We start from the raw sequence: 57,671 nt of genomic DNA on the forward strand, positions 1-57,671 counted from the left end.
AATCTCACTGGCCGCGCCCGGCCCCCTGTGGGCGAGCAAGCGGACGACAAACACATCTGTCCAACAATTCGTGCGAAACATAATGAAAAACCGTTTGATGTGAGTTAATATAAACAACGTCGTGAATCTGACTCCTGCCGCATACATGACAGGGGTTAAACACAAAAAGGAGTCAATTATGGTTTCTGAGAAGGCTACCCTCGTCAATCCTCAGGGTCTGCACATGCGTCCGGCCGGCCTCTTCGCCTCCACCATGGGCAAGTACGCCTGCGACGTGACGGTCGTTACCCCCGAGAAGGAGGTCAACGGTAAGTCCCCGATGGCCCTCATGGCTGCTGGTATCCCCTGTGGTACCGAGGTTGAGGTCAAGTGCGACGGCGCTGACGAGGCCGAGGCTCTGGCTGCCGCCATCGAGCTCATCAAGAGCGGTCTTGGCGAGTAGAACTCAAACGGGTCGCATGTTGAACAATTAAGTTCATACTTGGGGGCGCAGTGACCTGTAGCAAGGTAGCTGCGCTCTTTTGTCATGGATATGGCAAAACGCTTTATCACATGACACGGAGAGAGGAATGGGAATGTATCAGGGAGTCAACGCATCCGAGGGTATCGGTATCGGCACCGTCATGGTCGCCGTCGATCCCGACTTGACGTTTGAGCCGCACGAGGTTGCTGATTCGGCAGCAGAGAAGGAGCGCTATCAGACCGCTCTTTCGGTCTTCTGCGATAAGACCCAGGCTCAGGCCGACCACATGAAGGAGACGGTGGGCGAGGCCGAGGCCGAGATCATGAGCGGACACATTGTCCTGGCTCAGGACCCGGGCATGACCGACGCCATTAACGCCGCCATTGACGGCGGCACCTGCGCCGAGCAGGCGCTCATGGACACATCGACCATGTTCGAGAACATGTTCCTGTCCATGGACGACGAGATGTTCCGCCTTCGCGCGGCCGACATCGCCGACATCCGCACCGGTATTCTGGCCGAGCTGCTGGGCAAGGAGGTCGTCGACCTCTCCGTCCTGCCCGAGAACACCGTCGTTGTCGTGCACGACCTTACGCCGTCCATGACTGCCACGATCGATAAGGCCCACGTTGCCGGTATCGTCACCGAGACCGGTGGCCGCACGTCGCACTCCGCGATCATCGCGCGCGCCCTCGAGATCCCGGCCGTCCTTTCGGTCTCTAACAGCTGCACCGCGCTTCGCAACGGTATGACCGTCGTCGTCGACGGTGGCAAGGGTGTTGTCGAGGCCGATCCTAACGAGGAGACGCTCGCTGCCTACACCGCCAAGGCCGAGGCCTTCGCTGCCGAGAAGGCGGCTCTCGAGGCCTTCCGCGGCAAGCCGTCCGTGACTGCCGATGGCATCAAGAAGATCATCGCTTGCAACATCGGTAACCCCGATGACGTGCCCAACGCGCTCGATCACGACGCCGAGGCTATCGGTCTGTTCCGCTCCGAGTTCCTGTTCATGGACTCTGCTGAGCTTCCTTCCGAGGAGGAGCAGTTCAACGCCTACCGCAAGGTCGCCAGCGCGCTCAAGGGCGCTCCGGTCATCATCCGCACGCTTGACGTGGGTGGCGACAAGGAGATTCCGTATCTGCACATGGTCAAGGAAGACAACCCCTTCATGGGCTTCCGCGCCGTGCGTTACTGCCTGGCCAATCCCGACCAGTACAAGGTCCAGCTCCGCGCTCTGCTGCGCGCCAGCGCCTTCGGTGACGTCAAGATCATGATTCCGCTCGTCACCTGCGTCGAGGAGGTCGTGGCCGTCAAGGAGCTCGTCGAGCAGTGCAAGGCCGAGCTGACCGAAGAGGGTCGCAAGTTCAACGAGAACATCGAGGTCGGCATCATGGTCGAGACGCCCGCCGCTTCGCTGCTCGCTGACCGTCTGGCCGAGGTCGCCGACTTCTTCTCCATCGGCACCAACGATCTGATCGGCTACACCATGTGCGCCGACCGTGGCAATGACACCATCTCCAACCTGTACCAGGTTTACTATCCCGCCGTGCTCCGCTCGCTCAAGAACATCATAGAGAGCGGCGTGAAGGCCGGCATCATGGTCGGTATGTGCGGCGAGGCCGCTGCCGATCCGCTGCTCGAGCCGCTGCTGATCAGCTGGGGTCTGGAGGAGTTCTCGATGAGCGCTCCGTCTATCTTGCGCGCCCGCAAGACCATCAGCCAGTGGACCAAGGTCGAGTGCGACGAGCTCGCCGAGAAGGCACTCGCCTGCAACACTGCCGCCGAGGTCAAGGCGCTGCTCGAGTCCGCAGCTCGCTAATTTGGTATCAGAGGTAACCGCGTGGTTGGAATGGGCCGGCCACGCGGCCCTCACATATACAGGGGGTACTGTAAATGTTCTACACGCTAACCGCTAATCCGGCTGTCGACATGACGGTTTCGAGCTCTCCGCTCGAGCCCGACGAGAACGTCCGCACCGGCTCGGCCAGCTACACGGCCAACGGCAAGGGCCTCGACGTGTCCTTCGCCTTTAAGAAGATGGGCGTCGACACCGTCGCGCTCGGCTTCTTCGCCGGCTTCACGGGCAAGTTCATCGTCGAGGAGGTCATGAACCTGGGTTGCCTGTGCCGCCCGGTCTGGACCGACGGCATCACGCGTATCAACACCTACGTCAACGATGGCCAGCACGAGTACGGCATCCTCAACCCCGGCGCCCCGATTACGCCGCAGCACCAGGAGGAGCTCTACAACATCCTGGACACCGCGGGCGATCTTGAGTGCCTGATCGTCTCCGGCTCCGTGCCTCCCAAAGCTACGCCCGACTTCCTGGCTCAGGTCATGGAGCACGCTCAGGCCCGTGGCGCTGACGTCGTCCTGGACCTGTCCTCCGACAAGCTCAAGGAGCTCGCTCACAAGAAGCCGCTGCTCATCAAGCCGAACCATCACGAGATGAAGGCCATCTTCGGCGTGCCGGTCGACACCGACGACGAGGTCCGCGTTGCCATGAAGCTCGCCCACGATGCCGGCGTCCAGAACGTGCTGCTCACCCGTGGTAGCCGCGGCGACGCTTACTTCTCAAACGGCGAGGACATCTGGTACGCCAAGCGTGAGTTCAACATCAAGCTGGTCTCTTCCGTCTGCGCCGGCGACTGCACCCTCGCTGCATTCCTGCACAAGTGGTACAGGGATCGCGACAACGTCGAGGAGGCCATGAAGCTCGCTATGGCCACCGGCGCTAACGTTGCCGAGTCCGTGGGCATTGGCGACTTTGGTCACGTCGATGAGTACAGCAAGCGCGTTGCTGTCCGTAAGCTCGATCGCAAGTAAGCGAAAAGCGACGAATTCGTGCGCATGCGGCGTCCCGGTTTTGATCGGGGCGCCGTTTTTTGTCCCACCCGAACTTCGGCGCCGCACTTCACGCGTTCCACACCGTTCACCGAGCTGATATAGCCTTTTGTCGTTACGTGGAATATACTTTCATCAACACGTTGCTTCGTGAAAGGAACATTCATGATTTACACGCTCACTGCAAATCCCGCCATTGACTACAACATCGCCTGCGACGGCCTTGCTGCCAACACCGTCACGCGTACCCGCAACGCCGTCTACACGCCCAACGGCAAGGGCCTCAACGTCTCGTTTACGCTTGACCACTACGGTGTCGACACCACGATCCTGGGCTTCTTCGCCGGCTTCTCGGGCGAGTTTATCGTTAAGGGCGCCGAGGCCCTGGGCGTGCCCGTCAAACCCGTGTGGACCGACGGCATCACGCGCGTCAACGTGTTCCTCAATGCCGGCCCCGACACCGAGTACAACATGGTCAACGCCGGTGCCGCCATCAACGAGACCAACGAGCAGGAGATGTTTGAGCTCATCGATTCGTTCGATGACATGACCTGCCTGGTCATCAGCGGCTCGCTGCCTCCCAACACTTCCGAGGGCTTCCTGGCCGAGGTCCTGCGCCGTGTCAAGGCCAAGGGGGCCGAGTTCGTCCTTGACATCTCGAGCCATCAGCTGGCAGACCTCATTGCCATGAAGCCGCTGTTGATCAAGCCCAATGACGACGAGCTGCTCGACATCTTTGGCATTAAGGTGAGCGGTGGCGACGATGAGTCCGTCAAGGGCGCTATGGCCGAGCTGCACGCCAAGGGCGCCAAGAACGTGCTGCTGACCCTCGGTGGCGCCGGTGCGTACTTCTCCAACGGCGAGCACATCTGGTTTGCCAACCGCACCTTCGACGTCAAGCTGCTGTCGACGGTGTGCGCCGGCGATTCCTCGCTCGCTGCCTTCCTGTCCGTGTGGCACGACGCCCCCGAGCGTGTCGAGGACGCCCTGCGCCTTTCGATGGCTACCGGCGCCAACGTGGTCGAGTGCCCGGGCCTGGGCGATTTTGCCAAGGTGGACGAATATAAGAAGCACATTGAGGTTCGCCAGGTCTGCTAGTTCCGGCACCTTTCCTGAATAGTTTGATTATTTCGCATCCGTCTTAGACTAGGACGGATGCGTTTTTGTTTATCGGACTTGCGTGTGCAGTGGAGGCTGTTTCTTGCTAGACTTCTTGCAGACGCAATCGATAGCCAATTTGATAGTCGCAGGAGGCCACAGGTATGTGCAATGTTTCGCTCAACGGTACGCAACCGTCCGATGCGTCCCTGCGCGTCCTGCGTGCGCTTGAGGCGGTTGGTCTTGAGGCTTGGTACGTTGGCGGTTGGGTGCGCGACGCCCTGATGGGGTGCCCCAGCCACGATGTTGATATGTGCTGCAGCGGCCTGTGGCAGGAGTCCAAAGCGGCGCTCGAGGCCGCCGGCATCGCGGTTGTGGAGTCGGGCATTAAATTTGGCGGAATCACGGCTGTTTCCGATGGCGAGCGTATCGAGGTCACCACGTACCGTCTGGATGGCTTTTACACCGATGGTCGCCATCCCCAGAGTGTGGAGCGTGCCGCCTCGCTCGAGGACGATCTGGCGCGCCGCGACTTTACCGTCAACGCTATGGCCTGGCATCCCGAGCGCGGGCTTGTCGACCGCTACGACGGCCAGGGTGACTTGGAGCGCAAGCTGATTCGCGCTGTCGGCGATCCCAAGCGTCGTTTTAACGAGGACGCCCTGCGCATGTTGCGTGCGGTGCGCTTTGCCTGCCGCCTGGACTTTATGATTGAGCCCGAGACTAAGCGCGCGCTTGCCGAATGTGCGCCGTCGCTCGATGCTGTGGCGCGCGAGCGTGTGGGTATTGAGCTCGAGGGCATTCTTTCGACCGGTCATGGGGGAGACGCGATGCTCCGCTATCCCGAGCTCATCTGCGCCGCCGTGCCCGAGTTGGCAGCGGGTCGCGGGTTTGATCAACGCAGTGTCTACCATGCGTTTAACGTCTACGAGCACATCGCCCGCGTGCTGACGGTGGCAGGGGAGCTGGCGCTGTGCGACGGCGTCGCGCCCTCGTCGAGCCTTATGTGGGCGGCGTTTTTGCACGATGTGTCCAAGCCCGAGTGCTTTACGGTCGATCACGCCGGCAGCGGACACTTCTACGGTCATCCCGAGCTCGGCGCCAAGAAAGCGCGCGTCATTATGGATCGCCTGGCGCTCTCGCACGACCTGGTGCGCGACGTGTGCCTGCTCATCAAATATCACGACAAGCCGCTGCGCCCCGAGCGCTCCTGCCTGCTCAATATGATGCGCGCGCTTTCGGGCGAGGGCGTCGACACGCCGCGTCTGATGGACGAGCTCATGGACCTCAAGCGTGCCGACACACTTGGCAAGGCCCCGTCGTGCTTCTATTACGTCGAGACGATTGAGGAGATGCGCGCGATGGCGCACGAGCTGCTGAAGGCGGGGGAGCCCTATACGCTCAAGATGCTCGCCATCAACGGCGGCGACCTGATCCGTGCCGGTGTGAAGCCGGGGCCCGAGCTAGGCCAACTACTCAACTCCGCCCTCGACGCCGTGATCGAAGACAACATACCCAATGAGCGCGGAGCTCTTTTGGTCCATCTCAACTTGAATTAGCTACCCAGTTTACCTGCGTGTTCCATAACCTGCCGACATTTTTTCGGCAATTTGGAATTTCTTCTTGCACTGACGTTTTTTGTCCCGTAATATATTTCCTCGCAGCACGGCAGTGCAGATGTCATGTGGCCCGTTCGTCTAGCGGTTTAGGACGCCGCCCTCTCAAGGCGGAGATCACCAGTTCGAATCTGGTACGGGCTACCACTTCTTTTCTGCTGAGCCCTATGGCCCGTTCGTCTAGCGGTTTAGGACGCCGCCCTCTCAAGGCGGAGATCACCAGTTCGAATCTGGTACGGGCTACCACGCATCTGATACCCGGACTTCCCATGGAAGGCCGGGTTTTTTATTTTCAAACAACCGTCTGCAATTCCCGTTTGAACCAGAGCTTTGCGTTCTGCTTATGGTCCTTGCGGGTACAATATCCAAGATATTTTGACTGTTAGAAGGAGTCTCATGACGGAGTCCTCTCAGCATACGTCTAAGCCCCAGGTCGAGGTTGAGGCCTCGGGCGGAGATGACAATAAGAGCGCACGCCGCGGCGCCATCTTTATCGGCGTCGTGCTGGTGGGTTATATCGTCTATCTGGTGGTAACCGGTCAGATGGGACAGTTCTGGGCTGCCATGTCGAGCGTCCAAGCGCCGTGGCTCGCTGCTGCATGCTTTTGCATGTTCCTGTATCTGTTCTTTGGCATTGTGGCCTATGCGATCGCCGTATGGCTCGACCCCAATTCACCCGTCGGCATTCGCGACCTGATTTCGGTCGAGGCGAGTGGCATCTTCTTTGGCAACCTCACACCTATGATGATGGGCTCGACTCCCGCACAGATCTACCGCCTGACCAAGGCGGGCCAAAATGTCGGCGAGGCTGGCGCCACGCAGTTCACACGCTTTATCGTGTACCAGTTTGGCCTCGTTGCCTGGGGCGCTATCCTTCTGCTTGCTCGCATGCCGTTTTTTGCCGAGCGCTATGGCGACATGACGCTGCTGTGCGTCTTTAGCTTTGGTGGGCACTGCTGCATCTTGCTGGGCATCTTCGCCGTCGCGCTCATGCCTAAGACCGTCACGCGCGTTGCCCATTGCATCATCAATTGGCTTGAGCGCATTGGTGTCTCGGCCACTAAGATCGAGGGATGGCGCACGTTTGTCGATGGCGAGATCTACTCCTTCTCCGAGAAGTTCAAGCTTTCGGCCGGACATTTTTCTTCCATGCTGCTCACCGTGTTTATCACCATGCTGCAGCTCGCGTTTTTCTATCTGGTGCCGTATTTCCTGATGCTTGCCTTTGGCCACCACGAGGTCGACTTTTTCTCGGTCATGGCCGCGAGCGCCTTTGTCCAGCTTCTGAGCTCTGCGGTCCCCTTGCCCGGTGGAACTGGTGGCGCTGAGGGTGGCTTTGCATTGTTCTTGGGTCATTTCTTTGGGTCGGCTTCGACCGCCGGCTATCTGCTGTGGCGCCTCATTACGTTCATTGCGCCGACCATTTTGGCTGCGCCCCTGCTGGGCCTTAAGAGCGCCCACAACGAGAGCATCCATGCGCGCTGGGATCGCGTGATGCGCAAACTCGGCCGCACGTCTCAGACGCCCTCTGCGCCCACTAAGCCGCACCCAACTAATGCTGTTACCGTTGATCCTAAGAAGCACGCTCAGAAGGCTTCTGGGGCCGCTAAGCCGGCTCATAAAGCCTATGTGCGCCAGACAGGCGATGGTATTCGCGTATCTCCGTCGGCACTCAATAAGAAGAAGCGCCCTAAGTCGCAGTAGGACAGTCGTGCGTTCTTCATGATGCGGGGCATATTTGTGCTGTATGGGGGATAATCCTCTTACGTAGATTATCTCTCATCTGTTGATGAATGTCCGCATATCGAAGGGACACGCCCATGGCAACCAGCAAACCGCGTCTTGACCGCCGCATTGTTCGCAGCCGTAATGCCATCCTTTCCGCTTTCGAGCGCCTGCTCATGGAAAAGCCGCTGGCAGACATTACGGTGAGTGCCATCGCACGCGAGGCCAATGTCGACCGCAAAACCTTCTACGTGCACTTTGGCACGGTTGACGGCCTGCTCGATGCCATTGCCGTCGATGTGGTGGAGATGATTGTCGACTCGGTCGAGAAAACGCTTGCTTCCATGGACGGCGACACCAACGAGCGCGCCCTGGGCGCGGCGGCGACCTTCTTTAAAACCGTTAACGAGGCACTGTGCAACAACTTGGTGCTCAATCGTCAGCTGATCGAGAACATTCCGCTTGATGATTTTATGGCTCGTCTTCGTGCGCCGCTCGAGCACGAGATTGCCGAGCGCGATCTGCTGCCCCAAGGTCTCAAGGATGAGATGTTCGACTACTATCTGGCGTTTTTGCTGTCAGGCATTATCGGTATCTATCGCACGTGGGCGCTGTCTGACGGCTCGGTTCCTATCGAGCGTGTCTCGGAGGTTGCTAATAATCTGACGTTGAGCGGTCTTTCGAGTTTGGAATCTCGCTTGGATTAGGTCTAGTTGGGCTCGTCGGCGTGGAAATTCCTGTTCACGAGGTTCTCCGGCGCCTTGGAGACCTCGCCGGCGTAGGAGCTATAGCCTGAGGATCCTTAAATGAAAGTCCAGTTTATCCTTCCCACTCCAATTGGGAATCCTCCGATGCGCCTTCGCACGCTCGCATGACCTCGATACCATGCGAGCGTGCGAACTCGACGAGCTCTGCGTTGCGGGCGTTTATGGTGCCGAAGGCGGCGGGGCACACGATAAGGCGCGCGCAGTGGACGAGGAGCTCTTTGGCGCGGGCTATGGTTTTATCCCCGATCGGCTCGAAGGCGCGCTCGGCCACGCATTCCGCCGCCAGGTCGCGCGCGAGCTCGCAGTCGATGTCCCCTTCGTGCAGAACGCCCGCGTAGAACGCCTTGCCCTGCCGAATGAGCTGGCGAAACACAGCCGACCCCGTACCTGCGCCGGCGATGACGAACGTGTGCGCATCGCCGTGCGGGCGCCCAATTTCCACGCTGCCGAAGCGCTCGTTGAAGGTGCCATGTTGAAGGCCGTAGAGCTCGCCAATCGTCTCGCGCGTGAATATGTCCTCGGGTGCGCCGGCGCGGAAGACCCGGCCGTCCTTCACGCAAATCACCTTGTCGGCGCTTTTCTGCGCGAGCTCGAGTTCGTGGATGGACATGATGACAGCCACATTCCGCGATTTCGCAAGGTGGCGAAGTATTCGCAGCAGGTCGATCTGGTAGCGGATATCGAGATACGACGTGGGCTCGTCGAGCACGAGCACACGCGGATCCTGCGCGATGGCGCGTGCGAGCATGACGCGCTGGCGTTGCCCGTCGCTTATCTGCATGAAGTCGCGCTCGGCGAGTTCTTCCACATGTGCGGTTTTCATGGCCTCGTCGACCCGACTATGGTCGTCGGGCGAGAGTGTGCCCATTCGCCCGGTGTAGGGATGCCTTCCCGTCTCTACGATATCGCGGCAGGTGAGGAGCTCGGTCCGGGGGCGATCCGTCAGCATAACGGCAAGGTTCCTTGCGAACTCCGCCGTCTTCCATCGGGAAATCTCCCGCCCGTCGAGCTCGACCGCGCCGGCAAGCGGTGCAAGATGGCGTGTGATGGTTTTCAAGATGGTCGACTTGCCCGAGCCGTTCGGCCCGATGAGCGCCACGACGTCGCCCGCGCGAACCTCCAGATCGACGCCTTCGACTACGACCTTCTTGTCGTAGCCCGCCGACAGGTCGCTTATGCGGAAAAGCGGCGCTCCGTCAGCCTGCGTTTTGGGCCGCGGCACGAATTCCCCCATCTACCTCACCCGCTTCTTCAACATGAGTGCGATAACCACCGGCGCGCCGAAGATGGCGGTGACGGCGCTGATGGAAAGCTCGACGGGGGAGAACAGCGTGCGCGCGATCAAATCGCAGCCCGCGCAGAAGATGGCGCCTCCCAAGAAGCACGCAGGAATCACGCGGATGGGCTTCGACGACTTCAGCGCCGACTTCACGAGATGCGGAACCGCGATGCCTACGAACGACACCGGACCAGCGAACGCGGTCACGCAGGCGGAGAGCATGCTCGCTAGAAGGACGAGCACCACGCGGAAGCGTTCGACGTTCACACCGACGCTTTTCGCGTAGGCTTCTCCCAGCTGGAAGGCGGAAAGGGGCTTCGATATCGCGAATACGCATGCGCTCACGGAGATCACTACGACCGCGATGACCGCGACGTCGTCCCAGCTCGAACCCGAGAAGCTACCCAAAGACCAGTTGTGCAGGTTCACGATGGACTGATCGTCGGCGAAGGCGATGAGGAAGTTCGTCGCCGCCGAGCAGATGTATCCCACCATGACGCCCGCCACGATGAGCATGGCCATGGAACTTATGCGCCGTGCGATGAGGAGCACGAAGCCGATGGTGATAAGCGAGCCAAGAAACGCTGCGGCCACCATGGCCGGCGAGGACATGGCCTGGTTCGCGCCCAGAAGTACGATCATCGTAAGCGCGACGACGAACTTTGCGCCTGAGGAGACGCCCAAGATGAATGGGTCGGCGATGGGGTTGTTGAAAAACGTCTGCAGCAGGAACCCGGAGAGCGAAAGTGCCCCGCCGAGAAGTACGGCTGAAAGCACGCGCGGCAGGCGAATCTCCCAGATGACCTGGCTTTCCATGGAATTGGCCGCGCCGCCCGAAAGGATGCCGGGGATGTGGTCTGCGGGCACGAGCACGCTCCCGATGCACAGGTTGGCCCCGACGAGCACGATGAGGGCAACAGCGAGCAGCGCCGTCACGACGCGACACCGCGCGGCGCGCCCCGATTCGTCGTATGCCATGGAAAGTCGGCTTCTCATGGTGCTAGCCGAGCTTCCTCAGATAATGGAAGTCGCTCGCGTCATCGCCGTTGAACGCCCCGTGCAGCTCGTCGATAATGTCGGCGGTGGAAGTCATCTGCTGGTACATGTCGGCGCTTGTGACCCAGACGTTTCCGTTCTTCACGGCTTTGAACTGCGACAATAGCGCGTTTTTACCTACCAAGTCGTTCAGGGTGGCAACCGATTCGTCGATGGTGCCGTTGTAGACGATGATGTCGGCATCCTTCGCCGTCGCGTAGAAGCGCTCCATTTCGAGCGTTACTGACGAACCTGACGTCGACGCCGTCTGCGCGTCATCGAGCGCGTAGCTGCCGCCTGCAAGCTCGATCATCTGCGCCACGTAGTCGCCCGCCCGTCGCGTGACGGCGGCCCCGTTCGAGTTAATGTAGAAATACGCCACGGTTTTACCTGACGACGCGAGCCCCGACGTTTGCTCGACACGGGCCTTCTGCTCGTTGAACAGGTGCGCGGCCTCGTCTTCCTTGTCGAACAGGACGCCGAAAAGCTTAATCCACTCGACGCGCCCGAGTGCTTCGGGCTCGCTCGACGACTGTTCGGTGAGCACGACGAGCCCGAGCTTCTGCAGCTTTTCCTTCACATCGGGCGCGTGGTTGATCATGGTGTTTTCGATGGCGAGCGTGCAGCCCGAGGCCGATATTCGCTCGTAGTCGGGCGCGCTGTACTTGCCGCCGTAGGCGATCGCCCCACTTTCGAGCGCGCTTTTGAAGCCCGCGACCGAGCAATCGTCGGCCTTCGTGCCCGACATTAAGATATTGTCGTTCGCATCGAGCGCGTCGACCAGGCACATCGTTGCCGACGACACGAGGTACACCTTGTCGGCGGGGCGCCTTATGACCGCGATGTCGGAGCTCAACCCATCAGGTACCTTCGCATCTTGCGGCACCACGAGGAAGCGCTCCCCGTTCGAAATGCAGATAAGCCGCAGGCCGCCTTCGTACTCGTCGACAGTGAAGTGCTTGGCGTATTCAAGCTGAAGCGCCCCCGTCGGCTCCCAGCCGCAGCCCAAATCGGCGTTGTGGAAGTCGGCCGCGGCGCTTGAAGCCGTTCCCGCAGGGGAGCCGCCGCTTGCATCGTCGCCCGATTTCTCCTTCATGGTGGATGAGTCGAAGTGGAGCGTGTAGTCGATGGTGTGCGGCGTCGACATGGCGACGGTCTCGGCCGACACGGCGATGTCCTCGTCGAGTGTGACGGGTATCTCGAACGTGGAGTTGCCGCCGTCGTTTACGGGCGCGTAGTCCACGCCGTCGGCGGTCATCTTGTCGTAGTTCGAACTCGACCAGGTGATGGTCGCGGTGTAGGTGTCGCCATCCTTCACAATTGTGGTTGGTGAGGCGATGCTTGCGCGCCCTGACCCGCCGGAAAGCGAGACGCTCACAGTGTATTCCTGAGAGCCCGCCGTGGCACTGGTCGCGTTCGGGCTCGCACTGCACCCCGCGAAGGGAAGCGCGAGCAGGGCGACGAGAACGCAGGCGATTACGCGCGCCGCGATGCTGCGGCGCTTCCTGTTTTCCCCCTTGGGAAGAATCGACCGCATGGCGTTACTTCAGTGCGTCGGCGCGCAGATCGACGCCGGCGGATTCGAATACGAGCGTGCGGTCGTACCACCGCTCCCTTTTAATGCTCCACGCGGCGCAGGCGGTGTCCTCGTCGAGCGCATCAACGGGCACGTCGTAGGTGTACTTGCCTTCCGCGTTTTCCACATAGGGGATGAAGTCGGCCTCGCTCGCGGCGGCAGCCTCGTCGCCCGTGCCCATGAAGAGCTTGCCGTAGCCCGTGCCGGAAAGTGTCATCACGCAGTGCATGGAGCCGTTTTCCACGATGAGCTGGGCGTCCACAATCCTGAACATGTTCGAGCTGGAATCTACGGTGATTGGATAGGTGCCGTCAGCCACCTTGTCGGCGGTAATGGGGGCAGCGCTTGCGCCCTCGGGCGCATCGGCCGCCTGTTCGGTCTTTTCCTGGGAATCGGCATCGCTTGCCTTTGCGCTGTCGATTGAATTTCCGCCGCAGCCGGCGAGCGAGAACGCGAAAAGCGCCGCTGACAGGGCGAAGACGAGGGTTTTCTTCAACATGGAGGGGTTCCTTTCAATCGCTTCGACCGCCCGCGCCGTGCGGTGGGCGGGCGGGATGCGAATGCAACGGGCATGCGTCGTCAGTCGGGGAAAGGCGCATGCCCGTTGCACGGGGGCGCGACCGGCGCCCCCGTGCGCGGCGAGTTTACAGCTTGGCGATGGCGTCGTCCACGTGCGAGACGTAGATGTCGTCGACCGCGACGTTCTGTCCCAAACCCTGGAGCAGGCACGTCACTTCGAAGCCGGCGGCCACGAACTTCGCAGCCCAGCTGTCGGGGTCGGTCTCGTCTGCCATGTCGTTGTTCGCGTGGTCGCCCGCGACCACCATGAACGGCGCGAGCACGGCCTTCTTGTAGCCTGCGGCGCTCGCGGCGGCGATAACATCCTCGCAGGTCGGTTCAGCCTCGACGGTGCCGACGAAGAACTGCGTCAAGCCCTCGTTCTTGAACACTTCCTGCATCTTGGCATAGTCGGCGTTGGAATCGGCTTCGGTGCCGTGGCCCATGAGGCACAGCGCCGTCTTGCCGTCGTCGAAGGACGCCATGTTCTCCTTAATGGCTGCGGCCACCTTCTTGTAGTCATCGTCGGAGGTGAGCAGCGGGTCGCCGAGCGAGATTTTGTCGAACTTGTCGGCGTACTTGTCGAGCTCGTCTTTCACGTCGGTGTATTCCAGGCCACCCATGAGATGCGTCGGCTGCACGACGATTTCCTTCACGCCGTCTTCCACGCAGCGGTCGAGCGCCTCGGTCATGTTGTCGATCGTGATGCCGTCGCGCTTCTTCAGCTTGTCGATGATGATCTGCGCGGTGAAGGCGCGGCGGATGTCGTAGTCCTGCCAGTACTTCTCGCGGATAGCGTCTTCGATGGCGCCGATGGTGATGTGGCGCGAGTCGTTGTAGCTCGTGCCGAAGCTCGTGACGAGGATGACCGGCTTCGCGGCCTTCTCCTTTTCGCTCGATTTCTCGGAACTCGCGGAGGTGTTGGAGCAGCCCGCGAGCGCGAATCCGGCGAGCGCGACGGCTCCGGTTGCTGCGGCGCCCATGAAGCCGCGGCGTGACATCTGGTCGGACATGGTTTTTCCTTTCCTCGATTTGCCGGTCCCCCGGCGACAGTTGCTTGTCGGCACAAGCGAAAGAAAAGCGCACCCCTCGGGGTTCACAAGGAGCTAACGCCACGGCGATGCCGTGAGGAAAAGGCGAAGCAGTCTGGCTTGGGGCGCGAGGCGGTTCGCCCGCGCGTCCTATACAGTAATGTCCCTTGCCCAGGATTCCCACCTGGTTCCCTCCGCAAGCCAGCGCGGGCTGTGCGGGCGCCGCGCCGGTCATTTCCTTTTATCCGATTGTCATATGCTCGTTGCCGAAACTTTTACTATGATAGTGGGCACTTGTGAACGTGTCAAAGCCAGGGCGGGCTGCATTGCGTCTCCTGCCTGCGTATTTGCGCCGATTGCCGCCGCAGGCGCCGTGTTTTGCCCGCTGCGCGAATGGCGGCGTAAACGGTTGCGATGAGAAACGGGAAGGGAAGGCTCGGATGATTCATATCGTTGGCGCAGGCTCGGGCGCCGCCGACCTTATCACGCTGCGCGGGGCGCGTCTTCTGCGCGCGGCCGACGTGGTCGTTTGGGCGGGGAGCCTTGTGAACCCCGAGCTGCTCGCCGAGTGTAAGGAATCCTGCGTTGTCTACGACAGCGCGCACATGACCTTGGAGGAAGTGCTCGACGTGATGTGCGCGGCGGATGCACGGGGCGAGGAAGTGGTACGCCTGCACACGGGCGACCCGTGCCTGTACGGCGCCATCCAGGAGCAGATGGACGCGCTCGACGCGCGCGGCGTGGACTACGAGGTGGTGCCCGGCGTGTCGAGCTTTTGCGGTGCTGCGGCGGCGCTTCGCCAGGAATACACGCTGCCGGGAATCAGCCAGTCGGTCGTGATCACGCGGCTTTCCGGACGTACCCCCATGCCCGCGGGCGAGGGCATGCGCACCATGGCGAAAAGCGGCTCGACTATGGTCATCTTCCTGAGCTCGGGTATGCTCGCCGAGCTTTCCGCCGAGCTTTTGGCCGTGGGCCGCAGCTCCGACGAGCCGGCGGCGCTCGTGTACAAGGCGACCTGGCCTGAGGAGCGCGTGGTGCGCTGCACAGTGGGCACGCTCGCCGATGCGGGCGCGCGAGAGGGCATCGACCGCACGGCGCTCGTGGTGGTGGGCCGCGTGCTCGGAGCTCGCGGCGGGCTTGCGCACGACGGCGCGCAAGCGGAGTCGTACGAGCGCAGCAAGCTTTACGACCCTTCGTTTGCCACGGGGTATCGGAAGGCGAGCAGCTAGCGTGGCCTTCGAGCACTACATATATACCGGGACGACCCGCCTGCGCTGCGGCTATACCACGGGGAGCTGCGCCACGCTCGCGGCGAAGGCGGCCTGCGAGATGCTCTTGTCACGAAAGCCCGTCGGCCGCGTGTCGATCGTCACCCCCGGCGGGCTGCCTGTCGAGACGGACGTGGTTGACGCATGTATCGGCGAGGGGTGCGCCCAGTGCGCCGTGCGAAAGGACGCAGGCGACGATGCCGATGTGACCGACGGCGTGCTCGTGTACGCGCGCGTGGAACATGCGGGGTCGGGCACGGGCGCTGCGGGCAGCAAGGGCGTGCCCGCGCGCGAATCGGAAGTTTCCGTCGATGGCGGCGTGGGCGTGGGGCGCGTGACGTTGCCCGGGCTCGAGCAGCCGGTGGGGTCGGCCGCTATCAACGCGACGCCGCGCGCGATGATCACTTCGGCGGTGCGCGAGGTGTGCGCCGCGCACGGCTTTTCTGGAAATATTGCTGTGACGATTTCGGTACCCGAGGGTGTTGCCCTTGCCGAAAAGACCTTCAACCCACACCTGGGGATAGAGGACGGCATTTCCATCCTGGGCACGACGGGCATCGTCGAGCCGCGCAGCCTCGCTGCCTTGCGCGACAGTATCGAGCTCGAGATCCGGCAGCATGCGGCTATGGGGCGGCGCGGAGTTGTGCTCACGCCCGGCAACTACGGCGCGCAGTTCATCTCGGGGCATTTTCACCTAAACGGTGCGCCGGTGGTCTTCATCTCCAACTTTGTGGGCGATGCGATTGATTGCTGCGTTCGCGAGGGATTTACCAATGTCCTTCTTGTGGGACACATCGGCAAGCTGGTGAAGGTCGCGGGCGGCATCATGGACACCCATTCGCGTACCGCCGACTGCCGCGCGGAGATTCTGGCCGCCCACGCGGCCTTGGCCGGCGCGGGCGCGAAGACCGTGTGCGAGATCATGTCGTCGGTCACGACCACGGCGGCGCTCGAGGTAATCGAGGCCGCCGGCGTGGGGGACGCTGCGCGCGCCTCGCTCGCTGCGGCAATCGAGGACAGGTTGCGCCGCCGCGCGGCGGGCGCATGCGACATCGCCGCGGTCGTGTTCGACGCCGAGCGCTGCGAGCTTTTCCGCACGTCGGGCGCCGATGCAGTTATCGGGGAATTGGGGGCTACGTATGAGTAGAGGCGTGCTGTACGGGGTGGGCACGGGGCCTGGCGACCCCGAGCTGCTCACGATCAAGGCCGTCCGCACAATCGAATCGTGTCCGGTCATCGCCGCACCGCAGACGGCGGACGGGGTCATGGTCGCGCTCGACATCGTGCGCGGCGCCGTCGACCTTACAGGCAAGACGGTGATCCCCGTGAGATTCTCGATGACGCGCGACGCCGTGCGCCGCGCGACCGAGCATGCCTCGCTTGTTCGCGAGCTTGTCGCGCACCTGGATGCGGTCCGCGACGTCGCGCTGCTGAACCTGGGGGACCCGAGCATCTACGCCACCTTCCAGCGCATAGCGCCCGACGTGCGCGCCCGCGGGTTCGAGGCGCGCGCCATTCCCGGCGTGCCGAGCTTCTGCGCGGTCGCCGCGGCGCTCGAGCGCGACCTCACGCCCGAGATGTCGTCGCCTCTGCACATCGTGCCCGGCGGCTACGACGACGTGCGCCGCGCAATCGGCTGGCCGGGGACGAAGGTGGTCATGAAGGCGCGCCGCTCGCTTGCGGACACGATGCGCATCCTTCGCGAGGAGGGCGCCTTCGACGGTGCCGAGCTCGTAGAGGACTGTGGGCTTCCGGGCGAGCGCGTGTACCGCTCGCTCGACGATGTGCCCGATCGGGGCAGCTACTTCTCGACGATGGTGGTGCGCTAGATGAGGGTTTCCTGCATAGCGTTCACTGAGAGGGGGTATGCGTTGGCGGAGCGCACCGCACGCGCGCTTTCCGATTGCGCGCAGACAGGTGAAGATGACCCTGGCTGGAACGTTTCCGTTTCGCGCGGGTTCGGCGAGGGGAAGGCCGACCTGCGCGCATGGACGGCGCTCGCGTGGGAAGCGTCGGACGCGCTCCTGTTCGTGGGTGCGGCGGGCATCGCCGTGCGGGCGATCGCGCCGCATGCCGCCTCGAAGGCAAACGATTCCGCGGTTGTGGTGATCGACGAGGCAGGTCGCTTTGCCGTCTCGCTTTTGTCGGGGCATTTGGGCGGTGCGAACGAGTTTGCGCAAATTGTGGCACGCGCGGCAGGGGCCACCCCCGTCATCACCACGGCGACCGACGTCCGCGGCGTGTGGGCGGTGGATACGTGGGCTCGCTGTGCGGGGCTCGCCGTTTCGAATCCCGAGGCTATCAAGCGAGTGTCGGCGCGGCTGCTTTCGGGCGGGCGCGTGGCGCTCTATTCCGACATGCCGATTTCGGGACAGCCGCCTGAGGGGGTTGACATTGCGTCCGACCGCGCTCGGGCCGATATCGTCGTGTCGCCGTTCGCTGGCGCGAATGCAGGTGCGTCCGTTCGCGTGGCGGAGACAACGGGCGAGGTCGTACCCGCCGGTGAGACGGGGAAGCCGGCGGGCGTGCGGGCGCAGGCGCCTGCGCCCGAGCCGCTTCGCCTTGTCGTGCCCTGCATCGTTGCGGGCATAGGGTGCCGCCGCGGTGCGTGCGCCGAAGCGATCGGGGAGGCGTTTCTTCTCGCGTGCGGGCAGGCGGGCATCTTGCCTTCGGCCGTGCGCGAGGCGGCGACGATCGACGTGAAGGCGCACGAGGAGGGTCTGCTCGCCTTCTGCCGCGCGCGCAATATCCCGCTTGCGACGTATTCCGCAGAGGAGTTGTCCCAGGTCGAAGGCAGCGTTTCGCCATCTGATTTCGTTCGCGCGACGGTGGGGGTCGACAACGTGTGCGAGCGCGCGGCGCTCGCGGGCGGGGGCAAACTTTTCTTCCCGAAGCTCGCTCACGGCGGCGTGACCGTCGCGTTTTCCAAGGTAACTATCGAACTTTCGTTTAAGGAGCGGTGATGGGAAAGCTCTTCGTGGTGGGGATCGGCCCGGGCGGCCCCGACGGCATGACGATTGCGGCTCGGCGCGCGCTCGAGGCAGCCGACATCGTTGTGGGGTACACGAAATACGTGGAGCTCGCGCTCGCCGCCGTGCCCGACGCGGCGCATTTCGCGACGCCGATGATGCACGAGGTCGAACGGTGCCGTCTGGCGCTTTCGCGCGCGCAGAGCGGAGAAGCCGTGGCGCTCGTGTGCAGCGGTGACGCGGGCGTGTACGGCATGGCGAGCCCCGTGCTGGAGCTTGCGGAGGACTACCCCGATGTAGACGTGGAAGTTATCGCCGGGGCCACCGCGGCTCAGAGCGGGTCGGCGGTGCTCGGCGCCCCGCTTGCCCACGACTTCGCGGTCGTGTCGCTCTCCGACCTGCTCACGCCGTGGAAGGTCATCGAGCGCAGGCTCGCCGCCGTGGCGAGCGCCGACTTCTGCATCTGTTTGTACAACCCGCGCAGCAGAAAGCGCGCCGACAGGCTCTCGCGCGCGGCGAAGATTATGCTCGAATGGAAGGCCCCCGACACGCTCTGCGGTTGGGTACGCAACATCGGGCGCGAGGGGCAGCAGTCGGGCATGTGCAGGCTTTCCGAGCTGGGGGAGTTCGACGCCGACATGTTCACCACCGTGTTCGTCGGCAACGCGGACACGAAGCGCGTAGGCGGCCGTATGGTCACGCCGCGCGGGTATCGGGAGATTCCATGCGAAAGGTAACGATCATCGGGGCGGGGCCCGGAAACCCCGACTTGCTCTCGCGCGCGGCGCTCGACGCGATCGACATCGCCGACGTGGTCATCGGCGCTCATCGCGCGCTTGTCGGCATCGACGTGCCGCCCGACGTGGTGAGATGCGAGCTCGTGAAGACGGCGGACATCGTCGCCGCGCTCACCGATGCGGCGTCGTGGCAGCGCGCCGTGGTCGTGATGACGGGCGATGTGGGGCTGTTCAGCGGCGCGCGCCGCCTGGTGGAGGCGCTCTCCGGCGACGCGCGGGTGGACGTGCGCGTCATTCCCGGCATAAGCTCAGCGTCGTATCTCGCCGCGCGCCTCGCGCGTCCATGGCAGGATTGGCGCTTCGCGAGCGCTCACGGCGTGGCGTGCGACATCGTGGCCGAGGCCGAGCGCGCAGGTGAGCTCTTCCTCGCCACGTCGGGCGGGGAAGACCCCTCGCGGCTTTCGGGCGAGCTTGTGCAGGCGGGCTTCGGGGACGCGCGCGTGACGGTGGCCGAGCGCCTTTCGTACCCCGACGAGCGCATCACCTGCGCGACTGCAAGTGAAATCGCAGGTCAGACGTTCGATGACTTGAACGTGATGCTTATCGAGTTCGCAGGCTGCGCCGGGTCGCCTGCGGGCTCTAGCGCAGCCTCCGAGGCGCCGGCCGGCGCGTCTGCGCCCGCGGCGGCTTCTTTCGCGGCGGACTCTGCGGGCGCATCCCGCGCCGCGAGCCCCCGCTGGCCGTACGCTTCCTCGGGCATTCCCGACGAGCTCTTCATCCGCGGCGACGTTCCCATGACCAAGCAGGAGGTGCGCGCCGTCGCGCTCGCGAAGCTGCGCCTTACCGCGACCGACACCGTGTGGGACGTCGGCGCCGGCACGGGGAGCGTGTCGATCGAGGCGGCGCTCGTCGCGCGAGCGGGGTCGGTATGGGCGGTCGAGCGCAACGCGGCCGGCGTGCAGCTCATCCGAGAGAACGCGGATGCATTCGGGTGCGGCAACGTGCATGCGGTCCCCGGTGTCGCCCCCGAAGCGCTCGCGAAACTGCCCGTCCCCGACGCCGTGTTCGTCGGCGGGAGCGCGGGCGAGCTTTCCTCCATCGTGGAGGCGGCGCTCGAGAAGAACTCGCGGGTTCGCCTGTGCGTGCCATGCGTCACCGTTGAGACGCTCACCGAGGCGTGCGCGCTCCTCTCGGGTTCGCGCTTTAAGGGGTTCGAGGCGTGCCAGGTGTCGGCCGCCCGCGCGGAGGCTGTAGGCTCGCACCATCTTATGAAGGCGCAAAACCCCGTGTTCCTCGTCAGCGCGCGTGGTGCGGGCGCGGATGCCGAGGAGCTTACCGAAGTCGGGGCGCTTGCCGAGTCGCCTGTCGGGGATGACCCCTCTGCCGAGGGGAACCCATCCGTTGAGGTGGTCTCGCTTGCTAACTGCAACGCCGCAGGTGGGGAAGGCGGCGCCCGGTGAGCACGACCATCCCGCGCTTCATGGTCGCTGCGCCCTCGAGCGGGAGCGGCAAGACGGTCGTCACGTGCGCGCTCCTGCGCGCGCTTGCGCGCCGCGGCCTTGCATGCGCGGCCTTTAAATGCGGCCCCGACTACATTGATCCGCTCTTTCATCGCCGCGTCGTGGGTGCGCGCTCGGGCAATTTAGACGGCTTCTTCACCGACGCCCCGACGCTGCGCGCCCTGCTCGCACGCGGCGCCGCGGGCGCGGATGTCGCGGTGCTCGAGGGGGTTATGGGCTTCTACGACGGCATGGCGCCCGGCGTGGCCGACGCGAGCAGCTACCAGGTTGCGCGCGACACGGAAACGCCGGTCGTTTTAGTGGTGAACGGGCGCGGGGCGTCTTTATCGCTCGCCGCCGTAATCCGCGGCATCGCCGAGTTCCTGCCTTGTGCGAACGTGCGCGGCGTCGTGCTGAACAAGACGAGCGCCGCTGCCTGCGCCTACGCGGCGCCTGCGATCGAGAAGCACACGGGCGTCGCGGTTTTGGGGAATATCCCCGCCGACGAGGCGTTCTCGCTCGAAAGCCGGCATCTGGGGCTTGTGACCGCCGACGAGGTCGAGCAGCTCTCCGCGCGCATCGACAAGATGGCCGAGCTGGTGGAAAAGAGCGTCGAGGTCGACCGCTTGCTCGAAATAGCGGCGACGGCACCCGATATCTGCGAGGAACCTTACCGGTTGGAGCCGATCGCGGGAGCGCGGCCCATCGTTGCCGTCGCGCGTGACGAGGCGTTCTCGTTCTACTACGAGGAGAATCTGCGCGCGCTCGAGGACCTGGGTTGCGAGCTGGCCTTTTTCAGCCCCCTGCGTGCTAGCGAGTTGCCCCGGGGGACAAGCGCCCTCTATCTGGGAGGCGGCTACCCGGAACTCCATGCGCGGCAGCTCTCCGAGAACGCGCCGATGCGCGAGGCGGTGCGGCGCGCGGTGGAATCCGGCATGCCGACGGTCGCCGAATGCGGTGGGTTTCTGTACCTGCAGCGCGAAATCGCCGATAGCGAGGGGCGGCGCTGGCCTGTTGCTGGCGCCCTTGAGGGCGCGAGCGAGAACGGGGGAAGGCTGTCCCATTTCGGGTACGTGGAGCTCACTTCCCAACGCGACGGGCTCTACGGGCCGCTCGGCACACGCATCCGCGCGCACGAGTTCCACTACTGGCAGTCCACCTGCCCGGGCGGCGACTTCTGGGCGCAGAAGCCCCGGCGCGATAAGGGCTGGCCGTGCATGACGACTACCCCGTCCCTGGTGGCGGGCTTCCCGCATGTGTACTATCCTGCTAACTCCGACGTTGCGCGCGCGTTCACGTCTGCCGCAGCGTCGTTCGCAGAGAGGAGACGGCATGGCTGAAGCAACCGAAACCGCGCTTGCCTGCATCCGCGAGGAAGTCGAGCGCGCGTTCTCGTCGGCGCCGGGCGCCGTGCTCGAAGCCGCGCTCTCCCGGATCGCGCCCGCAGACGAGTGTGCCCGCGCCGCCGCGTACGCCGCGTGGGACTCCATCGCGCACCCCTTGGGGGGATTGGGCGACTTTGAAGATGCCGTCGCGTGTATCTCCGCAGCTCAGGGGAGCGCCGAGGTGGCCGAGTTCCCCCGTGCGCTCGCGGTATTCTTCTCCGACAACGGGGTCGTTGCCGAAGGCGTGTCGCAAAGCGGGCAAGACGTGACGCGAGCCGTCGCGCGCAACATGTGCGAGGGGGCCACGAGCGCCTGCCGCATGGCGGCGTTCGCGGGTGCCGAGGTCGTGCCCATCGACGTGGGTATGGCCCGGGGCATAGAAGACGCGCGCATGGTGCGCGCGAACGTGCGGCGGGGGAGCGGCAACATCGCGCACGGCCCCGCTATGTCTCGCGATGGGGCCGTGCGCGCGATCGAGGTCGGAATCGCCGTCGCGTGCGGGCTTGCCCGCGCCGGCGTGCGCCTTCTCGCCGCGGGCGAGATGGGCATCGGCAACACGACCACCTCGGCGGCGGTGGCCGCAGTGCTCATCCGGGCGGACGCGCGGAGCCTCGTCGGGCGCGGCGCGGGGCTCTCGGACGCCTCGCTCGCGCGCAAGCGCGACGTGGTCGAGCGCGCTATCGACGTGAACTCGCCCGATCCCGCCGACCCGATCGACGTGCTCTCGAAGGTGGGCGGCTTCGACATCGCGGCGATGTGCGGCTTCTACCTGGGGGCCGCGGCCTCGAAGGCTCCGGCGCTCCTCGACGGGGTCATATCCTGCACGGCGGCCCTGTGCGCGGCGCGCCTGTGCCCCAACGCCTTGGGCTACCTCGTGGGCACCCACGCATCAAGCGAACCCGCAAGCCAGGAGCTCCTTCGCGAGCTCGGCATAAAGGCACCCCTCGACGCAGGCATGCACTTGGGCGAGGGCGCGGGCGCCATGGCGTATCTGCCCCTTTTGGATTCGGCACTGCGCGTGTACCGGGATGGGAAGACGTTCACGGCGACTGGCATGGCTGCTTACGAGCATTTCGAGGCTGGGAAATGACGGTGACACTCGTCATCGGCGCCGCCGCGAGCGGCAAGAGTGCCTACGCCGAGTCCCTGTGCCTCGGGCGCGACGGCCCCCGCGTGTACCTGGCAACGATGGAGCCCTTCGGGGAAGAGGGCGCCCGCCGCATCGCGCGCCATCGGGCGCTGCGCGAGGGCAAGGGGTTTTCTACCCTCGAGTGCACGCGTGACGTGGGCGCCGCAGTGCCCGGGCTTCCGCGCGGCTGCACGCTTCTTTTGGAGGACGTGGGCAACCTGGTTGCGAACGAGCTCTTCGCGGAAGGCGGCTTGTCCCCGCGTGACCCCGACGTTGCGGCGCGCGAGGTGCTCGGAGGCATTGAACGGCTCGCTCAGGCCGCTGCGTATACGGTGGTGGTCACCGTCGACGTGTTCGCCGATGGGATGCGCTACGATGAAGGGACCGAGGCATGGAGGCGCGCGCTCGCGCGCGTGAACGCGGGTGTGGCGGCGCTGGCCGACCGCGCAGTCGAAGTGGTATGCGGGATTCCCGTGTGGATGAAAGGTGAAGGACCTACAAGGTGAAGATAGTAGAGGCAATCGGCGCGGCGTTCGGAACGTTCTCGCGTATCCCCGTTCCGAAATCGGCCTGGACCGATTTCGGGTCAACCCATGCGCTTGCCGCGTTTCCCCTGGTGGGCCTTGCGGAAGGCTTCCTCATGACGGCGTGGGGGTACGTGGCGAACCTGCTCGGCGTGCCCGCGACCATCGTCGCGGCTGTGCTCGTGGCGCTGCCTGTGGCGGTGACGGGAGGCATCCACCTAGACGGGCTCTGCGACACCTCCGATGCGCTTGCAAGTTGGGCCCCGCGCGAGCGAAAGCTCGAGATCATGCACGACCCGCGGGCGGGCGCCTTCGGGGTCATCGGTGTTGTTGTGTACCTTATTCTGCAGTTTTCCCTTTTCACCGCGCTGCCGCTTACGGCGGGGGCGTTCCTCGCGCTTCTGTGCTCGCTCGTGTTCTCCCGCGCGCTTTCGGGACTCGCCGTTGAATGCTGGCCTGCCGCGCGGGCGGACGGCATGGCCGCGGGGCTCTCGCCTGCGAAGAAGCGCGCGGCGATCGTCGTGCCGCTTTGCGCTTTCGCTGCGGCTTCGGCTGCAGGGATGGTCGCGTGCGCTCAGGCCGTCGGCGCCTTTATGGCGGTGGCGGGGCTTTTGGTGCTCGCGTGGTACCGCCATGTTGCCCTGTCCCGCTTCGGCGGGGTGACGGGGGATTTGGCCGGATGGTTTCTGCAATGGGCCGAGCTCGCGATGCTTGCCATGCTGGTGGTGGGGGGCATGCTCCTATGATGCTCGTGGTAGGTGGCGCGCATTCGGGGAAGAGGACCTTCGTGCGCGAAAAACTCGGGTTCGCGGCGGACGATTTCGTCGATGCGGCGCAGCTTGCGGAGGGCGGCGTGCCCGCGGCTTTTGCCGGCCGCGTCGCATACCGTGCTGAGGAACTCGTACGCGCGCTCGACGCTGACCGGGCGCTCGAGCGGCTGATCGGCTTCGACGCAGTGATTCTGCCCTTGGTCGGCTCGGGGGTCGTCCCCATGAGTGCGGAAGACGCCCAATGGCGCGAGCGCGCGGGGCGCCTGGGATGCGCGCTCGCTGCGCGCGCCGACGTCGTCGTGCGCATGACGTGCGGGATTCCCCAGGTCATCAAAGGAAACCTTGCCGATGCACCTCGAGGGACGCAGGGCGCGGGTGCGCCTTTGGAAGTCGTCTTCGTGCGCCATGGTGCCACGGCGGGCACGGAAGACCACCGCTACAGCGGGGCGGGCACCGACGAGCCCCTGTCGAGTGCGGGCGAGCGCGCTTTGCGCGACCTCGCGTGCGATCGTGACGTGTTCCGTGTTATCACGAGCGGCATGGCCCGCACCGACCAGACGGCGCGCATCCTCTTCCCGAACGCGGAGCTTATGGCGTGCCCCGGTCTGCGCGAGATGGATTTCGGCGACTTCGAGGGGCGAAGCGCCGCCGAGCTTAAAGAGGATGCGCGCTATCGCGCCTGGGTAGACTCCTGGTGCGAGACGCGCTGCCCGCATGGCGAGGGCAAGAGCGATTTCACCCGCCGCGTCATCGCGGCGTTTCGGGAGGCGTGCGAATCGGAGCGCGCCCAGGGGAGTGGGCGCGCCGTCTTCGTCGTTCACGCGGGTACCGTGAAAGCGCTGCTCTCCGAGCTAGCTGTCCCGAAAATGGGATACTTCGACGTGCATACCGAGCCGGGCGGCGCATGGGCCGCCACTTGGGATGGGCGCTGCCTTCGCGACGTTCGCCCCGCTTCGGGGGGCGATGCCCGGTGATGACGATTCTTGCCGTCGCCGCCGGGTTCGCGGCCGACCTTGCCTTCGGCGACCCGCGCTGGCTTCCCCATCCCGTCGTCGCCATGGGGCGCGCGATCACGTGGGCCGAAGGCCGCCTGCGGCGCGCATTCCCGCAAACGTCCGCGGGCACGCGCGCCGCAGGGCTTGTGCTCGCCGTGGCGCTTCCGCTTGCGTGTGGGCTTTTGACCTGGGGAATCCTGCATCTTTGCGGCGTGGTTCACTCCGGCCTGCGCTTCGTGGCCGAGGCATGGGCGAGCTATCAGATTCTCGCGGCATGCGAGCTGCGCCGCCAGAGCCTGGCCGTGGCCCGCGCGTTCTCGAAGGGCGGACTTGTCGAGGCGCGCGAAGCCGTCGGGCTCATCGTGGGACGCGACACGTCTGTTCTCGACGAGCAGGGCGTCGCGCGCGCCGCTGTGGAAACGGTGGCGGAGAACGCGAGCGACGGCGTCATCGCGCCGCTTTTCTACCTTATGATCGGGGGTGCGCCCTTGGGCATGGCGTACAAGGCGGTGAACACGCTCGACAGCATGGTGGGCTACAAAAACGAGTGCTACATCGACTTCGGCTGCGCTTCGGCGCGCCTCGACGATGCGCTGAACTGGATTCCCTCGCGCTTATCGGCTCTGCTCATGATCGTCGTGTGCCCGATCGTCGGGCTCGACGCGCGCGGGGCGGCGCGCATCTGGCGCCGCGACAGGCGTCGCCATGCGAGCCCGAACGCGGCGCAGACCGAGTCAGCGTGCGCGGGCGCGCTCGGGCTGCGCCTGGCGGGACCCGCGGTGTATTTCGGCAAGCTCGTTGAGAAACCGACGATAGGAGACGCGTCCCGCGAAATCGAGTGGGGCGACATCGCCCGGGCGACAAGGCTCATGCTCGCTGCGTCCGTATGCGCGCTCGTCGTCTTCGGCGCCGCGCGCGCGGCGGTCGTGCTCGCCGTGGGGGCGATGGCATGAGGGAAGACCACGCCGCGCCCCGGGCTGCCGGGGGAATCCTGCGCGCCCGTACGCATGGGGGCAGCGCGCAATCGCTCGGCATCGCTTGCGATAGGGGCGCCTCCGACCTCATTGACTTCTCGGTGAACGTGAATCCGGCAGGCCCCTCGCCGCGCGCCGTCGCCGCAGCTTGCAAGGCGCTTTCTCGAATCGACGCCTACCCCGATAGGGAAAGCCTCGCCCTCGTTCGCGCCCTAGCGCGCGCCCAGGGCATTCCCGAAGATACTATCGTCTGCGGCGCGGGCGCGTCCGACATCATCTGGCGGCTCGCCGCGGCGGTGCGCCCGAAACGCATCGTCGTGTGCGCGCCGACGTTCTCTGAATATTCGGAGGCGGCATCGTACTACGGCGCATGCGTGCAGGAGTTCCCGCTCTCCGAAGCGGACGACTTCGACGTGCCCGCCTCCTTCGCCCGCGCGATCGAGGGTCCGGGAGATGTGGCGTACCTCTGCAATCCGAACAACCCGACGGGGCGCCTCGTCGACCCCAGCGTGATCGATGCCGCGGCTTGCCGCTGCGAGCAGGTGGGCGCGCTGCTCGTCGTGGACGAGTGCTTCCTCGGATTTGCGCCCGACGCCCGCGAAAGGAGCGTGGCCGCACGTGCCGCGTGTTCGCGCCATGTGGCCGTGCTCTCCGCGTTCACCAAGCTCTACGGAATGGCGGGGTTGCGGTTGGGATATCTGATCAGCGGAAACGCCCAACTCATCGAGGGGATTCGCCGGGCGGGGCAGGCGTGGCCCGTTTCCTCGGTCGCCGAGGCCGCGGGCATCGCCGCCCTGGAAGACGTTGAATACGTCTCGCGCACGCGCGATGTATTGGCGGGCGAGCGAGCGTGGCTTTCCCACGAGCTCTCCTCACTCGGGCTTTCCGTCGTGCCATCGGATGCGAACTTTCTTTTAGTCCGCACTCCGGCGAAAGACATCCCCGAGCGCCTGTATAAACAGGGGGTTTTGGTCCGCACGTGCGACTCGTTTTCGGTACTGTCCCGTTTCTGGTGCCGCGTCGCGGTGCGCACGCGCAAGGAGAATGCCCGGCTTGCGATGGCGTTCGGCCGCGCGCTTCGGGCGGAAGGTGCATCGGGCGAAGGCGAACCCGACGAACGGGGCGGCGTTTCTTGTGGCGGCGCTATGGCGGGCGCGGATGGCCGAGGCTCGGCGAAGGAGGTCGATACCCGTGGGTAGGGCGAAGCCCATCATGATCCAGGGCACAATGTCGAACGCGGGTAAGAGCCTGCTTGCGGCGGGGCTGTGCCGTGTGCTTTCGCAGGACGGCCTGCGCGTGACTCCCTTCAAGAGCCAGAACATGGCGCTCAACAGCGGTGTCACGGCCGACGGGCTCGAGATGGGGCGCGCCCAGATCATGCAGGCTGAGGCGTGCGGCATCGCGCCCGACGTGCGCATGAACCCCATCCTTCTCAAGCCCGAAAGCGACCACCGAAGCCAGCTCATCGTGGCCGGCAAGGCCCAGGGAGCCTTCGCTGCGAGGGACTACTTCGCGCGAAAGAAGGCGCTCATGCCGCAGATTTTGGAGGCGTTCGATTCGCTCGCGGAGGAAAACGACGTCATCGTCATCGAGGGCGCCGGCAGCCCCGCCGAAATCAACCTTTCCGAAAACGACATCGTCAACATGGGGCTCGCGCGCGCCGTGTCCTCCCCCGTGCTGCTCGTGGGCGACATCGACCCAGGCGGGGTGTTTGCCCAGCTCTACGGTACGGTCGCGCTCTTTGCGCCCGAGGATCGCGCGCTTTTGCGGGGGCTTGTGGTGAACAAGTTCCGCGGCGATGTGGAAATCCTGCGCCCGGGTTTGGCCCCGCTCGAGAAGATGTGCGGGGTTCCCGTCGTGGGGGTCGTGCCGTATCTTACGCTCGACCTGGATGACGAGGACTCGCTCGCGCCGCGCCTATCTGCCCGCGAGGCGCGCGGCGTCATCGATGTCGCCGTCGTGCGCCTTCCGCATCTTTCGAACTTCACCGACTTCGACCCGCTTTCGCGCGTGCCAGGCATGGGCGTGCGCTACGTTTCCTCGACGACCGATCTGGGCCGACCCGACCTGGTGGTGCTCCCCGGCTCGAAGACCACGCTCGACGACGCGCGCTGGCTTGCGGCTAGCGGCATCGGAGCCTGTGTACGCGCGCTTTCGGGCGCGGGCACGCCGGTGCTCGGCATATGCGGAGGCTACCAGCTTTTGGGAGACGAGCTTTCCGACCCGCACGGCAGGGAAGGCGCTGGCACCGCGCGCGGGCTCGGGCTCATCCCTGCAAGTACGGTGTTCAAGGAGGAAAAGCGCCTCGCCCAGTCGGAGCTGCGCATCACGGGCGCCCAAGGCGCGTTCTCGGTGTGGAACGGCATGACGGCGCGCGGGTACGAGATTCACGACGGTGAAACGACCGTCTCCTGCGCCCCTGCAGGCAAGATTGGCGGCAAACCAGAAGGCGCGGCCTGCGGAAACGTGTTCGGAACCTATCTCCACGGCCTGTTCGACGAACCGGGGTTGGCGCTCGCCCTCGCGCGCTCGCTCGCGCGCAAGCGCGGCCTGCCCGAGAGCGTGGTGGGTGCTGCGGGCGCAGCGTCCGCAGCCGATCACCGTGCGCGCGAGTTCGACCGCCTGGCCGACGTCGTGCGCGGGGCGCTCGACATGGAGTATGTCTACCGCATTATCGAGGAGGGCGTATGATCCACGTGTATCATGGCGACGGCAAAGGCAAGACCACGGCGGCGATGGGCCTCGCCCTTCGCATGCTCGCTGCAGGCCGCCGCGTCGTCGTCGTGCAGTTCCTGAAAGACGGCGAAAGCGGGGAGGCGCGCCTGCTCGCCGAGCATTTCGGCGTGCCCGTGTTCGCGGGGAAGGTGTCGGACAAGTTTACCTGGTCAATGACGTCGGAAGAACTTGCCGCGACGTGCGAGCTGCACGATGGGAACCTCGCTTCCGCGCTCGCCGAGTTCGAGGGCGCTCAGGAGGGGCTGCTCGTGCTCGACGAGGCGCTCGACGCGCTTTCGAAGGGGCTTGTCGACGAGGCGCTCGTGGACCGCGCGCTCGATATGTCCGCGCGCGGCGTCGAAGTAGCGCTCACTGGGCGCGCGCCTTCCCGCAAGATCGTGGAGAAGGCCGACTACATAACCGAGATGCGGTGCGAGAAACACCCCTACTCTCAGGGGATATGTGCAAGGGAAGGAGTGGAGTACTAGATGGATTCCAAGGAGATGGCGCCCGGCGACATCGAGCGGCGCAGCTTCGAGATCATCACCGAAGAGCTCGGCGGCCGCACGTTCCCGCCGCTCGAAGAGCCCGTCGTGAAGCGCGTCATCCACACTACTGCCGACTTCTCGTACGCCGATTCCCTCGTGTTCACCCATGACGCTGCGCACTGTGCGCTCGACGCACTGCGCGCAGGGGCCACGGTGCTCACCGACACGAACATGGCGCTCGCAGGCATAAGCAAGCCCGCGCTCGCGAAGCTCGGCTGCAAGGCCGTGTGCTACATGGCCGACCCTGATGTCGCCGCGGCTGCGCGCGCCGCGGGCACGACTCGCGCCGTTGCGAGCATGGACAAAGCTTGCGGCATCGAGGGTCCGCTCATCGTGGCCGTCGGCAACGCTCCCACAGCACTTCTGCGCCTCGCCGAGCTCATGGACGCGGGGAAGATCGCGCCCGCGCTCGTCGTTGGGGTGCCGGTCGGGTTTGTGAACGTGGTCGAGGCGAAAGAGGAGCTACTCGCGCGACGCGTGCCGGCCATCGTCGCGAGGGGTCGCAAGGGCGGCTCGACCGTGGCGGCCGCCATTATGAACTCGCTGCTCTACCAGATCACGCGCACGGGTGGCGCGAAGTGACGGCCCCCGCATCCGTGCCAGCGCTGCGCATCTTCGCCGGCACCACCGAGGGCCGCCTTCTGTGCGAATGGGCGAGCGGGGCGGGCATCCCCGCCCGTGCCTACGCGGCAACCGAGTACGGAGGTGAGCTTTTGGGCGAGCTTCCGGGCATCGAGGTGCATGCGAGCAGGCTCGACGAGGCCGACATGGAGCGCGAGCTTTCCGGCGCGCGCATCGTCGTCGACGCCACGCACCCCTTCGCTACGCTCGCAAGCGGCAACATCCGGGCCGCTTCGCTCGCCGTGGGTGCACGATGCCTGCGCCTTGCGCGCCCGGCCGAGGCGCTGCCCAAAGGCGTCGTGTCGGTCGCGTCGATCGCCTGCGCGGCGCGCTTTCTCTCCGAGAACCCGGGTCGCGCGCTTCTCACGACGGGGAGCAAGGAGCTTGCTCCCTACACGCGCGTCGCCGATTTCGCGGAGCGCTTCTTCGTGCGTGTGCTCCCGCTGCCCGGTGCTATAACGAAGTGCATCGACGCGGGGTTTTCGCCGTCGCACGTCATCGGCATGCAGGGGCCCTTCACCCGCGAGCTCAACGAGGCGATGCTTCGGCAGGTGGGCGCCCAGTGGCTTGTGACCAAGGACTCGGGAACCGTAGGCGGCACGGCCGAGAAGCTCGCCGCCGCGCGCGACGTGGGAGCGCGCTGCATCGTGGTCACCCGTCCCGCCGAGGGAGGCGGGGCCCTTTCGCTTCGGGAAGTGGAAGACGCGCTCTTACGGGAGTTCGCGCGCTAGGCGCTCGCCGCGCCTAGCGCGCCCTCCCGCCCGCGAGGAGGATCGCCTCGAGCAAGCTCGACCCGTACAAGCCCGTCATCCGCCAATAGCTCGAGGACGACACCCGGAACTGGCGCAAACAGCCCTTCAATAAGTTGCGGTGAAATAGTGTCTGTTTTTGCTGCTAGATAGCATATTCAGTCCCTAATTTACCGCAACTTGTTGGTGGTGGCTTACTGGTAGCTGGTGGTGGCTTACTGGTAGCGTAGGCACTCCACCGGGTTGAGCTTTGCCGCGCGGCGAGCGGGGTAGAAGCCAAAGATTACGCCGATGCCGACGGAGACGCCGAAGGCCAGCAGCACCGTGGCGATTGAAAAGCTCGGTGTGATCTCCCCACTGGCACCGAGCTCGTTGAGAACCCCTGATCCTGCGGCAAACATCGCGAGGCCCCAGGCCAGCAGATAGCCAATCAGGACACCCAGCAGGCCACCGGTGACGCACAGCGCCGAGGACTCGGCCAAAAACTGCGCGGTGATATCGCGGCGACTGGCGCCCAAGGCACGGCGAATACCGATCTCGCGGATGCGCTCAGTCACGTTGGTAAGCATCATATTCATAATGCCGATTCCGCCGACAAGCAGTGAGATACTGGCGACAGCGCCCATGATGAGCGAGAAGGCGCCCATAAACGAGTTGAGTGCATCGATGGCGCTTTTCATGGAGGTCGCCGATACGCTGTCGTACTCATCATCCTCCGAGATGCCCTTCATCGCGCGCACCTTAGACTCGATGGTCTTGCAGAGCTCGTCCATGTCTGTGCCCTCGGCGGCAAGTGCCGTCACGCTGGGAAATGAAGGATTCTCGTCGCCAAACAGGCCGGAGATGGTTTCGCGTGGCATATACAGCGTGAGCGAGCCCATGGAGTCGCTGCCGCCATCAATCACGCCTACAATCTGCACCTCGCCGTTGGACACCTTGATGGTTTTCCCCAGTGCGTCCTGTTCGTTGCCGTAAAGCTGATCGGCGCCGCCGCGGCTGATGAGTGCCACGCGCGAGCCTGATTGAGACTCTGCCTGTGAATAGACACGTCCCGCAACGAGCTTGCTGGCGCCCACGGCATCGAGCATGTCGCTATCGACGCCGTGTGCCATGACGGTATAGCTTTTATCCCCGACCTTGTACTCGGAATAGGCGCTATCGACGATGCCGATCTGCTCAATCTGCGGCACCAGTTTGCGAAGCTTTTCCACATCCGAATCGGTGAGTTCTTGGGACGAATAGATCTCTATCATGCGGGCTGCATTGAGGCCCAGGCTGTTGACAAGGCTGTTTTGGATGCCGCCGATGAGCGAAGTCATGGCGATGACCGAGGCGATGCCAATGACGATGCCAAGGATGGTGAGCAGGCTGCGTCCCTTGTTGGCCTCGAGCGAGTGAAGGGCTTCTTGGACAAGATCGCGGGTGCTCATGCCTTCGCTCCTTTCGGCTGATTGGTGGTTGCAGAAATCGCGGGCAGGTTTTTGACGGCCCCGCGTAACGTATTCGGTGTATGCGCGACATATGCGCCGTCATGGATTCGCCCGTCACGGATGGTTACGGCTCGATCGGCCTCGGCGGCGATGCCGGGGTCATGCGTGATGAGTACGATGGTCTTGCCGCGTTTCTGGAGCTTGTGGAAGGTTTCCATGACGAGTGCCCCGGTTGTCGAGTCTAGATTTCCCGTTGGCTCGTCGGCCAAAATGATGGGCGGGTCGTTGACGAGGGCGCGCGCGATGGCGACGCGCTGCATCTGTCCGCCCGAGAGTTCCGATATGCGGTGGTCCCAATGGTCGACCGGCAGTGTGACGGCTTGTAGCGCGTGCACGGCGCGCATCTCGCGCTGGCTACGCGGCACATTGGTGTAGGATAGCGGCAGCATGACGTTTTCGATCACCGTCAGACGCGGCAGCAAGTTAAAACTCTGAAAGACAAAGCCGATGCTCAGCGCGCGCACCTCGGTGAGCTCATCATCGTCGAGCTCGGCGACGTTGAGCCCTTGCAGGAAGTAATCGCCCGCCGTCGGTTTGTCCAGGCAGCCCAGGATGTTCATGAGTGTCGACTTGCCCGAGCCCGAGGGGCCGGTGATGGCGACGAACTCACCGGGATCTACTGCCAGGCTTACGTTATGCAGGATGTGGGCGCAACCGGCCTCGCTCTCAAAGATGCGGTGCACGTTGCGGATGTCGATGACGGGACGCATTACTTGCCCTCGTCGGCAGGCATGTTGTCGCCACCGTCTGCCGTCATGCCTGTGCCGGTATCCGTCACGATGGTGTCGCCGTCGCGTAACTTGGTAACCGGGACGTCTGGGTTGATCTCGTTGCCCTGGTCGTCGCGCTTGACCTGCGTCTTACCGACTACAGCCTCGTTGTCGTTTTGCGTCACGACGGTCACCTTCACGCGGCGCGTCTTCTTGCCTTCCGAATCGGTGGCCAGATTGACGTAATAGTGCTCGCCATCTTCGGTCATCAGCGCCATGGTCGGCACCATAACCACGTCGTCGAGCTTCTCGGTCACTACCGAGACCTCGGCAGTCATACCCGGCTTAAGGCGACTGTCGGGTGCTTCGATGAGGATGTCGACGTTAAAGGTCACGCTGCCGCCGCCGGAGTTGGAGTCGGAGTTTGCCACCGAGGCGATGGCCGTGACCGTTCCCTGGCTCACGATATCGGGAAACGCTGGATAGGTCACGTTGGCGCTCTGGCCCACGGCGATCTTGGCGATATCCTTTTCGCCCACCTGCACGGTCACCTTCATCTTGGACAGGTCGGCAATCTGCATGCACTGCTTGCCGCCGCTTGTATCGCTTTCGCCCATGATCATGCCGCCTGTTACCGTGGCGCCCACCTTGGCGTTGAGCTCCACGATGCTACCCGAGCTCGGGGCCGTGACCGTACGGCTGGCGGCCTTGGCGTTCGCCTGGTCGAGGTTTGCCTGGGCCGATGCGAGGCTGCGCTGCGCGGCCGATACGGCGTTCGTGTCCGCTGATGCGGTGGAGACGCCAGCCGCTGCGGAAGCTCCATCGACGTCCGTCGTTGGGGTGGCCTGCGCGACAGCGGCGGCTTTCTGCGCGTTGGTGAGGTCTTCCTGGGCGGCTGCAACTGCACGCTGCGCCTCGGCAACGTTGCGATCGAGCTCGTCGTTTTTAATGGTCATAAGCACGTCGCCCTCGTTGACGGATTGGCCTGCCTGCACGTTGATCGAATCGACCGTACCGTCGACAGAAGGGGAGACCACTGAGGACGAAATGGGTTTGAGCTGGCCTTTCGCCTCGACCGTTGTGGTAAACGTGCCCTCGGTCACCATGTCGGTCACAGGCCCGCTAGCGCCCTGCGGCTGCGCATTGATAACCAGGGTTGCGACAATGGCAATGAGCGCGATGGCACCTACGACGCCGGCGGCAATACCGCGTCGAATCAGCTTTTTGCGTCGACGTTCGGCACGTTTTGCCTTGAGCTTGGCATACGCCTCTTCATCGGAAATTTCGGCCGTATCGTTCGTGCGTTCGCTCTGCTTGTCGGCATGTACGTTTTTAATCAGAGGAATCGTTTCGGTGGCACCTTCGGGCGTGTACTCGGCATCATCCGGGCCTGGGGTGATGGTGGGGACATTCGGCATAGCGTCTCCTTTATAGAAAGTTCCTCAATAAGTATATGCGCTCGTCGCGTAAGGCGGGCGCATATGGCGGATTCTTTCGGAACTGTTAGATTGGTCGCAGCGGCTCCACGTTGTAGGAATGCGCGCGTTGCACTACGAGTGGACAACCACGCACAGGCCGACTTTGATGCAGTCGTGAAGTGCCTTGGCGTCGGCCAGGCGCAGGTTGATGCAACCGTGGCTGCCGCACCACTTGTACGACTCGGCGTTATCGAAGCTCTTGTCGTTTTGCCAGGTGGCATCGTGGAAGCCGATCATGTTGCCCTCAAACGGCATCCAGTAGCTAACCGGGCTTTCGTATTTGGGCTTGCCGGTCTCGGGGTCCTTGGCACCGATGAGCTTGCTGGCGCCATTGTTGCTGTTGATCTGCCAAACGCCTTCGGGCGTGGCGTCCTCTCCCGGCTTGCCGGAGATAAAGTTGGCCTCCCACACGATATTGCCGCTCTCGTCGTAGTAGCGCGCGTGCTGCTCGGACAGATCGACATCGATGTATGCCTTCCAGTCGGGCTCTCCCTTTGCGGTAAAGGTGTCGGCCTTCTGGGAGTACTTGATCTCGATTTCGCCGGTCTGCTTGTTGTTAATGGCGTCTTCGACCTGCTTGGCGAGCGAGCTGCTGTCGATGGACCAACCAAAGTCGCCGCCTTCGACGGCGCACTGCTTGCCATCGGCGCGCGTCCACCAGCGAGTGGAGCCCACGGTATTAAAGCCGTTGGCAAGCTCGGCTGCCCAGCTGCTGATCTGCGACGTATCGAGCGTGGGGTTGGCCGGATCGGCAAAGCTGATCCACTGCAACACGGAGCTGCCATCAACCTTGCCGGCATCCTCGCCGTTGAGCTTGAGGGTCACGTTGACGCCCAAGAAGTTGTTGGCGGCATCGCATGCGGCCTGAATCTGATCATCGGTCAGCGTTCCATTGAGTGGCTCATAGGCAACGTTGCCGAGCTTGGAAAGATCTACGGTCTCGGCCAGCGAGGCAAGCTCGAGCTCGGCATACTTAATGACATGCTCGCGGTTGAGTTTTTCGTTGGAGCGCGCCTTCTCGACGGTAAACTTGCCGGCCTGCTCGTCATAGGAGCTATTGGCCTCGAACGCGCCCGAACGCCCCTCGTTAAACTCGTCGATGGCGGCGCCCAGATCCTTCTCAAACTGCTTTTGGTCAAAGGTGTCGGAGAGCATGGACAGGTCGACGTCTTGATCAAGATCGACTTCGTTGGAGCTAGCGGTTGTTTTGGTCTTGCCGCTTAAGGATTCTACAAGGCGAACCGGCCATACAATGGCTTCGTTGCGGCTGATAATCTCTTTTGCGGCAGCTTCGCCGTCGACAATGGGCTCATCGGACTCGGGCTGATAGGTCCAGCTAAAGTCATCGCCTGTCACGGTGAGCTTATAGTGCTTCCAAGCCGAGTTGACCTTGGTGGCGGCAGACGAAGCGTTGGAGAACGAGACATCGACGCCGGGGATAGTGGTGTTGGGGTAGGCTACCTGCGAAAACGCTACAACGCCTACGATATAGACAATGACGATAAGACCCAGAACGACAAAGAGCGTCGTCTTTTTGCCCGACTTATTGTTCTCGGCGGGTTTGCGTGCGGGGCCGCGATCGCCTCGAGCGTGCGTGGGGGGCTGCTTGGGCGCATTGCCATTTGCCTGGCGCTGCTGATGCTGCTTGTTCGGACGTTGGGAAACGTTTGCCGCACCTCGCTGCTGACCGCGGCTCGGCGCGATAGGACGCGGCGACTGAACGCCGCCGGTGTGCCTGCTCGGCTGCTGCGGATCGGGAATCAGTTGAGTTCGATCGTTTTGCGACATCGTATGCATATCCTTCGGATTTCGCCTTGCGGCTCATCGTGTTTTTACTGGGCTTGCATTATAGCGATTACCCAGTTGTTTGTGGTATGGAAACGGTGGCATTCAAAAGAGGTGGGACATTTGTCCCACCTTCGAGTCTTTCTTTGTCGCTATCCGCACACACCGCATTTTGCACAGGCCGAAAGTGCGGCCGGAGCCTGCGCGATGCCACCCTTTGCCGTCTCGCGCAGCGTGGCCGGCAACGCGTGGCCCACGGAGAGCATGACGTGCGCCATCTGGTCAAACGGCACCAGGCTCTTGATACCGGCAAGTGCAAGCTGCGCCGAGCTAAATGCCGCGGCCACGCCGATGGCATTGCGGTTTTGGCACGGCACCTCCACGAGGCCGCCCACCGGGTCGCAGACCAGGCCCAGCAGGTTGCTCAGGGCGATGGAGCTGGCGTCGAGTGCCTGCTCAGGCGTGCCTCCGAGCATCTGCACCAGCGCGGCGGCGGCCATGGCGGCCGCGCTTCCCACCTCGGCTTGGCATCCGCCCTCGGCGCCGGCGACACAGGCGCTCGTGGTGAGGTTGAGGCCGATGGCGGCGGCGCAGTAGAGGGCGTCCATGACTTGCTCATCGTCCAGTTGCAGATGGTCGGCGAGCGCCAGCACGCAGCCGGGCACGACGCCTGCGGAGCCGGCCGTGGGGGCGGCGACGATCACTCCCATTGTGGCGGAGCGCTCGAGCACGGCCATGGCGCGGGCCACGGCGTCGGTCTGGACGGCGCCCATTAGGCTTATGCTCAGATCGTTTCGGCTGGTGGCATCGACAAGCTTTGCCTCGCCGCCGATGAGGCCGCCGAGCGAGCGCTGTGGATTGGAAATGGGGGCTGTGGTCTCTTCGCGCATGACGTCGAGTACGCGGCGCATGGCGGCGATAGCGTGTGCCTCGCCGGTCAGACGTGCCTCGCGCACGGCCATGACGGCGCCGATGTTGAGCCCCAGTTCCTCGCACGCATCGAGCAGCTGCTCGCCGTCGTCGAAGATTTCCTTTGCCGAGACGCCGGGGGAGAGCGACGAGGCAGAACCGGGGAGCTCGATAAAGGTCGCGTAATCGACATTGTCGAGCTTGCGGAGCATGGGGACGACGGTGTCGTCGGGGGCGCCGTCGGTCTCAAAGACGGAGTAGGCCTGGCCGCCCACTTCGGTGCGGTAGGTGCGGCAGAAGGCGATGTTCACATGGGCGTAGGCGAGCAGGTTGGTGAGCGCTGCGAGCACGCCGGGGACGTCCTGGTGCGCCACGAAGAGCGTGGAATACATGCCCGAGATGTCGACGCCGACGCCGTTAATGCGGCTGATGCGCATCTTGCCGCCGCCCAAGCTCTCGCCGCGGACCTGCGCCGTGGCGCCCGTGGCGTCGACCATATCGATGTCGACGGTGTTGGGGTGGATGGAGGCGTCGTCGCCCTTGATGTCAAAGTGATATTCGAGGCCCTGCTCGCTTGCGAGGTCGAAGGCCTGCTTGATGTTCTCGTTGTCGGTGTCGAGGCCCAGGATGCCCGCGACGAGCGCACGATCGGTGCCGTGGCCGCGGTAGGTGTGGGCGAAGGAGTTCCACAGGCCAAAGGTGACTTTGGTGATGCGGCCTTCCAGCAGGCTGGCGGCAACTTGGGCGCAGCGCAGGGCGCCGGCGGTGTGCGATGAGCTGGGGCCGACCATGACGGGGCCCAAGATCTCGAATGCCGAGGTCGTAGCTAATGTTTGCGGCTTGCCTGCCATATGCGCTCCTGTTCTATCCCGCCGTTCCGAGGGCTTTGGTATTTGGTCGCCTGCTCTACAGTCCTGGCTCGCACGGAGGCCACATTAAGTGGCCTCCGGCTCGTGCGGAACTCGCGATCGACCAAATACCAAAGCCCTCGGAACTTAGGATACATGGTTGGAGTGGCTGGATGTCAAAATTCATCAGCTGGGGACGTGCTGTTCATTGCGCATCGAAATATTCACACCACCGTGTAAATAAAAAGAAGTACCGGTTGGGGCCGGTACTTCTTTTGGTTCTAATGCTTTGCTGTCTGGGCTCTGCGAACCTATTTACAGGCCGCAGGCTGCTTTGAGTTCGTTGACTCGGTCGGTCTTTTCCCAGGTGAAGTCGGCGTCTTCGCGGCCGAAGTGACCGTAGGCTGCCGTCTTTTCGTAGATGGGGCGACGCAGGTCCAGGTCGCGGATGATCGCGCCCGGGCGCAGGTCGAAGGTCTTCTCGACGGCCTCGACGATCTTGTCCTCGGCAACATGCGCGGTACCGAAGGTGTCGACCATGATTGAGAGGGGCTTGGAAACGCCGATGGCGTAGGCAAGCTCGACTTCGCATCGGTCGGCCAGACCGGCGGCGACCACGTTCTTGGCGACCCAGCGCGCGGCATACGCGGCGGAGCGGTCAACCTTGGTGCAGTCCTTGCCGCTAAAGGCGCCGCCGCCGTGACGGCCGTAGCCGCCATAGGTGTCGACGATGATCTTGCGGCCGGTCAGGCCCGTGTCGCCCATGGGGCCGCCTACGACAAAGCGACCGGTGGGGTTCACATAGATGTCCGCGTTGTCCCACGGCATGTTCTCAGCAGCCATAACCGGGGTGATAACGTGCTCGATCAGATCGGCCTTGATCTTGCCCATGTCCTCGATTTCGGCGGCATGCTGCGTGGAGATGACGATGGTCGTGACCTCCACGGGCTTGCCTTCCTCGTAGCGCACGGTGACCTGGGTTTTGCCGTCGGGGCGCAGGTAGGCGAGGGTGCCGTCGTGGCGCACGGCTGCCAGGCGCTCGGCCAGGCGGCTCGCCAGGTAGTGCGGCATGGGCATGAGGGTCTTGGTTTCGTTGGAGGCATAACCGAACATCATGCCCTGGTCGCCGGCGCCGATCAAGTCGATCGGGTCGCTGGTAGCGCCGGTCTGCGTCTCAAACGACTCGTCGACGCCCTGGGCGATGTCGGGTGACTGCTCGTGAATAAGGCTCATGACGCCGCAGGTATCGCAGTCAAAACCGAACTTGGCACGGTTGTAGCCGATGCGGCGGATGACGCCGCGGGCGATTTCCTGCACGTCGACGTAGGCCTGGGTACGGATCTCGCCGGCAACGATGACGGTGCCGGTGGTCACGAGGGTCTCGCAGGCGCAGCGGACGTTCTCCACGTTGGCGGGCACGCCGTTGGGCGCAATATAGCCCTGCTCCTGGAGCTCTATTTCTTTGGCGAGGATTGCGTCGAGTACGGCGTCGCTGATCTGGTCAGCGATCTTATCGGGATGACCCTCGGTCACCGATTCCGACGTAAACACAAACGATCCGTGTTGGGGCGGGATGGAACGAAGCTCTTCTGACATGATTGTCCTTTCAAAAACGTGTCCCGGCGACCGTTACCATTCCGCCGGGCTCTGTATGCAAGGGCACATCATAGCGCGTAAATCAAACATTCACACCCTTTCCGCACCTACTCATTGGGGACAGACTTAAATGATCAGCCTTACCTAAGTGCCGGCAGGTTGCCCAAAGAATGGTCATTTAAGTCTGTCCCCAATGAGTGGGTCGGTGCCCTTTGTGCGGAGGTCGCATTGTTGCTTTATACTAGTGCGGTTAGACATCCATCCTGCAATCGAGGAGATTTCCATGGCATCAGACGTTCGCGTCCGCTTTGCACCCTCACCGACGGGCAAGCTGCACATCGGTGGCGCCCGCACCGCTATCTATAACTGGGCTTTTGCCCGCGCAAACGGTGGCACGTTCATCCTGCGCATCGACGACACCGACCCCACCCGTTCCACCGACGAGAACACGCAGATCATCCTGCGCGCCATGCGTTGGCTTGGCCTGGACTGGGACGAGGGTCCCGAGGTGGGCGGCGACTACGGCCCCTATGCCCAGACCGAGCGCCTGGACCTGTACAAGCAGGCCGCCCAGAAGCTTTGGGACGAGGGCAAGGCCTATCCCTGCTTCTGCACCAAGGAGCAGCTCGACGCCGACCGTAAGGCCGCGCAGGAGCGCAAGGACCCCTTCCAGGGCTATCAGCGTCGCTGCCGCGATCTTGATCCCGAGGAGGCCCGTCGCCGCATCGAGGCCGGCGAGCCCTACGTCTTGCGCATCAAGGTGCCCGAGGACCGCGGCGACGTCGTCATCCACGACGCCGTCCACGGCGAGGTGACCTTCGATGCCAAGGAGCTCGACGACTTTGTCATCTTCCGCTCCGACGGCACGCCCACGTATAACTTCGCGACCGTCGTCGACGATGCCATGATGAAGATCACCCATGTCATCCGCGGCGATGACCACCTGTCCAACACCCCGCGCCAGGTCATGGTCTACGAGGCCCTCGGCGCGCCCGTGCCTACGTTTGCCCACATCTCCATGATCCTGGGCGCCGACGGCAAGAAGCTCTCCAAGCGCCACGGCGCCACCTCGGTGGAGGAGTACCGCGACGCCGGCTACCTGTCCGATGCCTTCGTCAACTATCTGGCGCTGCTCGGCTGGTCGCTCGACGGCGAGACCACGATCATCCCGCGCGATGTCCTGGCCAGAAAGTTCTCGCTCGATCGCATCTCCAAGAACCCGGCGACCTTCGACCCCAAGAAGCTTGATTGGGTCAACGCCGAGTACATCAACGGCATGTCCGACGCTCAGTTTGCCGACGAGATTATGGTCCCCGAGCTGCACGAGGCAGGTCTCATCGAGGGCAACGTCGAGTACGACGAGGACTGGATCGACGCACTTGCCGCCATCGTCAAGCCGCGCACCAAGATGCCGGCCGACGCCGTGACCGTCGCCGCTCCCATCTTTGCTACGGCCGAGACGCTCGAGTATGACGAGAAATCCGTCAACAAGGGCCTGGCCAAGGAAGGCATGGGTGCCATTCTGGACGCCGCCAAGGCCGCTCTCGAGGGTGTGGACGAGTGGACGGCTGACAACATCGACGCCGCGCTTGAGCCGCTGCCCGAGCAAATGGACCTCAAGAAGCGCGTGGTGTTCCAGGCCGTGCGCGTCGCCGTTTGCGGCAACATGGTGAGCCCTCCGTTGGGCGAGACCATGGCGCTCGTCGGCCGCGACGACTGCCTGGCGCGTATCGACCGCGCCCGCACGATGGCGCTGTAATCGCTGCGCAAACGTATGTACCCGAGCCCCGTTCACCCCGAGCGGGGCTCTTATTTCTGTAGACGTATGGGATAGGAGGTGCTGGGGCCATGGCTCAACAACTGTCGCTGTTTGGTACGCCCGAACCGGAGGAGGCTCCGGCGAAGCTCGCACCTGCCGCCGCCTCGGCTCAGCCTAAGCCTGCACCTGAGCCCATCGCTGCCTACGCGAGCGTGGTCCTCGACATCCCGACGCGTGCGCTGTCCGAGCCATTCGCCTATAGCATTCCTCAACCCCTTGCCAACGAGGCGCAGATCGGATCCACGGTCCTGGTCCACTTTGGTAACCGTGCCGCCGCGGGCTATGTCGTCGACATTGCTCCTGAGCTGGGCGATCTGCAGGGCAACAACGCCCTCGACCCTGCGCGCATCAAGCTCATCGAGGCCATCCTCAGCAAACCGCTCTTTACCGCCGAGGCCGCCGGCATTGCGCGCTGGATGAGCCGCGAGTACGTCGCGACGCTTTCCGAGTGCCTGCGCCTATTCTTGCCCCCGGGTGGAAGCCCGCGCGTGGTCAAGGGCGATGACGGCGTGTGGACCGTTGAGCGCCCCGCCGTCAAACCCATCCAAAACCGCTGGGTCATGCTCACGCCCGAGGGCTTCGACTATACGCCGCCCAAGACTGCCGTTCGCCAACGCCAGCTCATCGAGGCGCTCCAGTGCGGCCCGGTCACGACGCGTGACCTCAACTTGCTCTACAACAGCATGTCGGCAACCATCAAGGCGCTCGAAAAACGCGGCGTCGTGGTGGTGGAGGAGCGCCGTGCGTGGCGTGGCTGCAGCGAGCAAACTACGCTGTCCTCCGCGAGCGGCAAAGCGCCGGTCGCACTTACCAACGGCCAGCAGCAGGCGCTCGCGCAGATTGAGCGTGCCCGTCTGGACGCTCATGGCGATGTGGTGCTGGTCGATGGCGTTACCGGATCTGGTAAAACCGAGGTTTATCTCTCTGCCATCGAGCGCGTGCTCGCGGCCGGCCGTTCGGCCTACGTGCTCGTGCCCGAGATCTCGCTGACGGCCCAGACCGTCGGCCGCTTCCGCTCGCGCTTTGGCGAGACGGTCGCTGTGTTCCATTCGCGCCTTTCGGCCGGCGAGCGCCTGGACCAGTGGGATATGGTCGCCAGCGGAGCCGCGCGCGTGGTCGTGGGCGCCCGCTCGGCGCTCTTTTGCCCGCTCAGCGACTTGGGCCTCATCATTATCGACGAGGAGCACGAGACCAGCTACAAGCAGGGTTCCAGTCCACGCTACCATGCGCGCGAGGTGGCGGCCGAGATGGCGCGGCGCTACCGCTGCCCGCTCGTGTTGGGCTCCGCCACGCCTTCTGCTGAGGCTCTCGACCGCTGCCGCCGTGGCACGTATAACGGTGCCACCTGGACGCGCGTCGAGATGCCCGAGCGCCCGGGACACGCCGTGCTGCCTACGGTGCGTATTGCCGACCTGCGTCGTGAGTTCTCGCACGGCAGCCGCTCTATGTTCTCAAAGCCGCTGATGGAAGGCTTGGAACGCGTGGTCGAGCGCCGTGAAAAAGCCGTGCTGCTGCACAACCGCCGTGGTTTTGCGCCGTTTTTGATGTGCCGCGAATGCGGCTGCGTCCCCACCTGCAACCACTGCTCCACCGCGCTTACGTATCACGAGCGCTCGCACACGCTGCAATGCCATACCTGCGGGTCGTCCTGGCGCGTGCAGCCGTATCCCGCGCCCACGAGCCGTTGCCCCAAATGTGGTAGTCGCTACCTGGCAAAAATGGGTTTGGGCACTCAGCAGATCGAGGACGCACTGCACCAGATGCTGCCCGAGGATGTCGCCATTATTCGCATGGATGCCGATTCCACGCGCGGCAAGGATGCGCACAAAAAACTGCTCGAGCAGTTCGATGCGGCCGATTGCGCCGTGTTGCTGGGCACCCAAATGATCGCAAAGGGTCTCGATTTTCCCGAGGTCACGCTCGTGGGCGTGGTCAATGCCGACTTCGCCCTCAAGCTGCCCGATTTTCGCTCAGGGGAGCGCGCCTACGATTTACTGGAGCAGGTCGCCGGCCGTGCCGGTCGCGGTGATCGCCCCGGCGAGGTGATCATCCAGACCTACCTGCCCGAGGATCCGGTCATTCGCGCCGTCGCTGAGCACGACCGTTCGATCTTTACCGACTACGACCTGGACCAGCGCCGCGACGCCCTGTATCCGCCGTTTGTTCGACTGGTCAACATTTTGGTGTGGTCGGCGAATGCAGATGACGCACGAGATTATATTGGGCGCATCGCGAAGTTCCTCAAGCGCCGCTGGCATGCCGCCGCGCCCGACTTTTTGCGGGCGGGGAGTGCCGTGCCGCAGGTGCTGGGCCCGGCTTCGTGTGTAATCGAGAGAGCCAAGGACCGTTATCGCTTCCATCTGCTTGTGAAGTCGCCCGTGGGGTACCATGTCTCTGATGATATCGACGCCTGCCTCAAAGAGGTGGGCTCTGTGCGCGGCGTGAGCGTAAGCGTTGACGTCGACGCCTATGATTTGATGTAACAACTCGAAAGGATGGCCATGGAAGCCAACGGAATCGTACTGTCGCCCGACCCTCGTCTGCGCCAGGAGTGCGCCGTCATCGAGGAAATCACCCCGGCGATCGAGGCGCTTGCCGAGAAGATGAAAAAGATGATGTTCGAGAACAGCGGTTGCGGCCTAGCTGCTCCGCAGATCGGCGAGCTCATTCAGCTCGTCACCATCGACTGCGACTACAGCGACAAGAACGACTACGATCCGTACGTTCTCATCAACCCCGTGATTGTGGAGCAGAGCGACCATATGGTGCCGTTTAGCGAGGGCTGCCTGTCCATCCCTGGCATTAGCTGCGAGATCGAGCGTCCCGACCATGTCGTCGTCGAGGCGTACGACTTGGACGCCAACCTGATTCGCTATGAGGCTTCGGGCGATCTGTTCTGCGTGTGCCTGCAGCACGAGATCGATCACCTGCACGGCAATACCATGTTCGAGCGACTCAAGCCGATGCAGAGGATCAAGGCAGTCAAGGAGTACCAGGACGCCCTGGCCCGCGGCGCTCGACCGGGCGAGACGGAGTAGGTCCCACCGTCCCCGGTGCTGAGCGCCCACATATCATCCCGTGCTCAAACATTCTCGCTTTGCTGCGAAACTGCGCGCGGGACGATATGTGGGCGCTCAGCACCGGGGACTGCGTTGTTCTTGGCTCGGTTCGCCCGGGTGCCGTTGTGCCAGGGAGGGGCGTCTTCGCTGATAATTGCTTTGTTGGAAGAGCTGCTTTTATTGCGGCTCTTTCTTTAGTTTTGGGTATATTTGTTCTTGTTGAAATGTTATTACGGATGGGCTGGGTACTTGGCTTTCCGCTGTTATTTGTAGCCGTCTCGGCTTTGGTTGAGGGGAGATATTCTTTATGCGTATTGTGTTTATGGGCACGCCTGATTTTGCTGTGCCTTCTTTGACTTCGCTTGTTGAGGCTGGGAATGAGATTGCGCTTGTTGTTACTCGTCCTGATGCTGTTCGCGGGCGTGGTAAAAAGTTGGAGCCGTCTCCTATTAAGGCCAAGGCGCTTGAGCTTGGGTTGCCGGTTATTGAGGCTAATCGTATGACGGCCGAGGTTGTTGAGGCGCTCCAAGCTGCGCAAGCCGATATTTTCTGTGTGGCTGCCTATGGTTGCATTTTGCCGGATGAGGTGCTGCATATGGCGCCGCTTGGTATTGTGAATGTTCATGCGTCCTTGCTGCCTCGCTGGCGTGGGGCAGCTCCTATTCAGCGTGCGATTCTCGCTGGTGATGAGGTTGCTGGCGTTTCTATTATGCGCATCGGGCATGGCGTTGATACCGGCGCTTATTGTGCCCAGGCGTCTACGTCGGTTGCCGGTAAGCATGCTGAGGCGCTGACCATGGAGCTTGGTGAGCTTGGCGGTAAACTGCTTGCCGATACGCTTCCTTCTCTTGCCGATGGCACCGCCGTGTGGACTGAACAGGATGAGTCGCTCGTCACTCATGCTGCTAAGATTTCTAAGCAGGAGATGCGCCTGGATCCGCAGATGGCGGCGCTCGATTGCGTGCGTCATGTGCTGGCCTCGTCCGATACCGCGCCTGCTCGTTGCGTGATTGCTGGCAAGACCGTGCGCGTGCTCGATGCTGCGCCAGCTGATGTGTCGCTTGGCGAGGGTCAGGTTCTCGTTAAGGCCAAGCGTGTTTACCTGGGTCTTTCCGATGGCACGGTTGAGTTGCTCGAGGTTAAGCCCGACGGTAAGCGCGCCATGGCTGCTTCTGCTTGGGCTACCGGCCTGCAGGGTGCCGATCTTATCTGGGGTGTTTTGTCATGAGCAAGTTGTCTCCCGCGCGCAAGCTTGCGCTCGATGTGCTAATGGAGGCTGATCGCCGCGGTATGTATGCGCGTGACGTGCTGTCCTCTCGCGCATCGGCCAAGGCTATTGACCAGCGCGATTCCGCTTTTGCCGCCCGCTTGGCACTGGGTGTTGCCGCCACGCAGGGCATTTTGGATGAGTTGCTCGATCAGTTTCTCGATAAGCCTAAAAAGGTTGCGCCGCGTGTTCGCATGGCGCTTCGTATCTCGGCCTTCGAGATGCTCTATCTGCATACGCCGGGCCGCATTGCCGTAAGTCAGGGTGTTGAGCTGGTTCGCAGCGGAGCTAAGTCTGCCGCCGGTTTGGCCAATGCCGTGCTGCATAAGGTCGCGGACAACGTTGAGGACTTTGCTACTGCGTCCGATGTGGATGAGTCTGAGCGACGCTTGGTTCGTCTGTCGCGCCTGATGGGTCTGCCGCGTTGGCTTTGCGCTCGTATTATGGCCTCGTTCGATACACCCGAGGGCGCGCTGAACTTTGCCGGTAATCTTGCGCCTGCGCCGCTGGCCCTTCATGAGAACGCCTTTGCGTCTAAGCCCGATCCGTATATCTCGCAGCTCGTCGCGCCCGTCTTCCCGGGCTGCCACGCCCCGGTTGATGCCCAGGTTACCGTTGCTTCGGGTGTGTTTGAGCGTGCTGCTGCCGTGGCCTCGGATCTTAACGCCCAGCTCATCGCCACAGCTGCCACGCGCCCTGGAAGCTGCCTTGAGATTGGTGCCGGTCGTGGCACCAAGACCTATGTGATGATGTGCCAGGCCAAGCGTGCGGGATATGAGCGTCAGCATACGGCGCTCGATCTTCATGATCGCAAGTGCGATCTGAATCTCGCTCGCCTTCATAAGGCCGGTATTCAGGGCGTTCGTACGGTTGCGGGTGATGCCTGCGAGCTTGATGAAGTACTGACATCGTTTGATGCCATGCTTGGCAAGCCGGTTAAGTTCGACACGGTATTTATCGATGCGCCGTGCTCGGGCACCGGCACCATGCGCCGCCATCCTGAGATCCCGTGGCGTCTGACCGAAAAGGATGTGACGGTTGAGCTGCCCAAACTGCAGCTGACGATGCTCAAGGAAGCCGCCGCGCGCGTGGCCGCCGGCGGCGAGCTCATCTATGCGACGTGCTCGGTCTTCGACGAGGAGAACACGCAGGTCGTAGACGCGTACCTTGCTTCTCCCGAGGGTGCCGGCTTTAGCGTGGCACCGCTTTCCGAGGCACAGATTCTGCAACTCCCCGAGTTCGATCAGGCCAAAAAACTCGTATCCGTACGCCAGAACGATCGAGGCCTCTTCCAAAGCGTACCGGTAAACGCCGACTCCTGCGACGGCCACTTCTGCGCCCGCCTGGTCCGCAAGTAACGACTAAGTTGCGGTGAAATAGGGATTGAATATCGGCTTCTACCCGCCAAACAGTCCTTATTTCACCGCAACTCATAAGGAAACCTGGGCAGCTAAAGACGCGGCCCCGCGATGGGTGTTGATCGCGGGGCCGCGTTGTTTCTAGTGGCTATGCGGGCAGTTGGCGCAGCAGCCGCTGGTGGCGCTGGTGCTGGCGCCGCCGCTTCGCTGGTCGGTGTTGTAGAAACCGCTACCCTCAAATTTAATGCCGCTGGCCGAGAACGTCTTGGCCGCCGGGGCACCGCAGCTGGGGCACACGACCTCGGGAGTCTCAGACATGGGATGCTCAACCTCAAACACGTTGCCGCAGCTCGAGCACTTATAATCGTAGCGCGCCATAATACTTCCTTTTCAGCACAAAGCGGGCAGATTACTCTGCCCGCAAAAATTCAAACGTCTGTAACTGTACCCTATATCGGGGGTTTTATCACGCTTCGCCCCAGAATCTATTGTTGTTGCGCAGGAGCTGTGCGGTTTTGTTCTCGGCGGCTGCAATGTCCGCCTCGTCAGCCTGCCAGGTCCAGTTGCCCGTGGCCACGCCCGGAACGTTCATGCGCGCGTCGTCGCCTAGCCCCAAGACATCTTGCAGCGGCATCATCACCAGGGGAGCGTCGCTTGCCAGCGCGTCGTTCATCAGCTTGGACGCCACCTCAACACCGCTCGGCACGTCGCCACCCGCAAAGGAACGCGTGCACCACCCGGCCAGCGTCGACGTATCGTGCGTCGAGGTGTACAGAATCTTGCCGGGCGTGGGATGCACACCGCAACGAACGTCGTAGTCGCTAAACTCCAGCACGTCCATGCCGGGGAAGCCGCAGGTCGAAGCCATGGCACGAACGCCAGGCGTCAGATAGCCCAAGTCCTCAGCGATAAAGTTGAGCGGACCCAGCTCGTCGTAGGCGGTCTGGAACAGGTCTTTGCCCGGTCCCGCCAGCCAACGACCGTCGGCGCAGGCCTTGCCCGCAGGAATGCTAAAGTAGCTGTGGAATCCCAGGAAGTGATCCAGACGCACGCGGTCGTAGAGCGAGAACGCGCGACGCAGGCGATCCATCCACCAGCCATAGCCATTCTGCTTCATGTGGTCCCAGCGGAACGTCGGGTTGCCCCACACCTGGCCCTCGGGCGCAAAGTTATCGGGCGGCGCACCGGAGATCTCGATTGCCTTGCCGGTATCGGATAGCCAGAAATTCTCGGGTTCGCTCCACGCATCTGCCGAATCGTCGGACACGTACATAGGGATATCGCCGATGACCTCGATGCCCTTCTTGTGCGCATAGTTCATAAGCTCGCACCAAGCCAGGTCAAAGCGATACTGCATGTACGCCTGAAGCTCGGCCTCGTCGTGGAAGCGCTTGTCGTCAATCAGATGCTCGTTGTAGCGCGCAACATCTGCCGGCCAATCGTGGCGCGATTCGCCCTCAAAGTACTTTTTAACGGCCATGTAGACGCAGTATTTCTCGAGCCAATCGGCATTGCGATGTTTAAACGCCGTGTACAGCGGGTCGGCATCCTCGCCGCCGCGGGTCTTCCAGGTGGCAAAGTCCGCAGCTAGCTCCTCGTGGCTCTCGGGCAGCAGGTCGATATTGCCTGCAAAGGCCGAAGGACCGGCATAGGGGGAGCGGAAGAAGTCCGTGGGATTGACGGGCAGAACTTGCCAGTAGCGCATGCCCATGGCGGCCAGGTGGTCAATAAAGCGACGCGTGGGCGCACCGATTGTGCCAGGCTTGCCGTCGTCGGTGGGCACCGAGGTGATGTGGCACACGACGCCCGCGCCGTGATCGAGCGGCTCCTGCAGACGCTGCTCGGCATGGTGATAGATGATCGACGAGCCCAGCGGATACAGATCGAGCGTGACCGTACCGTTGTGGATCTCGCACTCGCGGCCGCTGATCACGTCACTCGCGCATTCGCCGAGCGCCGGAATCGTCACGCAGTGCGAATTGCGCAGACTACGGTTGATGATAACCGTCGCGGACTCGCCATCCTTGCCCGTGCGGTTGTATGCCAGCACCTCGTCGTTGAGTGCGAAGGCCTTGATCTCGCCGTCGATCATAAACGGTAGTGCGCGGCGTACGGCGGAGGCGTTTTTGACAATAGCCAGCGTGTCGAAGTCGTGCAGTTGGTCCTTGGTCGGCAGGGTGCGGCGATTGCCCGGATCGGTGAGACCCTCCAACCCGTACTCGTCACCGTAATAGATTGAGGGAACGCCCGGGAACGTCATTTGCATGAGCGTCGCGAGCCAAAAACGGCTCTTGGCCAGGCCCATTGCGTTCTCGTCCAGACGCCATTTGCTGCGCTCGCACTCGGGCAGCTGCGATTCATCAGGGCCGCCGCCGAGCACCGAGATGATGCGCGGACGGTCGTGGCTCGACAGCAGGTTGAGCGCGCAAGACAGGGCCTCACGCGGATAGTTCTCGCGTAGGGTCTCGATATCCTCGGCAGCTTGGTAGGCGTTTTTGTAGCCCATCAAAAAGCCGATGACCATGTCGCGGAAGGGGTAATCCATGGCGGAGTCGAGTTCCGATCCCTGCAGGTAGCGACGCAGATGGCCATAGCTGATCTTGTTGGAGGCGTCCTCCCAGACTTCGCCGAGCAGCAGTGCGTCGGGTTTTTCCTCGAGCACGGCGGTCTTGATATCGGCTAGGAAGTCATCGGAAAGCTCGTCGGCCACGTCCAAGCGCCAGCCATGGGCACCGGCGCGCAGCCACTTACGGATAACGCCGTCCTTGCCTAGAAGCTTTTCGCGCACCAGCTCGGAATTCTCGTTGATGGCGGGCATGTTGCCCACGCCCCACCAGCAGTCATACGTACCGTCCTCATGGAAGGTAAACGCATCGCGCCACGGCGAGTCCTCGCTCTGCCACGCACCGACGCCGGGATAGTTTCCGTAGCGGTTAAAGTAGATCGAGTCGTCACCCGTGTGGTTAAAGACGCCGTCCAGGATAATAGAAATGCCGAGCTTCTCGGCCGCTTCACACAACTCGGTAAAGTCCTGCTCGGTGCCCAGGATTGGGTCGATCTTGGTGTAGTCAGCCGTGTCGTAGCGGTGGTTGCTCGCGGCCTCAAAGATGGGGTTGAGGTAGATGGCCGTAAAGCCCAGCTCCGCGATGCGGGGCAGGTCATTTTGGATGCCCTTGAGCGAGCCGCCGTAGAAGTCCCAGGTCTTGATGGAGCCGTCCTCGGCGCGCTCGTATACGGGCGACTCGTTCCAGTCCTCGATCATGCGGCGCTGGATTCCGTTGCGCGGTTTTTCGACTTCGGCCAGCGTGCGCTCGCGCCAGTTTTCGTCGCGGGCATAGCGGTCGGGGAAGATCTGGTACACCATGCCACGCTCGTACCACTCGGGACGCACTTCGCGGTGCTTATAGACGGTAATCTGGAAGGACGGCACCTCGGCGTAGTCGTAAGTTACGCCCTCGCCACCGGTGCGACCCTGCGGTGCGCCCAAGCGGACCTCGGGCTGGCCCTCGATATTGCAGATAAAGCTGTACCAGATAAGACAGGACTCGGTACACTCAAGCTCTACGGTATAAATGCCGTCGCCCTCGTGCGTCATGGGATACCGAGACTCACCGATCTCATCGACCCAGGTGCGCAGCGTAAGCGTTGCCTGGTTGGGGTCGGCATCCTCCAGAATCACGGAGAGCGAAAGGGTAGTTCCAGTGGTCACAGCGCCAAACGGAGTGCGAAACTGCGGAAGACGGCTGTTGTGTATCAATCTCATAATACGGTCCAGTTCAATAGAATCACGGCCTGCGGGCCATGGCTTTACGCACAAGTTGTAAGTATATCTGTTGTACACAGGCTGTATAAACAACATCCGTTTACCATCGGCGAACGGTTGTCCTAGAAAATCGTTTTACCACTACCTACAGAGAAGGGGCACCCAGTTGGAGCGCCCCTTGCTTAGGGTTTGATGAGGTTTTGAATCGTCTGCGTACTAGCGGCGCTTGCGGGTGGCCGTTGCCTTGCGGACGGAGGTCTTCTTGGTCGGAGCCTTTTCCTCGGTCGCGGCGGCGGGGGAGACCGGGGCCTTCTTGGCGGGCTCGGGCTTGGCCTTTACCTCGGCCTTGGGCTCCTCTTTGACGGCAGCGGACTTGGCCTCGGATGCCTTCGGTATCGGCTTGGCCTTTACTGCGGGCTTGGCCTCGACCTTAGCCTCCGCCTTGGGAGCAGCGGCCTTGGTTGTGGTCTTCTTGGCCGTCGTCGTAGTGCGCTTGCGCGTGGTGGCCTTGGCGGCCGGCTTGGCCTCGACGGTTGCCTCGGCCTTGGACTCGGCGGACGTCTCCTCGACTTTGGCAGCCGACTTTGCGGCAGCCTTCGTGGTCGTCGATTTCGTAGCCGTGGTCTTCTTGGCTGCCGTTGCCTTCTTGGCGGTCGTGGTCTTGGACGCGGTCGTCTTCTTGGCAGTGGTCTTGGCCGGAGCCTCGACGGCGACCTCGGCCTTTACCTTGGGAGCAGCCTCGGCTTCTGCGGCCTTCTTGGCAGCGGCGGTCGTGCGCTTGCGCGTGGTCGTTGCCTTGGCAGCAGTCGTCTTTGCTGCGGCGGCCTTGGTGGCAGCGGCCTTTGTCGTCGTAGCCTTCTTGGCGGTCGTCTTGCGGGTTGTGGTCTTCTTGGCGGCAGGCTTCGCGGCAGGCTTGACCTCTGCCTTTGCCGCAGGAGCAGTCTCAGCATTCACCTCAGGCTCGGCCTTTGCGGGCTCAGCCTCAACCGGCTTCTCCTCGGCCTTGGCTTTGGGCTCCGGCTCAGCGGCCACCGGCTCAGCAACAGCCTCAGGCTCGTCGACAACAGACGCCGGCCTCTCAATCTCCGGATGCATAAAGAAGTACAGGTCCAGATACTTGTCGGCCGAGCGCGTCCAGCTAAAGTCCTGGCTCATGGCCTGCGTGACCAGCTGGTTCCAGGCGTCACGGTTATCCCAGAATAGACGCGCCGCGCGGAATACCGCATCGCCCATCTCGTCGCCGTTAAAGTTGCTAAACGAGAAGCCCGTGCCCTCGCCGGTAAACTCGTTGTACGGGATCACAGTGTCCTTCAGGCCACCGGTCTCGCGCACGATGGGCAGGGTGCCATAACGCATGGCGATGATCTGCGACAGGCCGCAGGGCTCAAACTTCGAAGGCATCAGGAACATGTCGGCGGCGGCATACATGCGCTGCGACAGCGCCGGGTCAAACTCGATGCGTGCGGCCATGGTGCCGGGGTACTTGTCCTGGAAGTAGCGCAGGCCGTCCTCGTAGTCGCGGTCGCCGGTGCCCAGCACCGCCACCTGCACGCCGCCGGCCAGGATGCGGTCGAGCGCGTACATGACCAGGTCCATGCCCTTCTGGCGCGTCAGACGCGTGACCATGACCATAAGCGGGCGGTCGTCGCGAACCTCGAGCCCCAGCTCTTCCTGCAGCTTGGCCTTGCACACGGCCTTGCCGGAGCGATCCTCTACCGTGTAGTTGGCGGCAATGCGCTTGTCGGTCGCCGGGTCAAAGCCCGCGACGTCGATGCCATTCAAAATGCCCTGCAGCGCGTAGGAGCGCTCGCGTAGAACGCCGTCCAGGCCCTCGCCAAATTCGGGCGTCTGGATCTCGTTGGCATAGGTGGGGCTCACCGTGGTAATGGCGTCGGCATAGCGCAGCGCGCCCAACATGTAGTTGACGCTGCAGGCGTCGCAACGCAGCTGCGAGGCGGCCGCGGGAATATGCGCCACACCCAGGATGTCCTCCATCACGGTGTCGCTAAACTGACCTTGGAACGCCACGTTGTGGATCGAGAACACAGTCTTGACGCGGTCGTACAGCGGCAGGCCCTGGTAGAACTCGCGCAAAAACACGGGCGCCAGTGCCGTCTGCCAGTCGTTGCAGTGCAGGATGTCGCACTCAAAGCCCTCGGGCAGGTGCTGCAGGCTCTCGGTGATGGCCTTGGAGAAGAACGCAAAGCGCTCGCCGTCGTCAAAGAAGCCGTACGGATAGTCGCGCGCAAAGTAGCGCTCGTTGTCGATGAACATATAGGTGACGCCGTCGTGCTCGAGCTTCTCGAGCCCGCAGTACTCGTTGCGCCAGCCCAGACTCACGTAAAAATCGGAGAAGTGCTCCATCTGCGCCTTGTACTCGTCCTTGATGGTGGCGTACTTGGGTACCATCACGATAACTTCGGCGCCGGCGCGCACAAGCGCCGCGGGCAGCGAGCCTGCCACGTCGCCCAGGCCACCGGTCTTCACAAACGGTGCGCACTCGGCCGAGGCAAACACGATCTGCATCTTTTTGCTGGAATCAGCCATATTGTCTCCCATGTTGCAATTCGAGAATAGCCGCCTGGCGCTAACCGGGCGGCTATTCTACATGTTACGAGCGATGTTGCGGTGCCAACGTTAACGTACGATGGTGGTGTCGGAAGTTAACGGAGCCTTGCCCAGCACCAGGATGTTCTCGGGCGTGCCGCGAAGCTCGGTGTTGGTGGGAACCACGTTGTTCTTGTCCAGAATGGCGTTCTCAACACGGGCGCCGCTCTTGATGATGCAGCTCTGGTTGATGATCGAGTTGGTCACCGAGGCGCCCTCCTCGACCACGACGCCGCGCGACAGGATCGAGTTGCGCACGGTGCCCTTGATGATGCAGCCGGCCGAGATGATCGAGTTGCAGGCGTGGCTGCCGGTCGCATAGCGCGAAGGCGGCACGTCGTGAGCCTTGGTCAGGATCGGGCGCTCGGGATCGAAGAGCTGGTCGGCGACGGTCTGGTCGAGCAGGTCCATGCTGCGGCGATACAGCGATTTCTCGCTAAACACGCCCACGACTTCGCCCTTGTACTCGTAGCTGCACACGTCGATGTTGCCAAAGTCGCCCTGGAGTGCCTCGAGCAGGTCCAGATAGTCGGCGGCCTGGTAGTGGTCGATAATCTCGAGCAGCGTCTCGCGGTTGACGATGCAGCAGTCCATGGAGGCGTTGTCGCCGTACACAACGCCGGCACTCACGCCCGTCAGGCGACCGTTCTCGTTAATCTCGAGCTTGGTCTCGTCATCGACGTTGCGCGTGGCCTTGCAGTACACCACGGTCATCTGGGCGCCGGAGTTCTCGTGCGCCTCGATGATGGTGTTGAGGTCCATGTTAAAGATGATGTTGGTGCCCATCATCACGACATAGGGCTTCTCCGAGCGCTGGAACAGCGTCTTGTTGGAGATGATGTCGCGCAGCAGGAAGCGCATGCCGCCCTTGGTGGTGCCATACGCGTTGCCGGGCACCATGAACAGACCGCCCTTCTTGCGGTCCAGGCCCCAGTCCTTGCCCGAGCCCACGTGGTCGATCAGCGAACGGTAGTTACCCGGCATGACGACGCCGACGGTCTTAATGCCGGCATTCATCATGTTGGACAGCGGGAAGTCGATTAGGCGGTAGCGGCCCAAAAACGGAACGGACGCGATGGGACGGTCCTTGAGCAGCACGCTGCCGTAGGTCGAAGAGTAGTTAGCGGTGATGTAACCGATGGCCTTGCGATTGATCATCGGATCATTCCCCCTTCCCGATAACGACGTCATTTCCAACGACGGCCGTATCCTTGGTGGTATCGACAGAGCCGAGCTTCACGCCCTCTTCGACCGTGGAGTTCTCGCCCAAAATAGCGCGGCAGATGTGCGCGCCGCTCTTAACGTGCGCACCCGGCAGCAGCACGGAGTCCTCGACCACGGCGCGCTCCTCGATGATGACATCGGTCGAAAGGATCGAGTGGCGAGCGGTGCCGTAGATCTTGCAGCCGTTGGAGACCAGGCAGTCGTCCAAGCGGCCGTCCGGGCCAATGTAGTGCGGCGGACGCGTGGTGATGTTGGACATGATGGGGAAGTTCTTGTCAAACAGATCAAACTCGGGGTTGTTGCCCAGCAGGTCCATCGAGGTCTCGTGGAAGCTGGCGATGGTGCCGACGTCCTTCCAAAAGCCGTGGAACTCGTAGCTGTACAGGCGCTTGTTCTCGCCGAGCAGCTTGGGGATGATGTCCTTGCCAAAGTCGTGGCTCGAGCGCTGGTCCAGAGCATCCTCCTCGAGCGCCTCGATCAGCACGTCGGCCGAGAAGATGTAGATGCCCATGGAAGCGAGGTTCGAATCGGGCTTCTCGGGCTTCTCGGTGAACTTGGTGATGCGGCCGTCCTCGGGGTCGGTGGTCAGGATGCCAAAGCGGCTGGCCTCCTCCCACGGCACGGGCATAACGCTCACCGTGAGGTCGGCGTTGTTCTCAATGTGCGTCTTGAGCATCTTGCGGTAGTCCATGCGATACAGGTGATCGCCCGAAAGAATCAGGACGTACTTGGGGTCGTTGGCCTTGATGTAGTCGAGGTTCTGCGTAATGGCGTCGGCCGTGCCCGCATACCAGGCGCCGCCGGTCTGCGTCTCGTACGGCGGCAGGATCGACACGCCGCCGTCGCGGCTGTCCAGATCCCACGCCTCGCCGGAACCCACGTAGGCATGCAGCAGGTAGGGGCGATACTGCGTCAGAACGCCCACCGTGTCGATGCCCGAGTTGGAGCAGTTGGAGAGCGAAAAGTCGATAATGCGGAACTTGCCACCAAAGCTAACCGCCGGTTTGGCGATCTTTTGGGTGAGTGCCCCCAATCGGCTGCCCTGTCCTCCTGCGAGGAGCATCGCGATGCATTCTTTCTTACTCATCGATTTCTCCTTCTGTCATCGATGTTCCTAACCCATTGGCGACGGGCGCGGCGCACTGTCACGCCCGTCGAGTAATGCCGTGCGGCAAAGGGAGCTCGCGCGCTTTATGCGTGCCAGATCTCGTCGCGATACTCGCGAATGGTGCGGTCGGACGAGAACCAGCCACTCGAGGCGGTGTTGAGCAGGGCCTTGCGGTTCCAGGTCTCCTGGTCGCCGTAGCTGCCCGTGAGGTTCTCCCATGCATCAACGTAGCTGCGGAAGTCGGCCATGACCAGGTCGGGGTCGTTGTTGTTCATGAGCTCGTTGTAGATGCTCTCGAAGTTGCCCGAAAGACCCGCAAAGGTGTTGTCCTTGAGCTCGTCCATCACGCGGCCCAGACGCTCGCGGTCGCCGTTGAGGGTATCCCACGCAAAGTAGCTGTTGGATGCCCAGAGCTGCTCGACCTCGGGAGCGGTCAGGCCAAAGATGGCCTCGTTCTCGCGGCCGGCCAGGTCGGCGATCTCGATGTTGGCGCCGTCGAGGGTGCCCAGCGTAATGGCGCCGTTCATCATGAGCTTCATGTTGGACGTGCCCGAGGCCTCCTTGCCGGCCGTGGAGATCTGCTCCGAGATCTCGGCGGCCGGGTAGATGAGCTGAGCGTTGCTCACACGGAAGTTGGGGATAAAGCAGACCTTCATGACCTCGTTGACGCGGGCATCGTTGTTGATGACGTCGGCCACGGAGTTAATGAGGCGGATGGTCTCCTTGGCAAAGGTGTAGCTCGAGGCAGCCTTGCCGCTAAAGATGAAGGTCGTCGGCGTCACGTGGAAGTTAGGATCGGCGATGCGACGGTTGTAGATGTCCATCACCTTCATGATGTTCATGAGCTGGCGCTTATAGGCGTGGAAGCGCTTTACCTGGACATCGAAGACGGTGTTGGGGTCGATAACCAGACCGGTCTCAGCCTTGACGTAGGCGGCCAGACGCTCCTTGTTGGCGCGCTTGGAGGCACCCACGGCCTTCAGGAACTCGGTGTCGTCCTTAAACTCCCTGAGTTTCTCAAGCTCAAAGGCGTCTTTGAGCCAGCCATCGCCAATGGCCTCGGTCACGAGCCTGGCGTAGGTGGGGTTGGCCTCGGCAAAGAAGCGACGGTGCGAGATGCCGTTGGTCTTGTTGTTGAACTTCTCGGGCGTCAGGGCATAGAAGTCCTTGAGCACGATGTTCTTGATGATGTCGGAATGGATCTTGGCCACGCCGTTGACGCTGTGGCTGCAGATCACAGACAGGTTGGCCATGCGAATCTCGCCGTCCCACAGGATGGCGGTCTGGCGCAGACGCTCCTGCCAGCCCTCCTGCGTGGTGTCGAAAGACTCGTGCCAACGACGGCTGATCTCGTCGATGATCTGGTACACGCGGGGGAGGAGCTTGGAGAACGTGCCGATGGGCCACTTCTCCAGGGCCTCGGGCAGGATGGTGTGGTTGGTGTAGCTCACGACCTGCGTCACGATGTTCCAGGCGTCATCCCACTCGAGCTTCTTCTCGTCGATGAGGATACGCATGAGCTCGGGGCCGCACATGGCGGGGTGGGTATCGTTGGTGTGGATGGCTACAAACTGCGGCAGCAGCTCCCAGTTCGCGCCGTGCTCCTTCTCAAAGGTGTCGAGCAGGCTGTAGATACCGGCCGAAACAAACAGGTACTCCTGCTTCAGGCGCAGCAGACGGCCGTGCTCGCCGGCGTCGTTGGGGTAGAGGATGGCGCTGATGGCCTCGGCCTCAGCGCGCTCGGCATCGGCCTGGGCATAGTCGCCGCGGTTGAA

The 57,671-nt window shown here is 63.0% G+C and carries 46 protein-coding genes and 2 tRNA genes (1 of these 48 running past the window's edge); 31 read left to right on the plus strand and 17 right to left on the minus strand.

From position 1 onward, the window contains the following. Nucleotides 1-178: 178 nt before the first annotated feature. From DW003_RS08415 to DW003_RS08455, 9 genes are all read left to right on the plus strand, one after another. Nucleotides 179-442, plus strand: a complete 264-nt coding sequence (locus DW003_RS08415) for an HPr family phosphocarrier protein (RefSeq protein ID WP_022094575.1) — start codon at nt 179-181, stop codon at nt 440-442. A gap of 133 nt (nt 443-575) precedes the next feature. Further along, nucleotides 576-2,279 carry a phosphoenolpyruvate--protein phosphotransferase gene (ptsP, locus tag DW003_RS08420; protein WP_118388561.1) on the plus strand — a complete coding sequence of 568 codons (1,704 nt, stop codon included), beginning with the start codon at nt 576-578 and terminating at the stop codon, nt 2,277-2,279. A 74-nt stretch (nt 2,280-2,353) separates the two neighbouring features. Then, a complete protein-coding gene (locus tag DW003_RS08425; protein ID WP_118388563.1) occupies nt 2,354-3,286 on the plus strand; it encodes a 1-phosphofructokinase family hexose kinase in 933 nt (310 codons plus the stop codon). Nucleotides 3,287-3,469: 183 nt separating this feature from the next. Then, nucleotides 3,470-4,402, plus strand: a complete 933-nt coding sequence (locus tag DW003_RS08430) for a 1-phosphofructokinase family hexose kinase (RefSeq protein ID WP_118388565.1) — start codon at nt 3,470-3,472, stop codon at nt 4,400-4,402. Nucleotides 4,403-4,566: 164 nt separating this feature from the next. Then, complete coding sequence (locus DW003_RS08435) at nt 4,567-5,961, plus strand: CCA tRNA nucleotidyltransferase (protein WP_118388567.1); 1,395 nt, start codon at nt 4,567-4,569, stop codon at nt 5,959-5,961. Between the two features lie 127 nt (nt 5,962-6,088). Continuing rightward, nucleotides 6,089-6,165, plus strand: a tRNA-Glu gene (locus tag DW003_RS08440). A gap of 22 nt (nt 6,166-6,187) precedes the next feature. Continuing rightward, nucleotides 6,188-6,264, plus strand: a tRNA-Glu gene (locus tag DW003_RS08445). 150 nt (nt 6,265-6,414) lie between these two features. Beyond that, the gene (locus DW003_RS08450) at nt 6,415-7,722 is read left to right on the plus strand and encodes a lysylphosphatidylglycerol synthase transmembrane domain-containing protein (RefSeq protein WP_118388569.1); all 1,308 of its coding nucleotides are present in this window, start codon (nt 6,415-6,417) and stop codon (nt 7,720-7,722) included. Between the two features lie 116 nt (nt 7,723-7,838). Further along, nucleotides 7,839-8,450, plus strand: coding sequence for a TetR/AcrR family transcriptional regulator (locus DW003_RS08455; protein ID WP_022094569.1), 612 nt, complete (start codon nt 7,839-7,841; stop codon nt 8,448-8,450). Between the two features lie 112 nt (nt 8,451-8,562). On the opposite strand, the gene DW003_RS08460 is transcribed toward DW003_RS08455, so the two are convergent. The 5 genes from DW003_RS08460 to DW003_RS08480 all read right to left on the minus strand — a co-directional run bounded on the left by DW003_RS08460 (nt 8,563) and on the right by DW003_RS08480 (nt 13,971). Next, the gene (locus tag DW003_RS08460) at nt 8,563-9,732 is read right to left on the minus strand and encodes an ABC transporter ATP-binding protein (RefSeq protein ID WP_118388573.1); all 1,170 of its coding nucleotides are present in this window, start codon (nt 9,730-9,732) and stop codon (nt 8,563-8,565) included. A gap of 12 nt (nt 9,733-9,744) precedes the next feature. After that, nucleotides 9,745-10,767, minus strand: a complete 1,023-nt coding sequence (locus DW003_RS08465) for an iron ABC transporter permease (protein WP_118388575.1) — start codon at nt 10,765-10,767, stop codon at nt 9,745-9,747. Nucleotides 10,768-10,789: 22 nt separating this feature from the next. Next, nucleotides 10,790-12,361 carry an ABC transporter substrate-binding protein gene (locus DW003_RS08470; protein ID WP_118388577.1) on the minus strand — a complete coding sequence of 524 codons (1,572 nt, stop codon included), beginning with the start codon at nt 12,359-12,361 and terminating at the stop codon, nt 10,790-10,792. Nucleotides 12,362-12,365: 4 nt separating this feature from the next. After that, a complete protein-coding gene (locus DW003_RS08475) occupies nt 12,366-12,899 on the minus strand; it encodes a hypothetical protein (RefSeq protein ID WP_118388579.1) in 534 nt (177 codons plus the stop codon). A gap of 145 nt (nt 12,900-13,044) precedes the next feature. After that, entirely contained in the window at nt 13,045-13,971 is a 927-nt protein-coding gene (locus DW003_RS08480) for a sirohydrochlorin cobaltochelatase (protein WP_118388581.1), read from the minus strand. A gap of 458 nt (nt 13,972-14,429) precedes the next feature. Here DW003_RS08480 and cobM point away from each other — a divergent pair, with 458 nt between their 5' ends. From cobM to cobK, 17 genes are all read left to right on the plus strand, one after another. Beyond that, nucleotides 14,430-15,221 carry a precorrin-4 C(11)-methyltransferase gene (cobM, locus tag DW003_RS08485; protein WP_118388583.1) on the plus strand — a complete coding sequence of 264 codons (792 nt, stop codon included), beginning with the start codon at nt 14,430-14,432 and terminating at the stop codon, nt 15,219-15,221. Nucleotide 15,222: 1 nt separating this feature from the next. After that, nucleotides 15,223-16,407 (plus strand): cobalt-precorrin-5B (C(1))-methyltransferase CbiD, encoded by a 1,185-nt coding sequence (gene cbiD / locus DW003_RS08490; RefSeq protein WP_222847417.1) that lies wholly within the window; start codon nt 15,223-15,225, stop codon nt 16,405-16,407. Next, nucleotides 16,400-17,089, plus strand: coding sequence for a precorrin-2 C(20)-methyltransferase (gene cobI / locus DW003_RS08495; protein ID WP_118388585.1), 690 nt, complete (start codon nt 16,400-16,402; stop codon nt 17,087-17,089). The genes cbiD and cobI overlap by 8 nt, the downstream gene beginning before the upstream one ends. Before the next feature lie 42 nt (nt 17,090-17,131). Next, a complete protein-coding gene (locus tag DW003_RS08500) occupies nt 17,132-18,223 on the plus strand; it encodes a cobalt-precorrin 5A hydrolase (RefSeq protein WP_233545555.1) in 1,092 nt (363 codons plus the stop codon). Beyond that, nucleotides 18,223-18,966, plus strand: a complete 744-nt coding sequence (gene cobJ, locus DW003_RS08505; protein ID WP_118388589.1) for a precorrin-3B C(17)-methyltransferase — start codon at nt 18,223-18,225, stop codon at nt 18,964-18,966. The genes DW003_RS08500 and cobJ overlap by 1 nt, the downstream gene beginning before the upstream one ends. After that, nucleotides 18,954-20,426 (plus strand): precorrin-6y C5,15-methyltransferase (decarboxylating) subunit CbiE, encoded by a 1,473-nt coding sequence (cbiE, locus tag DW003_RS08510; RefSeq protein ID WP_118388591.1) that lies wholly within the window; start codon nt 18,954-18,956, stop codon nt 20,424-20,426. The genes cobJ and cbiE overlap by 13 nt, the downstream gene beginning before the upstream one ends. Further along, on the plus strand, nt 20,423-21,805 hold the full coding sequence (locus tag DW003_RS08515; protein ID WP_233545556.1) for a cobyrinate a,c-diamide synthase: 1,383 nt from the start codon (nt 20,423-20,425) through the stop codon (nt 21,803-21,805). The genes cbiE and DW003_RS08515 overlap by 4 nt, the downstream gene beginning before the upstream one ends. Next, a complete protein-coding gene (gene cobT / locus DW003_RS08520) occupies nt 21,798-22,940 on the plus strand; it encodes a nicotinate-nucleotide--dimethylbenzimidazole phosphoribosyltransferase (protein ID WP_118388593.1) in 1,143 nt (380 codons plus the stop codon). The genes DW003_RS08515 and cobT overlap by 8 nt, the downstream gene beginning before the upstream one ends. Beyond that, nucleotides 22,937-23,485, plus strand: coding sequence for a bifunctional adenosylcobinamide kinase/adenosylcobinamide-phosphate guanylyltransferase (locus tag DW003_RS08525; protein ID WP_118388595.1), 549 nt, complete (start codon nt 22,937-22,939; stop codon nt 23,483-23,485). Before cobT ends, DW003_RS08525 begins: the two co-directional genes overlap by 4 nt. Continuing rightward, nucleotides 23,482-24,249, plus strand: a complete 768-nt coding sequence (gene cobS / locus DW003_RS08530) for an adenosylcobinamide-GDP ribazoletransferase (protein WP_118388597.1) — start codon at nt 23,482-23,484, stop codon at nt 24,247-24,249. The genes DW003_RS08525 and cobS overlap by 4 nt, the downstream gene beginning before the upstream one ends. 245 nt (nt 24,250-24,494) lie before the next feature. Then, entirely contained in the window at nt 24,495-25,247 is a 753-nt protein-coding gene (locus DW003_RS08535; protein ID WP_233541285.1) for a histidine phosphatase family protein, read from the plus strand. After that, nucleotides 25,247-26,221, plus strand: coding sequence for an adenosylcobinamide-phosphate synthase CbiB (gene cbiB / locus DW003_RS08540; RefSeq protein ID WP_118388599.1), 975 nt, complete (start codon nt 25,247-25,249; stop codon nt 26,219-26,221). The genes DW003_RS08535 and cbiB overlap by 1 nt, the downstream gene beginning before the upstream one ends. Continuing rightward, complete coding sequence (locus tag DW003_RS08545; protein ID WP_158573217.1) at nt 26,218-27,441, plus strand: histidinol-phosphate transaminase; 1,224 nt, start codon at nt 26,218-26,220, stop codon at nt 27,439-27,441. The genes cbiB and DW003_RS08545 overlap by 4 nt, the downstream gene beginning before the upstream one ends. Next, entirely contained in the window at nt 27,434-28,933 is a 1,500-nt protein-coding gene (locus DW003_RS08550; protein ID WP_233539732.1) for a cobyric acid synthase, read from the plus strand. The genes DW003_RS08545 and DW003_RS08550 overlap by 8 nt, the downstream gene beginning before the upstream one ends. Continuing rightward, the gene (locus tag DW003_RS08555; RefSeq protein WP_118388603.1) at nt 28,930-29,445 is read left to right on the plus strand and encodes a cob(I)yrinic acid a,c-diamide adenosyltransferase; all 516 of its coding nucleotides are present in this window, start codon (nt 28,930-28,932) and stop codon (nt 29,443-29,445) included. The genes DW003_RS08550 and DW003_RS08555 overlap by 4 nt, the downstream gene beginning before the upstream one ends. After that, nucleotides 29,446-30,087 carry a precorrin-8X methylmutase gene (locus DW003_RS08560; protein ID WP_118388605.1) on the plus strand — a complete coding sequence of 214 codons (642 nt, stop codon included), beginning with the start codon at nt 29,446-29,448 and terminating at the stop codon, nt 30,085-30,087. It abuts the gene before it with no gap. Next, complete coding sequence (gene cobK / locus DW003_RS08565) at nt 30,084-30,857, plus strand: precorrin-6A reductase (protein ID WP_118388607.1); 774 nt, start codon at nt 30,084-30,086, stop codon at nt 30,855-30,857. Before DW003_RS08560 ends, cobK begins: the two co-directional genes overlap by 4 nt. 233 nt (nt 30,858-31,090) lie before the next feature. Here the strand turns inward: cobK and DW003_RS08570 are convergent, their stop codons facing one another. The 6 genes from DW003_RS08570 to metK all read right to left on the minus strand — a co-directional run bounded on the left by DW003_RS08570 (nt 31,091) and on the right by metK (nt 39,691). Next, a complete protein-coding gene (locus tag DW003_RS08570) occupies nt 31,091-32,305 on the minus strand; it encodes an ABC transporter permease (RefSeq protein ID WP_118388609.1) in 1,215 nt (404 codons plus the stop codon). Beyond that, complete coding sequence (locus DW003_RS08575) at nt 32,302-33,075, minus strand: ABC transporter ATP-binding protein (RefSeq protein WP_118388611.1); 774 nt, start codon at nt 33,073-33,075, stop codon at nt 32,302-32,304. The genes DW003_RS08570 and DW003_RS08575 overlap by 4 nt, the downstream gene beginning before the upstream one ends. Continuing rightward, nucleotides 33,075-34,493, minus strand: coding sequence for an efflux RND transporter periplasmic adaptor subunit (locus tag DW003_RS08580; protein ID WP_118388612.1), 1,419 nt, complete (start codon nt 34,491-34,493; stop codon nt 33,075-33,077). The genes DW003_RS08575 and DW003_RS08580 overlap by 1 nt, the downstream gene beginning before the upstream one ends. 132 nt (nt 34,494-34,625) lie before the next feature. After that, nucleotides 34,626-36,341, minus strand: coding sequence for a L,D-transpeptidase (locus DW003_RS08585; protein WP_158573219.1), 1,716 nt, complete (start codon nt 36,339-36,341; stop codon nt 34,626-34,628). Between the two features lie 149 nt (nt 36,342-36,490). Continuing rightward, nucleotides 36,491-38,098 carry an L-serine ammonia-lyase, iron-sulfur-dependent, subunit alpha gene (gene sdaAA, locus DW003_RS08590; RefSeq protein ID WP_118388616.1) on the minus strand — a complete coding sequence of 536 codons (1,608 nt, stop codon included), beginning with the start codon at nt 38,096-38,098 and terminating at the stop codon, nt 36,491-36,493. Between the two features lie 312 nt (nt 38,099-38,410). Next, nucleotides 38,411-39,691 carry a methionine adenosyltransferase gene (gene metK / locus DW003_RS08595; RefSeq protein WP_118388618.1) on the minus strand — a complete coding sequence of 427 codons (1,281 nt, stop codon included), beginning with the start codon at nt 39,689-39,691 and terminating at the stop codon, nt 38,411-38,413. A gap of 283 nt (nt 39,692-39,974) precedes the next feature. On the opposite strand from metK, the gene gltX reads away from it, so the two are divergent. From gltX to DW003_RS08620, 5 genes are all read left to right on the plus strand, one after another. Then, complete coding sequence (gltX, locus tag DW003_RS08600; RefSeq protein ID WP_118388620.1) at nt 39,975-41,450, plus strand: glutamate--tRNA ligase; 1,476 nt, start codon at nt 39,975-39,977, stop codon at nt 41,448-41,450. 89 nt (nt 41,451-41,539) lie between these two features. Next, nucleotides 41,540-43,993 carry a primosomal protein N' gene (gene priA, locus DW003_RS08605; protein ID WP_118388622.1) on the plus strand — a complete coding sequence of 818 codons (2,454 nt, stop codon included), beginning with the start codon at nt 41,540-41,542 and terminating at the stop codon, nt 43,991-43,993. A gap of 18 nt (nt 43,994-44,011) precedes the next feature. After that, nucleotides 44,012-44,548 carry a peptide deformylase gene (gene def / locus DW003_RS08610; RefSeq protein WP_118388624.1) on the plus strand — a complete coding sequence of 179 codons (537 nt, stop codon included), beginning with the start codon at nt 44,012-44,014 and terminating at the stop codon, nt 44,546-44,548. A gap of 328 nt (nt 44,549-44,876) precedes the next feature. Continuing rightward, the gene (fmt, locus tag DW003_RS08615) at nt 44,877-45,797 is read left to right on the plus strand and encodes a methionyl-tRNA formyltransferase (RefSeq protein ID WP_118388626.1); all 921 of its coding nucleotides are present in this window, start codon (nt 44,877-44,879) and stop codon (nt 45,795-45,797) included. After that, complete coding sequence (locus tag DW003_RS08620) at nt 45,794-47,194, plus strand: RsmB/NOP family class I SAM-dependent RNA methyltransferase (RefSeq protein WP_118388628.1); 1,401 nt, start codon at nt 45,794-45,796, stop codon at nt 47,192-47,194. Before fmt ends, DW003_RS08620 begins: the two co-directional genes overlap by 4 nt. Nucleotides 47,195-47,335: 141 nt before the next feature. Here the strand turns inward: DW003_RS08620 and DW003_RS08625 are convergent, their stop codons facing one another. From DW003_RS08625 to DW003_RS08650, 6 genes are all read right to left on the minus strand, one after another. Continuing rightward, entirely contained in the window at nt 47,336-47,572 is a 237-nt protein-coding gene (locus DW003_RS08625; RefSeq protein ID WP_118388630.1) for an FmdB family zinc ribbon protein, read from the minus strand. A gap of 88 nt (nt 47,573-47,660) precedes the next feature. Beyond that, complete coding sequence (locus tag DW003_RS08630; protein ID WP_118388632.1) at nt 47,661-50,957, minus strand: 4-alpha-glucanotransferase; 3,297 nt, start codon at nt 50,955-50,957, stop codon at nt 47,661-47,663. 216 nt (nt 50,958-51,173) lie between these two features. After that, a complete protein-coding gene (gene glgA, locus DW003_RS08635; protein WP_187361919.1) occupies nt 51,174-53,504 on the minus strand; it encodes a glycogen synthase GlgA in 2,331 nt (776 codons plus the stop codon). A gap of 90 nt (nt 53,505-53,594) precedes the next feature. Then, nucleotides 53,595-54,722: a glucose-1-phosphate adenylyltransferase subunit GlgD gene (glgD, locus tag DW003_RS08640; RefSeq protein ID WP_099431724.1), complete on the minus strand. Its 1,128-nt coding sequence runs from the start codon at nt 54,720-54,722 to the stop codon at nt 53,595-53,597. A gap of 4 nt (nt 54,723-54,726) precedes the next feature. Next, the gene (locus tag DW003_RS08645) at nt 54,727-55,875 is read right to left on the minus strand and encodes a glucose-1-phosphate adenylyltransferase (protein WP_035138263.1); all 1,149 of its coding nucleotides are present in this window, start codon (nt 55,873-55,875) and stop codon (nt 54,727-54,729) included. A gap of 104 nt (nt 55,876-55,979) precedes the next feature. Then, a protein-coding gene (locus DW003_RS08650) for a glycogen/starch/alpha-glucan phosphorylase (RefSeq protein ID WP_118388634.1) crosses the window boundary here: on the minus strand, nt 55,980-57,671 show its 3' portion. The gene runs 735 nt beyond the window's last position; 1,692 of the gene's 2,427 nt are visible here — the last part of the coding sequence; its start codon lies beyond the right edge, outside the window — the gene reads right to left on this strand; it ends in the stop codon at nt 55,980-55,982.

The sequence above is a fragment of the Collinsella sp. AF36-3AT genome (assembly GCF_003475205.1).
GTDB lineage: Bacteria > Actinomycetota > Coriobacteriia > Coriobacteriales > Coriobacteriaceae > Collinsella > Collinsella aerofaciens_AF.

Bases quoted from the DNA above. Each gene is read 5' to 3' on its own strand.
- DW003_RS08630 (WP_118388632.1), bottom strand. From the start codon at position 50,957: ATGAGATTGATACACAACAGCCGTCTTCCGCAGTTTCGCACTCCGTTT.
- DW003_RS08645 (WP_035138263.1), bottom strand. From the start codon at position 55,875: ATGAGTAAGAAAGAATGCATCGCGATGCTCCTCGCAGGAGGACAGGGC.
- ptsP (WP_118388561.1), top strand. From the start codon at position 576: ATGTATCAGGGAGTCAACGCATCCGAGGGTATCGGTATCGGCACCGTC.
- cobM (WP_118388583.1), top strand. From the start codon at position 14,430: ATGATTCATATCGTTGGCGCAGGCTCGGGCGCCGCCGACCTTATCACG.
- DW003_RS08555 (WP_118388603.1), top strand. From the start codon at position 28,930: ATGATCCACGTGTATCATGGCGACGGCAAAGGCAAGACCACGGCGGCG.
- DW003_RS08480 (WP_118388581.1), bottom strand. From the start codon at position 13,971: ATGTCCGACCAGATGTCACGCCGCGGCTTCATGGGCGCCGCAGCAACC.
- DW003_RS08435 (WP_118388567.1), top strand. From the start codon at position 4,567: ATGTGCAATGTTTCGCTCAACGGTACGCAACCGTCCGATGCGTCCCTG.
- DW003_RS08415 (WP_022094575.1), top strand. From the start codon at position 179: ATGGTTTCTGAGAAGGCTACCCTCGTCAATCCTCAGGGTCTGCACATG.
- glgD (WP_099431724.1), bottom strand. From the start codon at position 54,722: ATGATCAATCGCAAGGCCATCGGTTACATCACCGCTAACTACTCTTCG.
- DW003_RS08535 (WP_233541285.1), top strand. From the start codon at position 24,495: ATGAGTGCGGAAGACGCCCAATGGCGCGAGCGCGCGGGGCGCCTGGGA.
- cobT (WP_118388593.1), top strand. From the start codon at position 21,798: ATGGCTGAAGCAACCGAAACCGCGCTTGCCTGCATCCGCGAGGAAGTC.
- DW003_RS08425 (WP_118388563.1), top strand. From the start codon at position 2,354: ATGTTCTACACGCTAACCGCTAATCCGGCTGTCGACATGACGGTTTCG.
- DW003_RS08475 (WP_118388579.1), bottom strand. From the start codon at position 12,899: ATGTTGAAGAAAACCCTCGTCTTCGCCCTGTCAGCGGCGCTTTTCGCG.
- cobI (WP_118388585.1), top strand. From the start codon at position 16,400: ATGAGTAGAGGCGTGCTGTACGGGGTGGGCACGGGGCCTGGCGACCCC.
- cbiE (WP_118388591.1), top strand. From the start codon at position 18,954: ATGCGAAAGGTAACGATCATCGGGGCGGGGCCCGGAAACCCCGACTTG.
- DW003_RS08575 (WP_118388611.1), bottom strand. From the start codon at position 33,075: ATGCGTCCCGTCATCGACATCCGCAACGTGCACCGCATCTTTGAGAGC.
- DW003_RS08570 (WP_118388609.1), bottom strand. From the start codon at position 32,305: ATGAGCACCCGCGATCTTGTCCAAGAAGCCCTTCACTCGCTCGAGGCC.
- DW003_RS08455 (WP_022094569.1), top strand. From the start codon at position 7,839: ATGGCAACCAGCAAACCGCGTCTTGACCGCCGCATTGTTCGCAGCCGT.
- DW003_RS08525 (WP_118388595.1), top strand. From the start codon at position 22,937: ATGACGGTGACACTCGTCATCGGCGCCGCCGCGAGCGGCAAGAGTGCC.
- DW003_RS08585 (WP_158573219.1), bottom strand. From the start codon at position 36,341: ATGTCGCAAAACGATCGAACTCAACTGATTCCCGATCCGCAGCAGCCG.
- DW003_RS08545 (WP_158573217.1), top strand. From the start codon at position 26,218: ATGAGGGAAGACCACGCCGCGCCCCGGGCTGCCGGGGGAATCCTGCGC.
- DW003_RS08470 (WP_118388577.1), bottom strand. From the start codon at position 12,361: ATGCGGTCGATTCTTCCCAAGGGGGAAAACAGGAAGCGCCGCAGCATC.
- DW003_RS08465 (WP_118388575.1), bottom strand. From the start codon at position 10,767: ATGGCATACGACGAATCGGGGCGCGCCGCGCGGTGTCGCGTCGTGACG.
- DW003_RS08450 (WP_118388569.1), top strand. From the start codon at position 6,415: ATGACGGAGTCCTCTCAGCATACGTCTAAGCCCCAGGTCGAGGTTGAG.
- metK (WP_118388618.1), bottom strand. From the start codon at position 39,691: ATGTCAGAAGAGCTTCGTTCCATCCCGCCCCAACACGGATCGTTTGTG.
- gltX (WP_118388620.1), top strand. From the start codon at position 39,975: ATGGCATCAGACGTTCGCGTCCGCTTTGCACCCTCACCGACGGGCAAG.
- DW003_RS08625 (WP_118388630.1), bottom strand. From the start codon at position 47,572: ATGGCGCGCTACGATTATAAGTGCTCGAGCTGCGGCAACGTGTTTGAG.
- fmt (WP_118388626.1), top strand. From the start codon at position 44,877: ATGCGTATTGTGTTTATGGGCACGCCTGATTTTGCTGTGCCTTCTTTG.
- cbiB (WP_118388599.1), top strand. From the start codon at position 25,247: ATGACGATTCTTGCCGTCGCCGCCGGGTTCGCGGCCGACCTTGCCTTC.
- def (WP_118388624.1), top strand. From the start codon at position 44,012: ATGGAAGCCAACGGAATCGTACTGTCGCCCGACCCTCGTCTGCGCCAG.
- DW003_RS08560 (WP_118388605.1), top strand. From the start codon at position 29,446: ATGGATTCCAAGGAGATGGCGCCCGGCGACATCGAGCGGCGCAGCTTC.
- priA (WP_118388622.1), top strand. From the start codon at position 41,540: ATGGCTCAACAACTGTCGCTGTTTGGTACGCCCGAACCGGAGGAGGCT.
- sdaAA (WP_118388616.1), bottom strand. From the start codon at position 38,098: ATGGCAGGCAAGCCGCAAACATTAGCTACGACCTCGGCATTCGAGATC.
- glgA (WP_187361919.1), bottom strand. From the start codon at position 53,504: ATGGCTGATTCCAGCAAAAAGATGCAGATCGTGTTTGCCTCGGCCGAG.
- DW003_RS08580 (WP_118388612.1), bottom strand. From the start codon at position 34,493: ATGCCGAATGTCCCCACCATCACCCCAGGCCCGGATGATGCCGAGTAC.
- cobJ (WP_118388589.1), top strand. From the start codon at position 18,223: ATGGGAAAGCTCTTCGTGGTGGGGATCGGCCCGGGCGGCCCCGACGGC.
- DW003_RS08620 (WP_118388628.1), top strand. From the start codon at position 45,794: ATGAGCAAGTTGTCTCCCGCGCGCAAGCTTGCGCTCGATGTGCTAATG.
- DW003_RS08430 (WP_118388565.1), top strand. From the start codon at position 3,470: ATGATTTACACGCTCACTGCAAATCCCGCCATTGACTACAACATCGCC.